Annotated in this window: 47 protein-coding genes and 2 pseudogenes (2 of these 49 only partly in view); 18 read left to right on the top strand and 31 right to left on the bottom strand. The window is 61.7% G+C overall.

Annotated features, from left to right (window positions below; translation table 11 throughout):
• The 5 genes from aroB to hemE form a co-directional block, all read left to right on the top strand.
• Window positions 1-411 carry the 3' end of a 3-dehydroquinate synthase gene (gene aroB, locus KVH01_RS09605; protein ID WP_217881266.1) on the top strand. The gene continues 690 nt to the left of window position 1, outside the view, so the window shows 411 of its 1,101 coding nt (coding positions 691-1,101); the start codon falls outside the window, past its left edge; the stop codon is at window positions 409-411.
• A gap of 10 nt (window positions 412-421) precedes the next feature.
• The gene (locus KVH01_RS09610) at window positions 422-1,993 is read left to right on the top strand and encodes an SPOR domain-containing protein (RefSeq protein WP_217881267.1); all 1,572 of its coding nucleotides are present in this window, start codon (window positions 422-424) and stop codon (window positions 1,991-1,993) included.
• Window positions 1,994-2,342: 349 nt separating this feature from the next.
• Entirely contained in the window at window positions 2,343-6,788 is a 4,446-nt protein-coding gene (gene gltB / locus KVH01_RS09615; protein ID WP_217881268.1) for a glutamate synthase large subunit, read from the top strand.
• 32 nt (window positions 6,789-6,820) lie between these two features.
• Window positions 6,821-8,239, top strand: a complete 1,419-nt coding sequence (locus KVH01_RS09620) for an FAD-dependent oxidoreductase (RefSeq protein WP_217881269.1) — start codon at window positions 6,821-6,823, stop codon at window positions 8,237-8,239.
• A 242-nt stretch (window positions 8,240-8,481) separates the two neighbouring features.
• Window positions 8,482-9,549 (top strand): uroporphyrinogen decarboxylase, encoded by a 1,068-nt coding sequence (gene hemE / locus KVH01_RS09625; protein WP_057010659.1) that lies wholly within the window; start codon window positions 8,482-8,484, stop codon window positions 9,547-9,549.
• 60 nt (window positions 9,550-9,609) lie between these two features.
• Here the strand turns inward: hemE and KVH01_RS09630 are convergent, their stop codons facing one another.
• The gene (locus tag KVH01_RS09630; protein ID WP_404822040.1) at window positions 9,610-10,821 is read right to left on the bottom strand and encodes an MFS transporter; all 1,212 of its coding nucleotides are present in this window, start codon (window positions 10,819-10,821) and stop codon (window positions 9,610-9,612) included.
• A gap of 179 nt (window positions 10,822-11,000) precedes the next feature.
• On the opposite strand from KVH01_RS09630, the gene KVH01_RS09635 reads away from it, so the two are divergent.
• Both KVH01_RS09635 and KVH01_RS09640 read left to right on the top strand, forming a co-directional pair.
• Entirely contained in the window at window positions 11,001-11,894 is an 894-nt protein-coding gene (locus tag KVH01_RS09635; RefSeq protein WP_217881271.1) for a LysR family transcriptional regulator, read from the top strand.
• Between the two features lie 88 nt (window positions 11,895-11,982).
• Window positions 11,983-12,369, top strand: a complete 387-nt coding sequence (locus KVH01_RS09640; protein ID WP_032878300.1) for a type II toxin-antitoxin system PemK/MazF family toxin — start codon at window positions 11,983-11,985, stop codon at window positions 12,367-12,369.
• A gap of 203 nt (window positions 12,370-12,572) precedes the next feature.
• Here KVH01_RS09640 and KVH01_RS09645 read toward each other — a convergent pair whose 3' ends face one another.
• Genes KVH01_RS09645 through KVH01_RS09740 form a run of 20 tightly spaced genes read right to left on the bottom strand, consistent with a single transcriptional unit; the run spans window position 12,573 to window position 29,887 of the window.
• Window positions 12,573-12,968 (bottom strand): hypothetical protein, encoded by a 396-nt coding sequence (locus tag KVH01_RS09645; protein ID WP_217881272.1) that lies wholly within the window; start codon window positions 12,966-12,968, stop codon window positions 12,573-12,575.
• Window positions 12,969-12,994: 26 nt separating this feature from the next.
• Window positions 12,995-14,221, bottom strand: a complete 1,227-nt coding sequence (locus KVH01_RS09650) for a beta-ketoacyl-ACP synthase (RefSeq protein WP_217881273.1) — start codon at window positions 14,219-14,221, stop codon at window positions 12,995-12,997.
• Window positions 14,221-14,949 (bottom strand): 3-oxoacyl-ACP reductase FabG, encoded by a 729-nt coding sequence (fabG, locus tag KVH01_RS09655; RefSeq protein WP_217881274.1) that lies wholly within the window; start codon window positions 14,947-14,949, stop codon window positions 14,221-14,223. Before fabG ends, KVH01_RS09650 begins: the two co-directional genes overlap by 1 nt.
• Window positions 14,946-15,407 carry an ApeP family dehydratase gene (locus KVH01_RS09660; protein ID WP_217881275.1) on the bottom strand — a complete coding sequence of 154 codons (462 nt, stop codon included), beginning with the start codon at window positions 15,405-15,407 and terminating at the stop codon, window positions 14,946-14,948. The genes fabG and KVH01_RS09660 overlap by 4 nt, the downstream gene beginning before the upstream one ends.
• Entirely contained in the window at window positions 15,404-16,570 is a 1,167-nt protein-coding gene (locus tag KVH01_RS09665; RefSeq protein WP_217881276.1) for a beta-ketoacyl-[acyl-carrier-protein] synthase family protein, read from the bottom strand. The genes KVH01_RS09660 and KVH01_RS09665 overlap by 4 nt, the downstream gene beginning before the upstream one ends.
• Window positions 16,567-17,049: a hypothetical protein gene (locus KVH01_RS09670; RefSeq protein ID WP_043047223.1), complete on the bottom strand. Its 483-nt coding sequence runs from the start codon at window positions 17,047-17,049 to the stop codon at window positions 16,567-16,569. The genes KVH01_RS09665 and KVH01_RS09670 overlap by 4 nt, the downstream gene beginning before the upstream one ends.
• Entirely contained in the window at window positions 17,046-17,795 is a 750-nt protein-coding gene (locus KVH01_RS09675) for a class I SAM-dependent methyltransferase (RefSeq protein WP_043047222.1), read from the bottom strand. Before KVH01_RS09675 ends, KVH01_RS09670 begins: the two co-directional genes overlap by 4 nt.
• Complete coding sequence (locus tag KVH01_RS09680) at window positions 17,792-19,039, bottom strand: NAD(P)/FAD-dependent oxidoreductase (protein WP_217881277.1); 1,248 nt, start codon at window positions 19,037-19,039, stop codon at window positions 17,792-17,794. The genes KVH01_RS09675 and KVH01_RS09680 overlap by 4 nt, the downstream gene beginning before the upstream one ends.
• Before the next feature lie 33 nt (window positions 19,040-19,072).
• Window positions 19,073-21,385: an MMPL family transporter gene (locus tag KVH01_RS09685; protein ID WP_217881278.1), complete on the bottom strand. Its 2,313-nt coding sequence runs from the start codon at window positions 21,383-21,385 to the stop codon at window positions 19,073-19,075.
• On the bottom strand, window positions 21,375-22,058 hold the full coding sequence (locus KVH01_RS09690) for an outer membrane lipoprotein carrier protein LolA (protein WP_217881279.1): 684 nt from the start codon (window positions 22,056-22,058) through the stop codon (window positions 21,375-21,377). The genes KVH01_RS09685 and KVH01_RS09690 overlap by 11 nt, the downstream gene beginning before the upstream one ends.
• Window positions 22,055-22,480, bottom strand: coding sequence for an acyl-CoA thioesterase (locus KVH01_RS09695; RefSeq protein WP_217881280.1), 426 nt, complete (start codon window positions 22,478-22,480; stop codon window positions 22,055-22,057). Before KVH01_RS09695 ends, KVH01_RS09690 begins: the two co-directional genes overlap by 4 nt.
• The gene (locus KVH01_RS09700) at window positions 22,473-24,014 is read right to left on the bottom strand and encodes an HAL/PAL/TAL family ammonia-lyase (RefSeq protein WP_217881281.1); all 1,542 of its coding nucleotides are present in this window, start codon (window positions 24,012-24,014) and stop codon (window positions 22,473-22,475) included. The genes KVH01_RS09695 and KVH01_RS09700 overlap by 8 nt, the downstream gene beginning before the upstream one ends.
• Window positions 23,998-24,933 carry an LpxL/LpxP family acyltransferase gene (locus tag KVH01_RS09705; RefSeq protein ID WP_217881282.1) on the bottom strand — a complete coding sequence of 312 codons (936 nt, stop codon included), beginning with the start codon at window positions 24,931-24,933 and terminating at the stop codon, window positions 23,998-24,000. Before KVH01_RS09705 ends, KVH01_RS09700 begins: the two co-directional genes overlap by 17 nt.
• Window positions 24,930-25,664 (bottom strand): glycosyltransferase family 2 protein, encoded by a 735-nt coding sequence (locus tag KVH01_RS09710; RefSeq protein ID WP_217881283.1) that lies wholly within the window; start codon window positions 25,662-25,664, stop codon window positions 24,930-24,932. Before KVH01_RS09710 ends, KVH01_RS09705 begins: the two co-directional genes overlap by 4 nt.
• Window positions 25,657-27,327 carry an ApeI family dehydratase gene (locus KVH01_RS09715; protein ID WP_217881284.1) on the bottom strand — a complete coding sequence of 557 codons (1,671 nt, stop codon included), beginning with the start codon at window positions 27,325-27,327 and terminating at the stop codon, window positions 25,657-25,659. The genes KVH01_RS09710 and KVH01_RS09715 overlap by 8 nt, the downstream gene beginning before the upstream one ends.
• Window positions 27,324-27,869: a COG4648 family protein gene (locus KVH01_RS09720; RefSeq protein ID WP_057010676.1), complete on the bottom strand. Its 546-nt coding sequence runs from the start codon at window positions 27,867-27,869 to the stop codon at window positions 27,324-27,326. Before KVH01_RS09720 ends, KVH01_RS09715 begins: the two co-directional genes overlap by 4 nt.
• The gene (locus KVH01_RS09725; protein ID WP_003209389.1) at window positions 27,866-28,120 is read right to left on the bottom strand and encodes an acyl carrier protein; all 255 of its coding nucleotides are present in this window, start codon (window positions 28,118-28,120) and stop codon (window positions 27,866-27,868) included. Before KVH01_RS09725 ends, KVH01_RS09720 begins: the two co-directional genes overlap by 4 nt.
• A gap of 9 nt (window positions 28,121-28,129) precedes the next feature.
• The gene (locus tag KVH01_RS09730) at window positions 28,130-28,399 is read right to left on the bottom strand and encodes a phosphopantetheine-binding protein (RefSeq protein WP_217881285.1); all 270 of its coding nucleotides are present in this window, start codon (window positions 28,397-28,399) and stop codon (window positions 28,130-28,132) included.
• Complete coding sequence (locus KVH01_RS09735) at window positions 28,377-29,189, bottom strand: lysophospholipid acyltransferase family protein (protein ID WP_217881286.1); 813 nt, start codon at window positions 29,187-29,189, stop codon at window positions 28,377-28,379. Before KVH01_RS09735 ends, KVH01_RS09730 begins: the two co-directional genes overlap by 23 nt.
• Window positions 29,165-29,887: a beta-ketoacyl synthase chain length factor gene (locus tag KVH01_RS09740; RefSeq protein WP_043047210.1), complete on the bottom strand. Its 723-nt coding sequence runs from the start codon at window positions 29,885-29,887 to the stop codon at window positions 29,165-29,167. The genes KVH01_RS09735 and KVH01_RS09740 overlap by 25 nt, the downstream gene beginning before the upstream one ends.
• Window positions 29,888-30,224: 337 nt before the next feature.
• On the opposite strand from KVH01_RS09740, the gene KVH01_RS09745 reads away from it, so the two are divergent.
• Window positions 30,225-30,995 carry a ParA family protein gene (locus KVH01_RS09745; protein WP_043047209.1) on the top strand — a complete coding sequence of 257 codons (771 nt, stop codon included), beginning with the start codon at window positions 30,225-30,227 and terminating at the stop codon, window positions 30,993-30,995.
• A gap of 460 nt (window positions 30,996-31,455) precedes the next feature.
• Window positions 31,456-31,677: a DUF6124 family protein gene (locus KVH01_RS09750; RefSeq protein WP_217881287.1), complete on the top strand. Its 222-nt coding sequence runs from the start codon at window positions 31,456-31,458 to the stop codon at window positions 31,675-31,677.
• Between the two features lie 131 nt (window positions 31,678-31,808).
• Here the strand turns inward: KVH01_RS09750 and trxC are convergent, their stop codons facing one another.
• Window positions 31,809-32,243 (bottom strand): thioredoxin TrxC, encoded by a 435-nt coding sequence (gene trxC, locus KVH01_RS09755; RefSeq protein WP_043047207.1) that lies wholly within the window; start codon window positions 32,241-32,243, stop codon window positions 31,809-31,811.
• A 222-nt stretch (window positions 32,244-32,465) separates the two neighbouring features.
• Here trxC and KVH01_RS09760 point away from each other — a divergent pair, with 222 nt between their 5' ends.
• A complete protein-coding gene (locus KVH01_RS09760; protein ID WP_217881288.1) occupies window positions 32,466-32,762 on the top strand; it encodes a type II toxin-antitoxin system HigB family toxin in 297 nt (98 codons plus the stop codon).
• Complete coding sequence (locus KVH01_RS09765) at window positions 32,759-33,160, top strand: helix-turn-helix domain-containing protein (RefSeq protein ID WP_217881289.1); 402 nt, start codon at window positions 32,759-32,761, stop codon at window positions 33,158-33,160. Before KVH01_RS09760 ends, KVH01_RS09765 begins: the two co-directional genes overlap by 4 nt.
• A gap of 4 nt (window positions 33,161-33,164) precedes the next feature.
• On the opposite strand, the gene selO is transcribed toward KVH01_RS09765, so the two are convergent.
• The 5 genes and pseudogenes from selO to KVH01_RS30560 form a co-directional block, all read right to left on the bottom strand.
• Window positions 33,165-34,628 carry a protein adenylyltransferase SelO gene (gene selO, locus KVH01_RS09770; RefSeq protein WP_217881290.1) on the bottom strand — a complete coding sequence of 488 codons (1,464 nt, stop codon included), beginning with the start codon at window positions 34,626-34,628 and terminating at the stop codon, window positions 33,165-33,167.
• 48 nt (window positions 34,629-34,676) lie between these two features.
• Entirely contained in the window at window positions 34,677-38,060 is a 3,384-nt protein-coding gene (gene mscK / locus KVH01_RS09775; RefSeq protein ID WP_217881291.1) for a mechanosensitive channel MscK, read from the bottom strand.
• A 48-nt stretch (window positions 38,061-38,108) separates the two neighbouring features.
• Entirely contained in the window at window positions 38,109-39,851 is a 1,743-nt protein-coding gene (locus KVH01_RS09780; protein ID WP_005784108.1) for a potassium/proton antiporter, read from the bottom strand.
• Window positions 39,852-40,107: 256 nt separating this feature from the next.
• Complete coding sequence (locus KVH01_RS30555) at window positions 40,108-40,980, bottom strand: methyl-accepting chemotaxis protein (RefSeq protein ID WP_404822041.1); 873 nt, start codon at window positions 40,978-40,980, stop codon at window positions 40,108-40,110.
• A 30-nt stretch (window positions 40,981-41,010) separates the two neighbouring features.
• A pseudogene (locus tag KVH01_RS30560) lies at window positions 41,011-41,787 on the bottom strand (MCP four helix bundle domain-containing protein); the annotation flags it as partial.
• A 224-nt stretch (window positions 41,788-42,011) separates the two neighbouring features.
• Between KVH01_RS30560 and KVH01_RS09790 the strand changes: the two are divergent.
• Both KVH01_RS09790 and KVH01_RS09795 read left to right on the top strand, forming a co-directional pair.
• Window positions 42,012-42,242: a hypothetical protein gene (locus tag KVH01_RS09790; protein WP_003187970.1), complete on the top strand. Its 231-nt coding sequence runs from the start codon at window positions 42,012-42,014 to the stop codon at window positions 42,240-42,242.
• The gene (locus KVH01_RS09795; protein WP_043047201.1) at window positions 42,239-42,532 is read left to right on the top strand and encodes a cell division protein ZapA; all 294 of its coding nucleotides are present in this window, start codon (window positions 42,239-42,241) and stop codon (window positions 42,530-42,532) included. Before KVH01_RS09790 ends, KVH01_RS09795 begins: the two co-directional genes overlap by 4 nt.
• On the opposite strand, the gene KVH01_RS09800 is transcribed toward KVH01_RS09795, so the two are convergent.
• Together KVH01_RS09800 and putA are read right to left on the bottom strand one after the other, a co-directional pair.
• On the bottom strand, window positions 42,529-44,331 hold the full coding sequence (locus KVH01_RS09800; protein ID WP_217881292.1) for an acyl-CoA dehydrogenase: 1,803 nt from the start codon (window positions 44,329-44,331) through the stop codon (window positions 42,529-42,531). The two genes, KVH01_RS09795 and KVH01_RS09800, sit on opposite strands and share 4 nt — an antisense overlap.
• Before the next feature lie 207 nt (window positions 44,332-44,538).
• Window positions 44,539-48,492 carry a trifunctional transcriptional regulator/proline dehydrogenase/L-glutamate gamma-semialdehyde dehydrogenase gene (gene putA, locus KVH01_RS09805; RefSeq protein WP_217881293.1) on the bottom strand — a complete coding sequence of 1,318 codons (3,954 nt, stop codon included), beginning with the start codon at window positions 48,490-48,492 and terminating at the stop codon, window positions 44,539-44,541.
• Window positions 48,493-48,952: 460 nt separating this feature from the next.
• Between putA and putP the strand changes: the two genes are divergently transcribed.
• The 5 genes and pseudogenes from putP to KVH01_RS29785 all read left to right on the top strand — a co-directional run.
• Window positions 48,953-50,437, top strand: coding sequence for a sodium/proline symporter PutP (gene putP / locus KVH01_RS09810; protein WP_043050728.1), 1,485 nt, complete (start codon window positions 48,953-48,955; stop codon window positions 50,435-50,437).
• 197 nt (window positions 50,438-50,634) lie between these two features.
• A complete protein-coding gene (locus tag KVH01_RS09815) occupies window positions 50,635-52,656 on the top strand; it encodes a type VI secretion system Vgr family protein (RefSeq protein ID WP_217881294.1) in 2,022 nt (673 codons plus the stop codon).
• Complete coding sequence (locus tag KVH01_RS09820; protein ID WP_217881295.1) at window positions 52,656-53,381, top strand: DUF4123 domain-containing protein; 726 nt, start codon at window positions 52,656-52,658, stop codon at window positions 53,379-53,381. Before KVH01_RS09815 ends, KVH01_RS09820 begins: the two co-directional genes overlap by 1 nt.
• A gap of 97 nt (window positions 53,382-53,478) precedes the next feature.
• Window positions 53,479-54,315: a 23S rRNA (adenine(2030)-N(6))-methyltransferase RlmJ gene (locus KVH01_RS09825; RefSeq protein WP_217881296.1), complete on the top strand. Its 837-nt coding sequence runs from the start codon at window positions 53,479-53,481 to the stop codon at window positions 54,313-54,315.
• 18 nt (window positions 54,316-54,333) lie between these two features.
• Window positions 54,334-54,441: pseudogene (locus KVH01_RS29785) on the top strand (outer membrane lipoprotein carrier protein LolA); the annotation flags it as partial.
• Here the strand turns inward: KVH01_RS29785 and msrA are convergent.
• Both msrA and KVH01_RS09835 read right to left on the bottom strand, forming a co-directional pair.
• A complete protein-coding gene (gene msrA / locus KVH01_RS09830) occupies window positions 54,431-55,078 on the bottom strand; it encodes a peptide-methionine (S)-S-oxide reductase MsrA (RefSeq protein WP_043050732.1) in 648 nt (215 codons plus the stop codon). The pseudogene KVH01_RS29785 and the gene msrA sit on opposite strands and share 11 nt — an antisense overlap.
• A 72-nt stretch (window positions 55,079-55,150) precedes the next feature.
• A protein-coding gene (locus KVH01_RS09835) for a putative bifunctional diguanylate cyclase/phosphodiesterase (RefSeq protein WP_217881297.1) crosses the window boundary here: on the bottom strand, window positions 55,151-57,671 show its 3' portion. 173 nt of this gene lie beyond the right edge of the window; only the last 2,521 of its 2,694 coding nucleotides appear in the window; its start codon lies beyond the right edge, outside the window; its stop codon occupies window positions 55,151-55,153.

A 57,671-nucleotide genomic window follows, 5' to 3' on the forward strand; every position in this document is an offset into this window, starting at 1 on the left:
GACGAACGGGAGTCTGGCGTACGCGCCACCCTGAACCTGGGCCACACCTTCGGCCATGCGATCGAAACGCACATGGGCTATGGTGTGTGGTTGCATGGGGAAGCCGTGGCGGCTGGCACTGTGATGGCATTGGAAATGTCGCACCGCCTGGGCTGGATCAGCGCCCAGGAGCGCGATCGTGGCATCCGCCTGTTCCAGCGCGCCGGTTTGCCGGTCATCCCGCCGACGGAGATGACAGAGGCCGATTTCCTCGAACATATGGCAATAGACAAGAAAGTGATCGACGGTCGACTGCGACTGGTGCTGTTGCGCCACATGGGCGAAGCCGTGGTGACCGACGATTATCCGAAAGAGATTTTACAGGCCACGCTGGGAGCGGATTACCGCGCCCTGGCCCAGCTTAAAGGTTAATAAGATCCCGATGACTAGTTTGCATGCCGACGAGGCGTTCCTCGGCCATTATCACTTGAGCCATGACCCCTTCGCTCCACGGGTGCCGGGTTTCAAGTTCTTCCCCGCCCAGCGCAAGCCGGTACTTGGGCAGTTGCATCACCTCGCGCGCTACAGCCAGTTGCTGCTGGTGGTCACCGGCCCATTGGGCAGCGGCAAGACCTTGCTGCGCCAGGCGCTGGTGGCCAGCACTAACAAGCAATCGGTGCAGAGTGTGGTGGTCTCGGCCCGTGGCGCCGGCGATGCTGCAGGTGTGCTGCGCCAGGTGGCCCAGGCGCTGGACGTAGCCAATGCCGAGCCGAGCGCGATTCTCAAGCAGGTGGTGCAACTGGGCCTGACCGGCCAGGAAGTCTACCTGCTGGTGGACGACGCCGAGCAGCTTGACGAATCTGCCCTCGAAGCGTTGCTGGCGCTTGCTGCTGGCACGCCGGAAGGCCGCCCCCACGTGTTCCTGTTTGGCGAGTCGTCGTTGATCGCCGATCTGGAGCAGATCAGCGGTGATCAGGAACTGTTCCACGTCATTGAGCTGCAGCCCTACGAAGAGGAAGAAACCCGCGAGTACCTGGCGCAACGCCTTGAAGGCGCCGGGGCGGGTATCGAACTTTTCACCGCTGCGCAGATCTCTGATATTCACGAAAGCTCCGATGGCTGGCCTGGCAACATCAACCAGGTTGCCCGCGATGCAATGATCGAAGCCATGATTGCCAGCCGCTCAGCGGTCAAGCGTCCAAAGATGGGGTTCACTATGCCTAAGAAGCACGTATTGGCTATTTCCGCCGTTGTCGTGGTCGCTGTTGCCGCCGCCTGGTTGATCCCGGGTCGCAATAAAGCACCGACAACGACCGGCGCGCCAACAGAGCAGGCGCAGTTGCCACTGGGCAAGCCCACGCCGAACGTCGAGTTCGCCAACTCCGGCCAACCGACCAACCTGCCGATGGTTGGTCAGCCTGTAATGCGAGGCCCGCTCGCCGAAGAAGCCGGTGGCATCTCCGAAGGCGATGACGGCGTGCCGGTGGAGGGCTCCAGCGCCACTCCGCCGACTGTGACCACCACCGCGCCGCCTGCCGGCGTACCGGCTGGCACGCCAGCAACCCCGGTAGTGCCTGCCGCACCGGTAGCGCCAGTTGCCAAACCGACTCCGGCGCCGACGGTTGCCACAGCCAAGCCCGCAGCCCCAGTGGCCAAGCCGGCACCCGCACCTGCGGCCAAGCCTGCTGAAAAACCCGCCGCCACCGTGGCCAAGGCCGGTGCCGCCGGCAGCAGTTGGTACAGCAGCCAGCCTACCGGCAACTTCGTGGTGCAGATCCTCGGCACCAGCTCCGAGGCCAACGCCCAGGCGTTCGTCAAAGAGCAGGGCGGCCAGTACCGTTATTTCAAGAAAGTGCTCAATGGCAAGCCTCTCTACGTGATCACCTATGGCAGCTTCCCAAGCCGCGCCGCAGCTGATTCGGCCATCAAAGCCTTGCCAGCGAAGGTCCAGGCTGGTAAACCTTGGCCTCGCACTGTTGCCAGCGTTCAACAAGAACTGGCAACAACTCGCTGAAGATCCGGCGGCCTTACCCAGGCCGCCCTCCCGGCACCTCAAAAAAATCGCATGGCGTGCAGCTTCCCGGAAGCCGCGCGCTTTGTGGTGTCTGCGCAAGTCGCTTTTGAGTCGTAGCGGTCAGAATTAAAAAAGTTTTGACTAGCACAGCATATCGCTTTAAACCTTTCATAAATGCGACATAGATTTGCGACATTTCGTCGCTAAATTTGTGGGCGTCTGTGTCGGTGTGTACAATGACCTCCCTTTTGCCCCCGCTAAGCCGGCGTACGTTCGGCGTGGAAGGTAACCGGTTGAATTGAAAAGAAATTTGTCTCGAAATAAGAGGCAGCCTGGTGAGAAAGTGTCTATGAAAGCAGGTCTGTACCAACCCGATGAATTCAAGGATAACTGCGGTTTCGGCCTGATAGCCCATATGCAGGGCGAGCCCAGCCATACCCTTTTGCAAACGGCCATCGAGGCCCTGACCTGCATGACCCACCGCGGTGGGATCAACGCCGACGGCAAGACAGGTGACGGTTGTGGCTTGCTGATTCAAAAACCCGACCAGTTCCTGCGCGCTGTCGCCAAAGAGCATTTTGCCGCCGACCTGCCCAAGCAGTACGCCGTGGGCATGGTGTTTTTCAACCAGGACCCGGTCAAGGCCGAAGCCGCTCGCGAGAACATGAACCGCGAGATCGCCGCCGCCGGCCTGCAACTGGTCGGCTGGCGCAAAGTGCCAATCGACACCAGCGTGCTCGGCCGCCTGGCCCTGGAGCGTCTGCCACAGATCGAACAAGTGTTCATCGCAGGCGATGGCCTGAGCGATCAGGACATGGCGATCAAGCTGTTCACCTCGCGTCGCCGTTCGTCGGTGCTCAATGCTGCCGATACCGATCACTACATCTGCAGCTTTTCCCACAAGACCATCATTTACAAAGGCCTGATGATGCCGGCGGATCTCACCGCCTTTTATCCGGACCTGAGCGATGAGCGCCTGCAAACTGCGATCTGCGTGTTCCACCAGCGCTTCTCCACCAACACCCTGCCGAAATGGCCGTTGGCCCAGCCGTTCCGCTTCCTCGCCCACAACGGCGAGATCAACACCATCACCGGCAACCGCAACTGGGCCGTGGCCCGTCGCACCAAGTTCGCCAACGATCTGATGGACCTGGAAGAGCTTGGCCCGCTGGTCAACCGCGTGGGCTCCGACTCCTCCAGCATGGACAACATGCTCGAACTGATGGTCACCGGTGGTATCGACCTGTTCCGTGGCGTGCGTATGATCATTCCGCCTGCGTGGCAGAACGTCGAGACCATGGACCCGGACCTGCGGGCGTTCTACGAATACAACTCGATGCATATGGAGCCCTGGGACGGCCCGGCCGGCGTGGTCATGACTGATGGCCGCTATGCAGTGTGCCTGCTCGACCGTAACGGTCTGCGCCCGGCACGTTGGGTTACCACCACCAACGGCTTCATCACCCTGGCGTCGGAAATCGGCGTGTGGAACTACAAGCCCGAAGATGTGATTGCCAAAGGCCGCGTTGGCCCGGGCCAGATCCTGGCCGTGGACACCGAGACCGGGCAGATCCTCGACACCGACGCCATCGACAACCGCTTGAAGTCTCGTCACCCGTACAAGCAATGGCTGCGCAAGAACGCCCTGCGCATCCAGGCGACCATGGAAGACAACGACCACGGTTCGGCTTTCTACGACATCGACCAGCTCAAGCAGTACATGAAGATGTACCAGGTCACGTTCGAAGAGCGCGACCAGGTGCTGCGCCCGCTTGGCGAACAAGGCTACGAGGCCGTCGGCTCCATGGGCGACGACACGCCGATGGCCGTGCTGTCACAGCGCGTGCGCACCCCGTACGACTATTTCCGCCAGCAATTCGCCCAGGTCACCAACCCGCCGATCGATCCGCTGCGCGAAGCCATCGTGATGTCCCTGGAAGTGTGCCTCGGTGCCGAGCGCAACATCTTCCAGGAGTCGCCTGAGCACGCTTCCCGCGTGATCCTCAGCTCGCCGGTTATCTCCCCGGCCAAATGGCGCTCGCTGATGACCCTGGAGCGTCCAGGTTTCGACCGCCAGATCATCGACCTGAACTACGACGAGAGCCTCGGTCTTGAAGCCGCTGTGCGTAACGTCGCCGACCAGGCCGAAGAAGCCGTGCGCGCCGGGCGTACCCAGATCGTGCTGACCGACCGCCATATCGCGCCAGGCAAGCTGCCGATCCACGCTTCGCTCGCCACCGGCGCGGTGCACCACCGTCTGACCGAAAAGGGTCTGCGTTGCGACTCCAACATCCTTGTTGAAACCGCTACTGCCCGTGACCCGCATCACTTTGCAGTGCTGATCGGTTTCGGCGCGTCGGCGGTGTATCCGTTCCTGGCGTACGAAGTGCTCGGCGACCTGATCCGTACCGGTGAAGTTTTGGGCGACCTCTATGAGGTGTTCAAGAACTACCGTAAAGGCATTACCAAGGGCCTGTTGAAGATCCTGTCGAAGATGGGCATCTCCACGGTCACCTCGTATCGAGGTGCGCAACTGTTCGAAGCCATTGGCCTGTCGGAAGAAGTCTGCGAGCTGAGCTTCCGTGGTGTGCCGAGCCGCATCAAGGGCGCACGTTTCGTCGACATCGAAGCCGAGCAGAAAGCCTTGGCGTTGGAGGCCTGGAGTGCGCGCAAGCCGATCCAGCAAGGCGGCCTGCTCAAGTTCGTGCACGGTGGTGAATACCACGCCTACAACCCGGACGTGGTCAGCACCCTGCAAGCCGCCGTGCAGCAGGGCGACTACGCCAAGTTCAAGGAATACACGAGCCTGGTGGATAATCGCCCGGTGTCGATGATCCGCGACCTGTTCAAGGTGAAGACTTTGGACACGCCGATGGACATCAGCGAAGTCGAGCCGCTGGAATCGATCCTCAAGCGCTTCGATTCTGCTGGTATCTCTCTGGGCGCCTTGTCGCCCGAGGCCCACGAAGCCCTGGCCGAAGCCATGAACCGCCTGGGCGCGCGTTCCAACTCCGGTGAAGGCGGCGAAGACCCGGCGCGCTACGGCACCATCAAGAGCTCGAAAATCAAGCAGGTCGCCACTGGCCGTTTCGGCGTAACCCCGGAATACCTGGTCAACGCCGAAGTGCTGCAGATCAAGGTGGCCCAGGGCGCCAAGCCTGGTGAAGGCGGCCAGTTGCCAGGCGGCAAGGTCAACGGCCTGATCGCCAAGCTGCGTTATGCGGTGCCGGGCGTGACGCTGATCTCGCCACCGCCGCACCACGACATCTATTCAATCGAAGACTTGTCGCAGCTGATTTTCGACTTGAAACAAGTCAACCCGCAGGCCCTGGTCTCGGTGAAGCTGGTGGCGGAAGCCGGCGTCGGCACCATTGCTGCTGGCGTGGCCAAGGCCTATGCCGACCTGATCACCATCTCCGGCTACGACGGCGGTACCGGCGCTTCGCCGCTGACCTCTATCAAGTACGCCGGCGCGCCATGGGAACTCGGCCTGGCCGAAACCCACCAGACCCTGCGCGGCAACGACCTGCGCGGCAAGGTGCGGGTACAGACCGACGGCGGCCTTAAAACTGGCCTCGACGTGATCAAGGCGGCGATCCTCGGCGCCGAAAGCTTCGGCTTCGGCACCGCGCCAATGATCGCCCTGGGCTGCAAGTATCTGCGCATCTGCCACCTGAATAACTGCGCCACCGGCGTAGCGACCCAGAACGAGAAGCTGCGCAAGGATCACTACATCGGTACCGTCGACATGGTGGTGAATTTCTTCACCTACGTCGCCGAAGAGACCCGTGAGTGGCTGGCCAAGCTGGGCGTGCGTTCCCTCGAAGAGCTGATCGGGCGTACCGACCTGCTGGATATCCTCGAAGGCCAGACCGCCAAGCAACAGCACCTGGACCTGACGCCGCTGTTGGGCAGCGATCACATCCCGGCAGACAAGCCACAATTCTGCCAGGTGGACCGCAACCCGCCGTTCGACAAGGGCCTGTTGGCCGAGAAGATGGTCGACATGGCAGGCAGTGCGATCAATGACGCCAGTGGTGGCGAATTTGCCCTGGATATCTGCAACTGCGACCGGTCCATCGGCGCACGCATCTCCGGCGAAATCGCGCGCAAGCACGGTAACCAGGGCATGGCGAAAGCGCCGATCACCTTCCGCTTCAAAGGCACGGCGGGCCAGAGCTTCGGCGTGTGGAACGCCGGCGGCCTGCACATGTACCTGGAAGGCGACGCCAACGACTACGTGGGCAAGGGCATGACCGGTGGCAAGCTGGTGATCGTTCCGCCTAGAGGCAGCGTCTACAAGACCCAGGACAGTGCCATTATCGGTAACACCTGCTTGTACGGCGCCACCGGAGGCAAGTTGTTCGCCGCCGGCACCGCCGGTGAGCGCTTCGCCGTGCGTAACTCCGGTGCCCACACCGTGGTGGAAGGCACCGGCGATCACTGCTGCGAGTACATGACCGGCGGCTTTGTCGCGGTACTGGGCAAGACCGGTTACAACTTCGGTTCGGGCATGACCGGCGGTTTCGCCTACGTGCTCGACCAGGACAACACCTTCGTCGACAAGGTCAACCACGAGTTGGTCGAGATCCAGCGGATCAGCGGCGAAGCCATGGAATCCTACCGGAACCACTTGCAGCACGTGCTGGATGAGTACGTCGAGGAAACCGGCAGCGAATGGGGTCGTGAACTCGCCGAGAACCTCGATGATTACCTGCGTCGTTTCTGGCTGGTCAAGCCCAAGGCTGCCAACCTGAAATCGTTGCTCTCCAGCATCCGTGCCAACCCGCAGTGATATGCGCCTGAACAGTTTGATGAGGTTTTAACATGGCTGAACGTCTGAATAACGACTTCCAGTTCATCGATGTCGGGCGCAAGGATCCGAAGAAGAAACTGTTGCGTCAACGCAAGAAAGAGTTCGTGGAAATCTACGAACCGTTCAAACCCCAGCAATCGGCCGACCAGGCCCACCGCTGCCTGGGGTGCGGTAACCCGTATTGCGAGTGGAAGTGCCCGGTGCACAACTTCATTCCCAACTGGCTCAAGCTGGTGGCCGAGGGCAACATCCTTGCTGCCGCCGAGCTGTCGCACCAGACCAATACCCTGCCGGAAGTCTGCGGCCGGGTGTGCCCGCAGGACCGTCTGTGTGAAGGCGCCTGCACCCTCAACGACGGCTTCGGCGCGGTGACCATTGGCTCGGTGGAGAAGTACATAACCGACACCGCGTTCGCCATGGGTTGGCGCCCGGACATGTCCAAGGTCAAGCCGACCGGCAAGCGCGTCGCGATCATCGGCGCGGGCCCGGCGGGCCTGGGCTGTGCCGACGTATTGGTGCGTGGTGGCGTTACCCCGGTGGTCTTCGACAAGAACCCGGAAATCGGTGGCCTGCTGACCTTCGGTATTCCCGAGTTCAAGCTGGAAAAAACCGTACTGAGCCACCGTCGTGAAGTGTTCACCGGCATGGGTATCGAGTTCCGCCTCAATACCGAGATCGGCAAAGACATCACCATGGAGCAACTGCTCGCCGAATACGATGCCGTGTTCATGGGCATGGGCACCTACACCTACATGAAGGGTGGCTTTGCCGGTGAAGACCTGCCGGGCGTATATGACGCGCTCGACTTCCTGATCGCCAACGTCAACCGCAACCTTGGCTTTGAAAAGTCGCCGGAAGACTTCGTCGACATGAAAGGCAAGAAGGTCGTGGTGCTTGGCGGTGGCGACACCGCGATGGACTGCAACCGTACGTCGATCCGCCAGGGCGCCAAGTCGGTGACCTGTGCCTATCGCCGTGACGAAGCCAACATGCCCGGTTCGCGCAAAGAGGTGAAGAACGCCAAGGAAGAAGGCGTGAAATTCCTCTACAACCGCCAGCCGATTGCGATCGTCGGTGAAGACCGCGTCGAAGGCGTGAAGGTGGTCGAGACCCGTCTCGGCGAGCCGGACGCCCGAGGCCGTCGCAGCCCCGAGCCGATCCCGGGTTCCGAAGAAATCATCCCGGCCGACGCCGTGGTTATCGCTTTCGGCTTCCGCCCAAGCCCGGCGCCGTGGTTCGAGCAGTTCGAGATCCAGACCGACAACCAGGGCCGCGTCGTCGCCCCGGAGCAAGGCCAGTACAAGCACCAGACCAGCAACCCGAAAATCTTCGCGGGTGGCGATATGGTGCGCGGGTCTGACCTGGTAGTGACCGCGATCTTCGAAGGCCGCAACGCCGCCGAAGGGATCCTGGACTACCTGCAAGTCTGACCCCGATCCCAGGTTGAAACGGGATCAAACTGTGGGAGGGGGCTTGCTCCCGATAGCTGTACATCAGCAATAATCTAGTTGCCTGACACACCGCTATCGGGAGCAAGCCCCCTCCCACATTTGATTTGTGCAGGTTCAAGACATTGCTGCAAATCAACTCGATAGACAAAAGGCACGGCGCATTCCGTGCCTTTTGCGTCGCGCTCTGAGAAAATGCCCGCACTTTTTTTGCGGATGCCGACATGACTGCCCTCAAGAACGACCGTTTCCTTCGTGCCCTGCTCAAGCAACCTGTGGACGTCACCCCTGTGTGGATGATGCGTCAAGCCGGTCGCTACCTGCCGGAATACCGCGCCAGTCGCGCCCACGCCGGCGACTTCATGAGCCTGTGCATGAATCCTGCGTTCGCCTGCGAAGTCACGATGCAGCCGCTGGACCGCTACCCACAACTGGACGCGGCCATCCTCTTTTCCGACATCCTTACCATTCCCGACGCCATGGGCCAGGGTCTGTACTTTGAGACCGGCGAAGGCCCGCGTTTCAGAAAGGTCGTCAGCACCCTGGCCGATATCGAAGCCCTGCCGATTCCTGATCCGCACAAAGACCTCGGCTATGTGATGGATGCGGTCAGCACCATCCGCCGCGAGCTGAACGGCCGCGTGCCGCTGATCGGCTTCTCCGGCAGCCCCTGGACCCTGGCCACCTACATGGTCGAAGGCGGCTCGTCGAAAGACTTCCGCAAGACCAAGGCCATGCTCTATGACAACCCGCAAGCCATGCACCTGCTGCTGGACAAGCTCGCGCAGTCGGTCACCTCGTACCTCAACGGCCAGATCATGGCCGGCGCCCAAGCGGTGCAGATTTTCGATACCTGGGGCGGCAACCTGTCGGCGGCGGCGTATCAGGAATTCTCCCTGGCCTACATGCGCAAGATCGTCAGCGGCCTGATCCGCGAGCACGAAGGCCGCAAGGTGCCGGTGATCATGTTCACCAAGGGCGGCGGCCTGTGGCTGGAAAGCATCGCTGACGCCGGGGCCGATGCCCTGGGCCTGGACTGGACCTGCGATATCGGCGAAGCCCGCCGCCGCGTTGGCAGCCAGGTCGCGCTGCAAGGCAACATGGACCCGACCGTGCTCTACGCCAAGCCGGAGGCGATCCGCACCGAAGTCGGGCGCATCCTGGCCAGCTATGGCAAGGGCACCGGCCATGTGTTCAACCTTGGCCATGGCATTACGCCGGAAGTGAACCCGGAGCATGCGGGTGCGTTCTTGCGCGCCGTGCACGAACTGTCCGCGCAGTACCACGAGTAAAACACAGAGCAAAAATGTGGGAGGGGGCTTGCCCCCTCCCACATTAAAAGCCCGAAACCTTCAGGCCTGCCCCAGCGGCGGCAACCTCGCCAGTTTCAACGCCACCAGCAACGCGCCGATCAGTAGCGCGATAATGAATCCGCCAATCCCGTTCCACCCGGCAAAATGCCAGAAGAACCCTCCCGCGGTCCCGGCAATACTCGACCCCACGTAGTAGCAGAACAAGTACAGCGACGACGCCTGCCCCTTGGCTTTCACCGCCCGACGTCCTATCCAACTGCTGGCCACCGAATGCGCGCCGAAGAAGCCGAAGGTGAACACCAGCATGCCCGGCACTACCAGCCACAGCGGCGTGAACAGCGTCAGTAACATCCCCGAAAGCATCAACACGATGGTGCCCCACAGCACGCGGCGGCGGCCAAGGCGGTCGGCCAGGGAGCCGATCTTGGCCGAGCTGTAGATACCCGAGAGGTACACCAGCGACAGCAGGCCCACCAACGCCTGGCTCAGCTCGTAGGGCGAAGCCAGCAAGCGATAACCGATGTAGTTGAACATCGTCACGAAGGCGCCCATCAGCAGGAAGGCTTCAAGGAAAAGCCATGGCAGGCCCGCATCCTTGAAGTGCATGACAAAGCCATCCACGAGGCTGCGTGGCTTGAGACTGCTGGCGCGGAAGTTGCGCGATTCGGGGAGGATCTTCCAGAACACCGTGGCAGCGATAAGTGCCAGGGCACCGATGATCAGCATTGCGGTGTGCCAGCTGACGAAGTCGATCAACACGCCGATGATCAGGCGTCCGCTCATGCCGCCAATCGCGTTGCCGCCGATGTACAAACCCATGGCCAGGCCGATGTGCTGCGGGTGGATCTCTTCGCTGAGGTAGGTCATCGCCACGGCAGCCAGGCCGCTCAGGGACAGGCCCACCAGCGCCCGCATCAGCAGAATCCCCTCCCAGGTCGGCATCAGACCGCTGGCGATGGTGGCCAGCGCTGCGCAGAACAACGCGGCGACCATCACCGGCTTGCGCCCCAGCCTGTCGGAAATTGGCCCGGTGACCAACAGGCCGCAGGCAAGCATCGCGGTCGCCACCGATAGAATCAGGCTGCTTTGCGCCGCATTGATGGAAAACTCGTGGGACAGCGCCGGCATCATTGGCTGTACGCAATACAACAGGGCAAAGGTGGCAAACCCGCCGGAGAACAGTGCCAGCACCGTACGCATGAACATCGGCGTGCCTTTTTCGATGTACTCGTCATTGAGCTGCGCCACCACTTCATCGAGGGCGGAGGGAGGGGGTTGTTGGGTGAGTGGAGCAACAGCAGAATTCACGGGGACCTCGGGGAGGAAAGGCTGCCAGGACCGACAATGCAAAAAGAATATAGCTGCCTAATGATTCTTTCCAATATATTGTTCGACCTGTTTGATAGGTTTTACGACCTAATGAGGGGTGTATGGAATTACGTCATTTGCGGTACTTCATCGCCGTCGCCGAAGAACTGCATTTTGGCCGCGCCGCGCAGGTGCTGGGTATCTCGCAGCCGCCCTTGAGCCAGCAGATCCAGGCACTGGAGCAAGAGGTGGGGGCGCGGTTATTTGAGCGTACCAATCGTCGGGTCGAGCTGAGCGAGGCCGGGCGCCTTTTTTTGCAAGAGGCGCGGCTTGTGCTGGCCCAGGTCGACAAGGCAGCGGATGTGGCGCGCAGGGCACAGTTGGGTGAACTCGGCGAACTGAAGATCGGCTTCACGTCTTCCGCGCCGTTCAATTCCAGTATTCCCCAGGCGATCTTTGCGTTTCGACAGGCCTTCCCGGCAGTGCACCTCAACCTGCAAGAGATGAGCAGCACCCAGGTAGCCGAGTCGCTGGTGGATGAGTCGATTCAGGTCGGGCTGATGCGGCCTTTGCCATTGCCCGATTCGCTGAGCGTGGTCGAGTTGATGCGCGAGCCGCTGGTCGCGGTCTTGAACGCCGGCCATCCCTTGGTGGAAGGCAGTGAGCGCGGCTTGCACCTGGCGCAATTGGCGCAGGAGCCCTTTGTGTTTTTCCCACGCACCTACGGCAGCGGCCTGTATGCCCAACTGCTCAACCTGGCCCGCGACGCCGGGTTCAGCCCGCATTTTGCCCAGGAAGCGGGGGAGGCGATGACCATCATCGGCCTGGTGGCGGCGGGGTTGGGCGTGTCGGTGTTGCCGGCGTCTTACCAGCGTATTCGCATTGATGGCGTGGTCTATCGCACGCTGCTCGACCCAGAGGCGATGACGGCGGTGTGGCTGGTACAGCGCAAGGGCGTGCAAACGCCGATGGCGAAGGGGTTTGTGGAGTTGTTGACGCGTCAGGTATTGGTGTAGGCGGGGTCACATATCAGGTAACGCAACCGGCTTAGTTATTCGCTAGAAACTTGCGCAAAATCATTCTTTTTCAGGCGAGTGGATATGGATGGCACTTCTCTATCAGCCCAAGGAGGGCAGCGTGTTGATTTGTGATTTTCGTGGCTATGAGGTTCCGGAAATCATCAAGATTCGACCTGTTATTGTGATACGCAAACACCGGACGAATAAGCTGCTCGTAACGGTGGTACCTCTGAGTACTACCGCTCCACAGCAGGTGTTGGAACACCATTTGCGGCTTGATAGCCACCTTCAGGGAGCGAGCCCGGTCTGCTGGGCTAAATGCGACATCGTCGCGACAGTCAGCTTGGGTCGACTGGACCGAATCAAAAGTAAAGATCGTCATGGCAAACGAACTTACAAAATAGCCGAACTCACCAATGACCAATTTTTGGCGATAAAAGCGGCGGTGCGCAGTGCGCTTGGGTTGCGATAAAGTGGGATATAGATGGACGGCGTTTTGCCACCGATTGCAGGTAACCTGCTTTCAGGCATACTGGCCGAGTTCCCGAAAAGGGGCTTGTGAGACTCTGAGGGTCCTGGGCAACCAGCCACCGCAGAGCCAGGCAGGAAGCGGCGATGACAAGCCAACCTGTTTGTGAAGAGGGCGCCTAAAGGCGCCCTTTGTCGTTTCTGGCCTTACTGCATCCCGGTCGAGCGCAACCCTGCCAGGATGTCCCTATCCAGCATGCTTATCCAACGGTTGTAGTTGCGATGGATCTTGCCGTCCTTGTAGCCCAGGTCGCGGCTGTCGCGGTAGGTGATGGCGTAGCTGTTACGGCTGTAGCGGATATCGATGGCGGCATAGAACTGGCCGCGCACGGTGATCTCGGCCTGCACCAGCTGCGGGCCCAGGCGTTGCACGGTCCATTCGCGTTTCTGCAGGGCGGCGACGATGGCCTGTTTCATCTTTTCTTCGCTGACCTGGCCGGTGGCCGGCAACTCATGCTGGGGGTTGAGCACCGGCTTGCTGGTGCAACCGGCGGTGGTCAGCAGGGCCAGGGTGATCAGGGTGGCGCGTAGCAGGGAAGACATTCCGTTTTCTCCAATCGATTAAAAAGTCAGGACCAGCGGCGAAAGATCAACGAGGTGTTGACGCCGCCAAAGGCAAAATTGTTGTTCATCACATAGTCGTTGTGCATCTGGCGAAAGCCCCCTTGCAGGTAATCGAGCTCGCCGCATTGCGGGTCGACCGAGTCCAGGTTGAAGGTGTGCACGTACTCGTCGCGGTTCATCATTTCGATGCTGAACCACGACTCCAGCGCGCCGCAGGCACCCAGGGTGTGGCCGAGGAAACTCTTCTGCGAGCTGATCGGCATGCGACTGCCGAACAGGCTGCTGGTGGCCAGGGTTTCGGCGATGTCGCCCTGGTCGGTGGCGGTGCCATGGCCGTTGACGTAGCCAATGGCGGACGGTTCAAGCCCGGCATCTTCCAGGGCCAGCTCCATGGCGCGGCGCATGGTTCTCTGCTCCGGACGGGTGGTGTGCTGGCCGTCGGCGTTGCTGCCAAAACCGACGAGCTCGGCGTGGATGTGCGCACCCCGCGCCAACGCATGTTCCAGCTCCTCGAGCACCAGCATGCCGCCGCCTTCGCCGATCACCAGGCCATCGCGGCCGCTGTCGTAGGGGCGTGGGCTGGTTTGCGGTGCGTCGTTCTTCAGGCTGGTGGCGTAGAGCGCATCGAACACCATGGCTTCGGTGGGGCAGAGTTCTTCGGCGCCGCCGGCGAGCATCAACGGCAGGCGCCCGAACTTGATCGCTTCGTAGGCATAACCGATGCCCTGGCTGCCGCTGGTGCAGGCGCTCGACGTGGGGATCAGGCGCCCGGTAAGGCCAAAGAAGATGCTGATATTCGCCGCCGTGGTGTGGGGCATCATGCGCACATAGGAATTGGCGTTGAGCCCTTCGGCCACCGAGTTGAGCAGCATATTGCCGAAGGCCTTGATCTCATCGGTGCTGCCGGTGGACGAGCCACAGGCCACGCCCATGCGCCCGTCCTTGATTGACGCGTCGCCGAGCAGACCGGCGTCGTGCAACGCCTGTTCCGCCGCCCACACTGCCAGGCGCGAGACGCGGCCCATGCTGCGCAGTTGCTTGCGGGTCCAGTGGGCGGGCACGACGAAATCATCGATGGGCCCGGCCAGGCGCGTGTTCAATTCGGTAAAGCGGTCCCACTCATCCATGCGCCGGATGCCACTGCGGTTGGCGCGAAAGTTGGCGGCAATGGTCTCCCAGTCGCTACCCAGGGAGGTCATGCCGGCCATGCCTGTGACGACGACGCGCTTCATCAGCACAGGCCTCCGTTCACGGCCAGCACTTGGCGTGTGATATAGCCGGCTTCGGCCGACATCAGGAAATTCACCGCACCGGCGACTTCTTCCGGGGTGCCCATACGTTGCGCCGGAATCATTTTCATCAACTCTTCCACCGGTACGTTTTCATCCAGCATCGCCGTGTCGATCAAGCCGGGCGCCACGCAGTTGACGGTGATTTTGCGCTTGCCCAGCTCGATGGCCAGTGCCTTGGCCGCGCCGATCAAGCCGGCCTTGGAGGCGCTGTAATTGACCTGACCGCGGTTGCCGATCAACCCGGAAACCGAAGTGATGCACACGATCCGCCCGGCGGCGCGGCGGCGGATCATCGGCATCATTACCGGGTGCAGCACGTTGTAGAAACCATCGAGGTTGGTGCGCATCACCACGTCCCAGTCGTCTTCCGACAGGGCTGGAAAGGCGCCGTCGCGGGTCAGGCCGGCATTGAGTACCACGCCGTAGTAGGCGCCATGTTGCTCCACATCGGCTTCAAGGATGGCCTTGCAACTGGCGCGGTCGGACACGTCGAATTGCAGCACTCGCGCCATGCGCCCCAGGGCCTCGATCTCGACCTGCACGGCGTCGGCTTCGGCGCGACCACTGCGGCAATGCAGCACGATGTCATGGCCGGCCTGGGCCAGGCGCAGGGCAATGGCGCGGCCGATGCCGCGGCTGGAGCCGGTGACCAGTACGGATTCAGTCATGGCGTTTGGTCCTTCGATTCATCTAGGTAGTTGGCCGCCTGGGGCGGTCGAAATACGTTAAGGCGCGCGCTGGCGTGGATACCGTCGCCGGTGAGGTGGCATTCGAACACACCCATGCCGTTGTCGTCTTCCAGGGAGCGCAGGCCGTGGATATTCAGCTCGGCGCCGGCGGGAAAGTGTTCCACGTTGCACTCGTATTTACGCGTGCCCAACAGGAAACCCAGCTCCACCGCCTGGCCTTGCTGGCGCGCGCGGCAACCGGCATAAGCGGCGACGCTTTGCGCCATCAACTCAAGGCCGACCCAGGCCGGCAGGCTGCCGTCAGGGCGGTTGAACAGGCCGCCGGGCTTGACGGTGACGCGGGTGCGGACCTGCTCTTCATCGAACGACAGCACCTGGTCGATCAGGATCATGTCGCCCGCATGGGGCAGTAGTTCGGCAAGTGGCCAATCGATCATGGGGCCTCTGCGATTATCAGGCTGACGTTATTACCGCCGAAGGCAAACGAGTTGCTCATCAGGCAGGGTTTTTTCAAGCTGTCGCCGCTGCGTGCCCATTGCAAGGCGGGCAGCGCCGGGTCGGCTTGGCCGTCCCATACGTGGGGTGGCAGCAAGCCGTGGCTCAGGCTCAGCCAACAGAACGCCGCTTCCAGCGCTCCGGCGGCACCGAGGGTGTGGCCGGTCATGGGCTTGGTCGACGAGCAGGCTACGCCGTCGGGGAACAGGCTGGCGACCGCCAGGCTTTCCATGGCGTCGTTGTGTTGGGTGGCGGTGCCGTGCAGGTTCAGGTAGCCGATCTGCCCGGGAGCCAGCTTTGCGTTGGCCAGGGCCTTGCGCATCGCTTGCAGCGCGCCCCTGCCGCTGGGTTCCGGCGCGGAGATATGATGGGCATCGCAACTGGCGCCGCTGCCCAGCAAGGCGATCGGGGCTGGCTCGCGGCTCATCAGGAACAGCACCGCCGCTTCACCGATATTGATGCCGTTGCGGTTCACCGAGAACGGATTGCAGCGCTCGCTGGAGACCGCCTCCAATGCGGTAAAACCGTTCAGCGTCAGCTTGCACAGGCTGTCCACACCGCCGCAGATCACCGCATCGCAGATGCCGAGATCCAGCAGGCGCTGGGCACTCATCAGTGCACGGGCGCTGGAGGTGCAGGCGGTAGAAATCACATAGGTCGGGCCGCTCACTTGCAGCCAGTCGGCAAGGAAATTCGCCGGGGCGCTGAGTTCCTGTTGCTGGTAGTCGTAGTCGGTGGGGAATTGCTGGTCGCGCAAGTAGTGGGCAATGCCGCGGCTGGCTTCGTCGATGCCTGAGGTGCTGGTGCCCAGCACAATGCCGACCCGCGAAGGCCCGTAGGTTTGGATCGCCTGGCGCAGCTGAGCTTCGATCTGCAACGCCGCTTCCAACAGCAACTGGTTATTGCGGCTGCTCTGTTGGCTCAGCGTCACCGGCAGGGGCGCCAGGTCGCCGTGCACGGCCGCCACCGGCACCACGCGCTCCGGCACCCAACCGCTTTCGGCGCGCATGCCCGAGCAGTCGCCGACAAACAGCTTGCGGCTGACTTCGGCCTGGCCGCGGCCGAGGGCGCAGATCACGCCGAGGGCATTGAGGTAAGCGATCATCGGCGCAGGCCCAGCGGAGTGATGCGATAACGCAACGGCTGGTCGACCATGTTCACGCTGAACACCTCGGAGGACTGGTAGACGATCTGCCAATGGCCCGGCAGCGTACGCGTCAAGTCCATTGCCTGGGCGTGCGGATACAGCGCCGGCACTTCACCGGCCGAGGTCAGGGCAAACAGCAGCGCGGCGAACAACTCCCGGGCCTGGGGATTGGGTGGCAGCAAGCCGTCGGCCTGCCATTGCCCATCGACCAGCTTTTGCCGGGCCAGGGGAATACCCAGCGGGTCCATCATCGACCAACGAATCGCGCTGCCTTCGTGTTGGATCACCAGCAACCAATCCTGGCTCTGGCCGTCCGCCAGACGCTGCACGTGCAATTGCATCGGCAAGGCCAGGGTTGGGATTTTTTCCGGCAGCGGTGCCTGGCTGGCACAGGCGCTCAGCAGCAACACGCAACCGATCAACAGCAGGCGCATCATGGGGCAGCATTCTCCAAAGGTTTACGCGCTACGCAGTTGACCAGGGTTTCCTCGCGCTGGCCTACCGGCGGCGCCTTGCGCAGGCCCCAGCGCTCCAGCAGGCCGAAGTCGCTGGAGCGGCTCCACCACAGGTAGGGGTACGAGACATTCTGCGGGGCGAATTCAAAGCCCTGCTCGTGGAGCATCTCCAGGTATTGCTCGGCGCTTTTCTGCACATGCATCGGGTGGCGGAACAGCCAGCGAATCACCCAGGTGTCGATATAGGCTTCGGTGGATTCGGCAAACAGCAGATAACCGCCCGGCTTGAGCACCCGATAAAACTCCTTGAGTGCGCGATGTTGTTCCACCAAGTGATGGAAGGTCTGGTGGCAGAACAGGATATCGACGCTGGCGTCCGGTACCTTTAGGGTGGCGCAGTCGCTGCCGATCAACTCGACAGCCATGCCCTGGCGCTCGGCTTCTTCGCGGCTCAGTTCGAGGCTGTGGGGGTCAGCATCCAGGCCGATCAGGCGTGAGGGCGCAAACACCTCCTGCAGCAACCGGAAGGATTTACCCTGGCCGCAACCGGCGTCGAGCAATACCGGCGCCACCGGCAGCGGATCGCTGAACAGGCTGCGCAGATCGTTGATCGCCACCCGCAAGACGTGATGCTGCCAGGTATGGCTGCGCAGGAACCAGAAGCCGAATCTGGTTTCTTCGACGTAATTCTTGCTCAGGTAGTTTTTTCCAACGGCAGGGCTGCTCATACCACTTCACTCGCACAGATATCCGACAACATCCGCAACCGCCGTTTTGGCTCGCTGACAAACGGGTTGCGCTCATCCCAGGCGTAGCCGGCCAGGATCGCGCTGATCATGCGGCGAATTTCCGGCGAGCTGCCAGGATGGAAAATTACGTCCTGGAACGTGCCGGCATACCAGCCTTCGACGTAGCAACGGAAAGTGTCGACCCCACGTTTCAAGGGCTCGGCGAATTCGCTTTGCCAGTCGACCGTCTCGCCGTTGAGCTGACGGTGCAGCACACCTGCGGCCATGCTCGCCGAACGCATGGCGATGGTCACGCCCGAAGAGAACACCGGGTCGAGGAATTCCGCCGCATTGCCCAGCAGCGCAAAGCCCGGGCCGTGCAGGGTTTTGACGTTGGCCGAGTAACCGCCGATGCTGCGCGCCGGGGTGTCCCATACGGCATTGCTGAGCACGCCGGACAGGCTTGGCGTTTCGTCGATGAAGCTGCGCAGGCAGGCGTCGAGGTCGCTGTCGCGGCCATCGAAATGCGCCTTGGCCGCAACCACGCCCACTGAGCAGCGGCCATTGCTGAACGGGATGGTCCAGAACCAGATATCGCGCTGGGTCGGATGGGTGGTGACGAGGATCTTGGTGCGATCAAAGCCTGGGTGTGCGATGTGGTCTTCGACGTGGGTGAACACGGCCTGGCGCAGCGGAAAGTTCGATGGCGCTTCAAGGTCCAGCAGACGCGGCAGCACGCGGCCATAGCCGCTGGCGTCGAGCACGAACTTGGCCTTGATGTGGTACTCGCTGCCGTTCTGTCGGCGCACATGCAGGTAGCGGCACTCGCCGGAGAAGTCCACGCCGACAATGGTTTGGCCATAGCGGATTTCGACGCCTTGCAACGCCGCCTGATCGGCCAGCAATTTGTCGAACTCGCCGCGTTGCACTTGGTAGGTGGTGGGCTTGCCGTTGCTGAACGTGTCGCCAAAATCAAATGCACTGTAGCGCTCGCCCCAGGCGAAGGCGGCACCGGTTTTCACCTGGAAGCCCGCCGCTTGCACGGCGTCGAGCATGCCGGCTTCTTCAATAAAATCGATGCAGTGCGAGAGTAGGCTTTCGCCAATCGAGAAACGTGGGAAGTGCTCGCGCTCGATGATCAACACATCATGCCCTTTGCGCTTTAGCAGTGCGGCCGCGATGGCCCCGGACGGTCCGGCACCGATCACCACCACCTGGCGACGTTCCATTTCAACTATGGGCACGAGGGCTCCTTGCCGCATGGGCGATAATCGCATTCATAAGGTGTGTTTCTGCTGTCCGGCCCAGGGCGCCAGCATAAAGCTGAACGCCAGGCCCAGGCTGACCGACAGGCCGAAATTACTGACCGCCGGTGTACTTGAGACCGCCAGCAGGCCGAACGACAACCAGGTCGTCAGCGCTGCCAGCAGTGTGCCCAACAGGCTGACGGCCGGGCCGCCGATCTGCTCGCGCATCAAAATCGCATAGTCAACGCTGATGGCCGTCACCAGCAACAAGCCGAACAGGCTGAACAGGGTCAGCGGCTGGCCCAGCCAACCGAGGCTGGCCAGGCTGCACAGCGCGGCCAGCAGCGGCAGGGCGACGATACGCAAGGCACCGCCGAAACCGAAGGGGGCAATCAGCAACAGCACAATCAGCACGCAAGACATCAACTTCAATTCGGCGGCGCTGATTTGCGTGTCGGCAAACACCCGGTTCAAGTCGCCCAGGCGATCGACCAATTGCACACCGGGCAAGTCCAGCGCCTGCACCCGCAGCAGCGCCGGGTTGTTCAAGCCTTGCAGGCTGACCATGGCTGCCACGCCGCCGTCGACCGGGCCGAGCCACAGCGTACGCCAGGGTTCGGCCAGCGGCCCTTGCAACGCGGCGTCGATGTCGGTGATGGGCAGCGCCTGCAACTGCGCGACTTCGGCTTGCAGGGCGCTGGCGGGTACGCCGAGGTCCAGCAGCGGCTGCCAGTGTTGCGGCAGTTTGTTCAGCGCATCCCGCAGTTGTTGCTGTTCGTCCGCCAGGCTCACCAGCTGATTGAGCGCCAGGTAACCCTCGAGCTTGTCCATATTCACTAACTGATCCAGGCGTTTGCCCAGGGCGGCTTGGCGTTCCAGCAACTGCTGCTGATTGTCGGCCCGCACCAGGAAAAACTGGCTGGTGGGCTGGAACCCGGTGATGCGCGCTACGGCCTGGGCTTCCTGGAGCAATTGCGGCGGCGCGCCTATCCATTGGCGGATATCGTTCTTGCTATTCAGTTGCCACAGGCCCCCGGCGCAGAACAACAGTACCCACACCAGCAGCACCGAACCGGGCACGTGCTTGATCAGCGCCGTACGCATCTGCCACAGACTGTCGGCGATACGCAGCGGCCATTGCGCCGGGCGCAGTTCCACACCCTTGAGCAACGCCGGCAACAGGCACACGGCGCACAAATAAGCACCGACCAGCCCGGCGGCGGAGAACACCGCGATTTGCGTCAGCGCCGGGAACGGCGTCCAGGCCAGCGCCAGGTAGCCGATGCAACTGGTCGCCAGGCTCAGGCTCAGCCCCGGCAGGGTCAGGCGCAACGCCGGCCAACTGCGCCAAGGTTGCAGGCTCCAGCTTTTGGACAGGTAGTGCAGTGGGTAATCCACCGCCACGCCGATCAGGCTGGAACCCAGCACCAGGGTCATCACATGCATATGCCCGAACAGCGCCACGCAGGCCACCGCGCCAAACAGCATGCCCACCAGCACCGGCACAAACGCCAGCAATACGCGCCAGCGTCGGAATGCCAGCAGCAGCAACAGCAGGATGCCGACGGTCGCACCGCCGCCGACCCAGGTGATTTCCCGGGTGGCCTGCCGTTGCCCGTTGGCGGCATAGAGCAAGCCGCTGGCGGCCAGCAGCTGCGCGCCATGCTCGCCGGCTTGTGCGCGACTGGCCTGGAGCAGGTCCGCCACTTGCAGCGGCAAGTGCATATCGAAGGCATTGCCGGTAGTGCGCGCCCGCAGCAGTACCCAGCTTTTGCCATCGGCGTCGGCGATCAAGGCGCCGCTGCCGATATCCAGCTGCACCGAGCCGTGTTGCGGCTGACTGTTCTGGATGCGCCCGGTCAGGCCCAGCCAGTCGTCCTGGCTGGGCACCAGGCTGAAGCCGGTGAACGGGTCGAACAGCGCTTGTACCCGCTGCTGGATAAAGGCGTCGGGTTGCTCGATCAGTTGCTCACGGTCCTTGGCCGAGAGCATCGACAAACGTCCGCGCAGCAGTTGCTCGCGCAACGCCGGCAGGTCGGCTTGCAGGTTCCACTGTACTTTTTCAAACAAGCCGCTGGCCTGCCAACGCTCGCCCAATTGTTGTGCCACAGCCAGTGCTTGCTGGCGGTCGGCATGCCCCACCAGCACCAGCATTTCGCGGTTGAGCGGCTCCTGCATGCGCTGTTCGGCTTGCTGTTCAAGGGCGTCCGGCGTGCTGCCGGGCACCAGCTCCATCAGGTTGGCCGACAGCGGCGCGCCATGACGCCACTGCCAGCCGGCCAGGGCCAGCACGGCCACCAGCAGGATCAGGAACAGACGCGGCAGCAAACGCTCACTGGGCAAAGTCGTGTTGCTCCGCTGCGCTCAAGGGCTGGCTGGCCGTGCTGTCCTGCATGCGCAGCACGGTGCTGTCGCCCTGGGTTTCCAGCAGTTCGATGGTGTGCACCAGCTCGCCGCCGTCGATGTTGATCCGGGTGAACACTTGCTTGAGCAGCAGCGAACGCGGAGTCAGCGTGAGCTTCCATTGCTGGGCCTGGCCTTGCAGTTGCAGTTCGAAGTCACGTTGCAAGCCGCTGCTGTCGCCCTGCAGCACCGCGAGGAACAAGCGATTCTGCTCGGCACCGGCGCTCTTGTTCGGCAGCGGTTGCCAGCCGTTGGCGTCACGCCGGGCAATGCCTTGGGCGTTGATGCGGTAGTCCTGTTGCAGTGGGGTTTTGAGCAGCCACAGCAGGCCGTGATCCTTGGCGAGCACGAAGGTGCCTTTGCTGACGAGCGGCTGGGGCAGGGCGCGCAGGTGTTTTTCCTGGGTAAAGCTGCCGTGGATGACGGAGGGTTTGGCGAGCTGATCGCTCAACTGCTGCAGGTCAAAAGCATGGGCGCTGAAGCTCAGCAACAACGCTGCCACTGTAGGAGCGAGCTTGCTCGCGAAAAACCTGAGGGCGCCACAGGGTGTCAGGTGGCCCGGGTTTTTATGGGCGATCTTCGCGAGCAAGCTCGCTCCTACAGGGGATTTCATTTCAGGGCCCTTTCGACGGCGTCGGTGAATACTTTGGGCGAGGCCAGCTGCATCTCGCGACTGGCGATTTCTACCGCCACCTGCACGGTGCTGGCGCGGGTCAAGCGCTCGCCGCTGGCCAGGTCGGTAATCAGGTAGTTCACCTTCAAACGGTTCTCCCATTCCACCAGGCTGGCGCGCACATTGAGGGTCTGGCCGAAGATGGCGCCACGCACATAGCGTAGCTGCATGTCGATTACCGGCCAGGCGTAGCCGGACTCCAGCATCGCCGTGTAGTTATGGCCGAGCTTGTCCAGCAACGCACAGCGCGCCACTTCCAGATACTTCACGTAATGCCCGTGCCACACCACGTGCATGGTGTCGATATCGAAAAACGGCACGAGGATTTGCGTGTCGCTGTGCAACACGCCGGGGCTACGCATGCAGCCTCCAGTGTTGTTCGGCGATGCGTTGCAGGCACAGGCGCAGTTCGCTTTCCAGGGCGCGGTCTTCGATGACCGGCGGGAAGTCCTGGGCCAGTTCTGCGTGCATCGCGGCCAATGCCGGTGGCAGCGGTCGTGCATCCTCGGCCTGCGCGCGCAGCCACACGCCCTGGTTGGCAGCGAGCAGGGTAGCGGCGGCGACCTGCTCGGTCAGCTCCAGCACACGGATGGCATCGCGGGCGGCGATGGTGCCCATGCTGACCTTGTCCTGGTTGTGGCACTCGGTGGAACGCGAGAACACGCTGGCCGGCATGGTGTTTTTCAGCGCTTCGGCCGTCCAGGCGCTGGTGCCGATCTGCACGGCCTTGAAGCCGTGGTTGATCATCGCGCGATCAGCCGGGGCGCCTGACAGGTTGCTCGGCAGACCGTGGTTGTAACGTACGTCTACCAACAACGCGAGTTGGCGGTCGAGCAGGTCGGCAACGTTGGCCACCAGGGTCTTGAGGCTGTCCATCGCAAAGGCTATATGCCCGCCGTAGAAATGCCCACCGTGCAGCACGCGTTCTGCTTCGGCGTCGATGATCGGGTTGTCGTTGGCGCTGTTGAGCTCGATCTCGATAAATGAGCGCAGCCAGTTCAGGCTGTCGGCCAGCACGCCGAGCACGTGGGGGGCGCAACGCAAGGAGTAGCGATCCTGCAGGCGATGCAATGGCGCCGTTGGCGCATCAATCGCCAGGTCGTTGCGCAGCCAAGCGGCGACCTGCATTTGCCCCGGGTGCGGCTTGGCGGCGAACAGGCGCTCGTCGAAGTGCTCCGGGTTGCCTTGCAGCGCAACTACATTCAGCGCGGTGATGCGCGTGGCCAGGTGCAGCAGGTAGTCGGCGCGGGCGAAGGCCAGGCAGGCCAGGCCGGTCATTACTGCTGTGCCGTTCATCAAGGCCAAGGCTTCCTTGGGGCGCAGCACTAAAGGCTCCCAGCCCAGTTCGCGGTGCACATCGGCCGCCTGGCGGCGTTCGCCACGAAACAGCACTTCGCGTTCGCCGGACAAGGTCGCGGCCACGTAGGACAACGGCGTCAAGTCGCCGCTGGCACCCACCGAACCCTCTTCCGGGATCAGCGGCAGTACGTCGTGTTCGAGGAAGGCGTGCAGGCGCTCCAGCAGTTCCACGCGCACCCCGGACACCCCGTGGCACAGCGACTGCAAACGCGCCGCCAGTACGGCGCGAGTAGCCTGGGCATCAAGCAATTTGCCCAGGCCGCATCCGTGAAAGGTGTACAGATGACGCGGCAAGGCTTCGACGTGTTCCAGCGGCACCGCCACCACGCAGGAGTCGCCGTAGCCGGTGGTCACGCCGTAGATCACACCTTCCTTGTCCAGCAGCGAGTCGAGGAACTGCGCGCCTTTGGCAATGCGCTGGCGATAGGCAGCATCACCCTGCAATTGCGTGGGCACCTGACGGTTGGCCAGGGCCAGCACGTCTTCGATGCGCAAGGGGCGTTCGCCAAAGGTTACCGGCTCAAGATGCGTCGTCATCGGTCTTCCAGAAAGGGTAAAAGTTGAACCATTGTTGGGGCGCTTGCAGGCAGAACTGGCCCAGGCGTGCGGCGTAGCGTGCAGTCCACTCGGCAATCACTTGCTCGCGGGTGCTGCGCTTCCATTCGATCAACGGCGCGAAAGGCTCGATGGTCAGGCGATAGCGACCTTGGTGTTTGAGGCACATCAGCAGGTTTACCGGGCATTTGAGCAGGCCGGCCAGCAGCCACGGGCCTTGGGGGAAGGCGGCGGCATGGCCGAGGAAGTCCACGCGCACCGTGCGCCCGCCGTGCAGCGGTATGCGGTCGCCGGCAATCGCAAGCCACTCGCCGTCGTCCAGGCGCTGGCTGAGCAGCAGCATGGTGGCCGGGTCCAGCTCGCTGACCTGGATCAGGCGCAAATGGGTGGCGCCGGCTTCGCCCAACAGGCGGTTGAAACGCTCGGCGTGCTTGGTGTGCACCAACACGTTCATGGTGACCTGTTCACCGATTTCCGCGAGGGCGCGGCACACTTCGAGGTTGCCCAGATGCGCGCCCACCAGCATCTGCCCGCGTTCGCCACGCAGTTGCCCGCGCAATTGCGCCGGGTCGTCGATGTCGATCTGCTCCAGGCTTAGCTTGCCGTTCCACACATCGAGCTTGTCCAGCAGCGAATCGGCGAAGGCCATGAACTGGCCGAAGACTTTCCTGTGGGTGGGGCGTAGCTCATTGCGCCCACTCCATTCGGCCAGGCGCTGCTGGTATTGCCAGGCGCTGTGGCGGGCGGTGCGACCGAACAGGAAGAAGTAAAAAACGATGCTGTACAGCAATGGGCTCAGCAGGCGACGGCCGAGGATTTTTGCCGCGATCGCCGTGAACTTCATCAGCCAGAAGCTGCCACGCTCCTCGCGGTCGGCCCAGTGCTTGGTGCTGTCGCTCATGCCTGCCACCGTCGCCACAGGATCATCGGCGCACGCACCAACATGCCGAAAAACAAGCGCGTGTGCATGGCGCTGATGCGAACGTTGTCGCGAAACAAGCGAAAGTGCGACAAGCCGTCGGCCGGGTAGTGCACCTGGGTCGGCAGCCAGCGCATCGGTTGGTTGCGCCAGGCCAGGCGCACCAGGATGTCGGAGTCGAAATCCATGTGCGTGCCGATGTAGGCCGAGTCCATCAGCGCCAGGGTCGGCGCCAGCGGGTACACGCGAAAGCCGCACATCGAGTCGCGGATCTCAAGCGACAGGGTGTTGATCCACACCCATACGTGGGTCAGGTAGCGCGCATACAAGCGGCCTTTGGGCACGCTGTCGTCGTATTCGGGGTAGCCGCAGATGATCGCGTTGGGGTGCCGGCGGGAGGTGTCGATAAAGGTCTCGACTTCACGCAAGTCATGCTGGCCGTCGGCATCCACTTGCAGCGCGTGGGTGTAGCCCAGGCTCGCCGCCTCCCGGAAACCGGCCATGACCGCGCCGCCTTTGCCCTGGTTGCTGGGCAGGGTCAGCAGGGTGACGCTGTCCAGGGTCGCCAGTTGCGCCAGTACCGCTGCGCAGGCCGGGCTGCTGCCGTCGTCGACCAGCAGGCAGGGCAGGCCGCTGTCGAGCAGGCTGCGGACCACTGTGGGCACGGCGGCTTCGTGGTTGTAGACCGGGATCAGGGCACATGGGTTATGCATGTGCAGCCTCCAGCACTATCCGTCCGCTGGAACAGGCGGCGACACCGTTGCGGTAGGCGAAGTACAGTTTTCGGCGTTCCCGGTCATAGCGCAGGTGCAGTTCGATACGGTCGCCTGGGCGCACCAGCTGCTGGAACTTGAGCACTTCCATCCCGGCGAATGTGCCCGGCAAATCCAGCAGCTGCTGGCCCAGGTTGAACGCCCATTCCACCTGCACCACGCCTGGCAACACGGGCGTTACCGGGAAGTGCCCGCTGAAATAGACCAGGTCCGGCGGAACGCTCAGTTGCACGGTCCATTCACCGTCGGCTTCGACCTGCTCCAGCACTTCAGGGGCTTTTGGCCGGGGAGCCAGCAGAAGTGTTTCGATATCGGCCTGGGGCAGCTTGCCCTGGCTGTTCAGCGGCAATTGGCGCAGCAATCGCCAGCGCCGGGGCAGGGCCAGGGCTTCGCAGTGTTGGCCCAGGTGCTGGCGCAGGGTTTGGGTAAGCGTGCGCCGGCCCTGATTGCGCAGGGCATGCAGGCCTGCCGCGCTGAGTACCACCAGGGCACCGAGGGAGGCGCGGTTTTCCTGCACCACGCCCAGGCGGGTTTCGGCAACCCAGGGGTGGGTCATCAGCGCTTGTTCCAGCATCGGCAAGGAGATGCGTTTTTCTTCCAGCTTGACGATGCGGTCCAGGCGGCCCAGCAATTCGAAACGGCCATCGGCATGGATGCGTGCGGCGTCGGCGGTTTGCTCCACATGCCCTTCGGGCAGGTATTTTGATGCGATGCGCAGCGCGCCGGCGGCATCCTGGCTCAGTTGCACATCGGCAAACGGCTGCCAGGGTTGCGCGCCCTGGCGCCAGGCGATGCCGCCGGTTTCCGAGCTGCCGAGAATTTCCGTCGGCCATTGCTGCAAGCGGTCGTATAGGCTGCCGGCGGCTTCAACCGGCAACGCACCGCCGGAGGAAAACACCCGCGCTACTCGGCTCAGCGCCGGCCAGTCAAGGTTGTCGCCCATGCGCTTGAGCAGCGCCGGGCTGGCGACCCAGGCAAATCGGGGGTATTCGCGGCTGGCGCGTTGCATGTCTTCGGGGAATGCCAGTTGTTTGCGCACAAAGAGGCGACCTGCGCACAGCGGCCACAACACGCGAAACAGCAAGCCGTAGATGTGCTGGGTCGCGACGCTGCCGATGATGCAGGCGTCTTTGAGGTCCGCGCCCCACAGGGCTTCCAGCGCCTGGACTTCATTGGCCAGTTGGCGCAGGGATTTGTCGATGCGCTTGGGCTCGCCGCTGGAGCCGGAGGTGCACAGGCTCAGTTGGCAACTGTCCAGATCAAGCACCGCGGGGCTCAGTGGCATCTGGTACAGCGCCTCGAGGTCAGCGGCTTCGGTCAGCCAGGCGTCGACGGCAGGCGCCCAGCGTTGGCGGGTCTGGGGTTGCAGGTCGGCGGGCAGCAGCACGCTGGCACCGGCGCGCCAGGCGCCCAGCACGGCAATCGCCAGGACGCCCGCGTCTTCGAGGTACACGGCCAGGCGCCGGATGCCTCGCGCCTGCAGGCCGGCCGCCAGGCGCAGGGACGCCTCCAACAGCTGGGCGTGATTCATGTCAGGCTCGGTGGTGACCCGGCGCTGTTGCAGCGGCTCAAGCAACAAGTGCTCAAGTTTCAACCCATTCATACGCGGCCCCGAACCCTTTGTCGTACCAGCCATTCCACGGCAAACAACAGCGCCATCAGCCCGTAGGCGATCAAGCCGTTGTACAACGTCCACCAGCTCAGCGGCGCCCACAGCGTGAGCGCGGCAGCGAGCAAGCCATTACACAGAAAAAATGCACTCCACACGACGGTGACCTGGCGGGTATACACAATTGCCTTCGGCGGCAGCTGCGGGTCAGTCATGCGTGCCAGGCGTTCGACCATCGGCGGGCCGTATTTCAGGCTCAGGCCGAACAGCGCCAACATGAACGCGCTGACCAGGCTGGGGTACCAACGCAGCCACTGCGGGTTATCAAACCAGGCCAGCAGCAGGCAGAACAGGATCACCGTCGCGGCCATCGCCCGGCTGCCCGGGCGCCGCGCAGCCGTCAGGGCGCGCAGCAGCCACAAGCTGCCCAGCAACAAGCCGAACTGCCACGGCGCAAAGTGCTCGGTGCCGTAATACACAGCGAAGGGGTACAGCAGCCCCGCCAACAACAGGCCAAGGCCGATCAGCCGGCTCATGCGGCGGGCTGGACCAGACGGTACACCGCCTCAACCACGTCGTTCACAGTGCGTACGGCCTTGAACTCTTCGGCGGCGATCTTCTTGCCGGTCTGGCGCTTGATGTGGTCGATCAGGTCCACGGCGTCGATGCTGTCGATTTCCAGGTCCTGGTACAGGTTGGCGTCAAGCGTGACGCGTTCAGGTTCCAGCTCAAACAGTTCCACCAAGGCGTCGCGCAGGGTGTTGAAAATATCGTCACGAGTTTGCATGGTACGGTCTCAAGCTGCCTGTCGGGCCGTGACGAACGCCGCAAGGCTGGCCACGTTGGTGAAATGATTGCGGGTGTCCTTGGCGTCGGCATCGATCTTGATGCCGTAGGTTTTCTGGATCGCCAGGCCCAATTCCAGGGCGTCGACCGAGTCCAGTCCCAGGCCTTCGCCGAACAGGGTCTGGTCGCTGCCGATATCGTCGGCGCTGATGTCTTCCAGGCCCAGGGCCTCGATGATCAGCTCTTTTATGTCGTGCTCAAGGCGGTGTTGGTCGCTCATCTTCGGCGAGCTCCTTAATGAAATAGTGATGCAAGTAATCGTTGAGCTTGCGTGAAGCCTGGGGCGCGGGGCCGAGCGCGGCAAACGCTTGTGGCTCTATATCGGCCCCAACGCGCAAACTGAAGTGGAATCGACGTTTGGGAATGCGATACCAGGGTTCGGCCTTGGTCAGGGTGGTGGGGCTGACCTTGATCACCACCGGGGTGATGATTGTCGCACCGCGCAGGGCAATGGCTGCGCCACCGCGATGAAAGGCAGGCGCCGCGCCGGGCGTGGTGCGGGTGCCTTCGGGAAAGATGATCAGGGTCTGGCCGGCGCGCAGGGCGTCGGCAGCCGCGTCGAGCATGTCGGCGCTGCCGTCGTTGCTGATATAGCCGGCATCGCGCACCGGGCCGCGGGTGAACGGGTTCTGGAACAGGCTCTGCTTGACCACGCAGTTGGTCTGGCGCATCAGGCCGATCAGGAACACCACGTCGATCAGCGACGGGTGGTTGGCGACGATCATTTGCCCGGGGCGCCCAAGCTTGTCGGCGCCCTCGACGCTGAACGTGAGGATGCCCAGGGATTTCATCAAGCGGATAAAGAACCAGAACAGGCAACTGATGGTGTGGCGTGCGCGCCGCTGGTGCTGCGTGGCGTCGCCCGGCAGACAACTGAGCAGCGGAAACACCAGCAAACGCAGGCACAGCCCGCCCACGCCGAACACGAAAAAACTCGCGGCGGTGGCGAACAGGCGCCAGTAGTAGGCGTCCCGGGGCTTGTCGGTCAGGGCTTGCGTTGCCAGTTCCATACGCGGTTCTTCCAGGCATGTTGGCAGGCACCCTGTTCGGTCAACAGGGTGCGCAGCAGGTTCAGGGCGTGGGGCCACTGGGCGATGGTGGAGGGTTGGACAGTGCCGGTGGTGAGTTCCAGCTGCCACTCGTCGCCCGGGGTCAGCAACAGGCCGAGGGCATAAGGGAATGGCACGTCATCGATCCAACCGGCGTAGGCTTCGGGCGGCTGTTCTTCGGTGATCACCAGCAGCACCGCCGGGGCCCCTTCATTGAGCAGTGCGGCGGCTTCGAGCAGGCCATGCTCCAGGCCATCGCCTGCGGCGGCGAGGGCGGTCATTTCAGTGGTTTCATTGCGCAGGATCGACCACAGGCCGATCACTGCGTTGTGCACCGACAGGCTGAACTGGGTCGGCGACAGCGGCTGGTCGTTGGCCAGGTCGGTCAGAATATCGAAAGTGCGCGGGGTTTCGCCGTGCCGGGAGATAAACACCAGGGGCAAATCCTGCAAGCCCTCGGCCAATGGCCAGCCCACACTGAAGGCCATGCGCGCCAGGCGGCTGAGGCGGCGGCGTTGCATCGCTGGCAAAAATGACACATCCGGCGAGGCTTCACTGACAGGCAGCAACACCGGGGCCCGGCACCAGGCGTGCCAGTCGTCCGCAGTCTCCAGGCCAGGAGCCCAGGCGCGCCATTGGGCGATGTTGAAGTTGATCACTGAGAAGTTATCCCGCCCCTGCGGGCTTCCATGTGCGGCCGGTAGCCCCGAATACCGGGACAGGCAGCGATGGCCGAATGGCGCGCATTATCCCGGTGCCGTGGGGTTCTAGCAAATATTGGTGAAAATTTGTTCACTGTTGATCACAAATAAGTTGGAAGAATTTACAGATTGTCGGGGATCCATGAACGAGCGGGATTGTCGGAGCCTTCCTATTCATTTGTGAGACAGATGCCGCGCTCGTGGTGTTATGCAGCTACACATGGATGAAGGAGGTAGCTAACAGGCGCTTTTGCGCTCTACACTCGGGCATTCATTGATACACGGAGGTTTTTCCATGCGGCGTGTGGTGTTCAATCAGAAGGGCGGCGTTGGCAAGTCCAGCATCGCCTGCAACCTGGCGGCCGTCAGCGCCAGCGAAGGTTACCGGACCCTGTTGGTGGACCTCGATGCGCAAGCCAACTCGACCCAGTATCTCACCGGCTTGACCGGCGACGATATTCCCATGGGGATCGCCGACTTTTTCAAGCAAACCCTGTCTTCCGGGCCGTTTTCGAAGAAGAACAAGGTGGATATCTACGAAACGCCGTTCGACAACCTGCACGTGATCACCGCCACCGCCGAGCTGGCAGACCTGCAGCCCAAGCTCGAAGCCAAGCACAAGATCAACAAGTTGCGAAAGCTGCTGGATGAGTTGAGCGAGGATTACGACCGGATTTATCTCGATACCCCACCCGCGCTGAACTTCTATGCGGTTTCGGCGCTGATTGCCGCTGATCGTGTGTTGATTCCCTTCGATTGCGACAGCTTTTCGCGCCAGGCACTGTATGGCCTGCTGGCGGAAATCGAAGAGCTCAAGGACGACCATAATGAAGGCCTGGAAGTGGAAGGCATTGTGGTCAACCAGTTTCAGGCCCGGGCGAGCCTGCCGCAGCAGATCCTGGATGAACTGATTGCCGAAGGTTTGCCGGTGCTGCCGGTGTACCTGGCCAGCTCGGTGCGTATGCGTGAGTCGCACCAGGAGAGCAAGCCGCTGATCCACCTCGATCCACGGCACAAGCTGACCCAGCAGTTTGTGCAATTGCACAACCTCCTGGAAAACGCCTGATCTCAAGTGCCACACAGATCCAATGTGGGAGGGGGCTTGCTCCCGATGGCGGTGTGCCAGCCAGCTTATCTGTCGCTGACCAGCCGCTATCGGGAGCAAGCCCCCTCCCACATTTGGATGGTATTCCAATGAATCGTCCCACAGAGGCTGTAGGACCAGTCTGGCATTGGGGCTTGTGCCTTGTAACCTTGCCTACAGCTACGCCAGAATCCACCGGCTTGTGCGTCTGGATGGGCGTCTCTAAGGTTTGCCGGTCGCTGAATGTTCAGTGATCGGGTTTAGTAGCCCGTGGTGAGACGTACGGCAAATCGTCATCAGGATCTTCCTGGATTTGATGGTGGCTGTACGGAGGGCGCTTTCGAGCGCGCCGGTTGCGTCTCCCCGGTCTACTAACCTGCGTACAGCTGCCACCCTCCGTTTAGTAGCGGCAGGTTGCGGCTCCTCTACTCGGAGACGATCCATGGTTAACCTTTATACCGTTACACCCAACCTCCCCACCGAAGCGCTCGTGCTCAACAGCTACGAAACCTTCTCCTCCGGGCGCACGCTATTACTCAACTTGTCCAACGACCTCACTGGCGAACACCGCGACGTGGCTCTGGCCATTCACCAATTAAGCGAACTGGGCGTCATGCTGGTCGCCCAGATGATGGACCGCGAAGCCCCACTGCCCCAAAGCTGAAACACGTTCAAAAATGTGGGAGGGGGCTTGCTCCCGATGGCAATGTATCAGTCACCTGATAAGTTGACTGGCCCACTGCTATCGGGAGCAAGCCCCCTCCCACACTGTCCAGCGGTGTTCTGAAGGGGTGGTTATACGCCCTGGCTACGCAACCAGCTCATCAACTGCGGCAACGGGAATGCCCCACTCTGGCGCGCCACTTCGCGGCCGTTCTTGAACAGAATCAAACTGGGAATCGAACGAATCCCCAACTGCGCCGACAGCTGCTGATTAGCCTCACTGTCCAGCTTCGCCAACCGGCACTTGCCTTCAAGCTGTCCGGCGGCCTGCTCGAATACCGGCGCAAACGACTTGCACGGCCCGCACCAGTCGGCCCACACATCGACCAAGAGCGGCAGGTCGCCCTTGATCTGGCTGGTGTAGTCGCCTTGTTTCAATTCAAAGGGCTTGTTCAACAACACCGGCTGCTTGCAACGCCCGCACTTGGGCGCATCACCCAGGCGTTCGCCTGGGATGCGGTTGAGACCGTTGCAATGGGGGCAGGGGATTACAAGTGGTTCGGACATCGGAGGCTCCTGGAGTCTGGCCAATAGGTGTATTTGGTGCCGGGAGTGGGGTTTATCAAGGTTAGATACAGCGACTTATTCGCTCACATTTTCGCCCGCTCCGGGATGATTCGCGTGGCTAGGCTTTTTGCTGTGCGCCACCGGTCTGTTTGCGGCTATAGCAAATTGCGATAGTTCGAATTCAGGCTTAACCTTCATAGCAAGATGCGATAAGGACGTTGCATGCGAGTCATCAGTGAAAGCAGGATCTGGGAAGCAAAGGGAAAATGGCCGCGCTCGGCAACGGCCCTGGATCAGTGGTATCGCGTGATCAAGCGCAACGCCCCCAGGGACTTCGCTGCGATGAAAGCCATGTTTCCCGCCACGGACAGGGTAGGTGAATTTCATGTGTTTGATATTGGCGGTAACAAGCTGAGGTTGATCGCATCGGTGCAGTATCGAATGCAGCGCGTTTACATCAAGCACCTGCTTGACCATCGCGATTATGAGAAGGACAAATGGAAGGAAAAAATCAGATGAGCGCACTTATGCGAGTGGCGGCAGAGCACTGGCAATTCGTTTCACCTGTGCTGCGCAAGCCGGAAAACGAGGCAGACTACGACGCACTGGTGTGCGGTTTGGATGAGTTGTTGAGCATGGTGGGTGAAGACGAGGACAGCCCACTGATGAGCCTGGTCGATATTCTGAGCGACTGGATCGAAGCTTATGATCGCGAGCATCGCCCAATGCCCGTCGCCAGCGGGGTCGATGTGCTGCGCTACATGATGCGCGAGCACAACCTCACCCAGAGCGACCTTCCGGGGGTTGGGGCGCAATCAGTCGTCTCTGAGGTATTGAGCGGAAAACGCCAGCTCAACGTGCGCCAGATTCGTTGGCTGGCCGAGCGTTTTGGGGTGTCTGTGGAGACCTTTATCTAAGAGGTCAAGACGAACAACTAATCTCCAAATGCTTGCCCCAATCCGGCGGCCGCTGCGCGTATTGCTCCATCCCCGCTTGTTCCTCAAACGGCTTGGAAAGCACCTCATGCAGCCGTCGCACTTCGCTGTAGTCCCCCGCCTCGGCGGCGGCGATGGCGTTTTGGGCCAGGTAGTTGCGCAGGATGTACAGCGGGTTCACCGCATGCATGCGCTCACGGCGCTGTTCCTGGCTGTCATCCCCATCTCGCGCAACACGAGCTTTGTATAGCTCGGCCCAGGCATCGAACCCGGCCAGGTCGACAAAGTCATCGCGCAACCGCTTCACTGCAAGCTCCGCGGACTCATCGCCCAGGCGCCGGAAGAACAGCGTGTAGTCCACGCCACTGTTCTGCATCAGCTTGAGCAAGCCCTCCACCAGCTTCTGGTCATCGTCTTCGGCGGTGATCAGCCCCAGCCGGCGGCGCATCAGGTCCAGGTAGTGGGCCTGGTAGAACGGCAAGTACAGGCCAAGCGCTTCTTTCAAGGCGTCAACGCTGATAAACGGCGTAAGCGCCTGGGCCAGCGCGCTGAGGTTCCACTGCCCGATCGGCACCTGGTTACTGAATGAGTAACGGCCCTCATGATCGGAATGGTTGCAGATGAAGTGCGCATCAAAGTCGTCAAGGAACGCAAACGGCCCGAAGTCGAAGGTGATGCCCAGGATCGACATGTTGTCGGTGTTCATCACCCCGTGGCAAAAGCCATACGCCTGCCATTTGGCGATCATCTCGGCATTGCGCTCGACGATTTCGCGGAACATCGCCAGGTACGGCTCAGGCTGCTCGCGGCATTCGGGGTAGTGCAGGTTCAGCACGTGCTCGGCCAGCTCGGCCTGCTGTTCGGGTTTCTTGGTGTAGTAGAAGTATTCGAAATGCCCGAAGCGGATATGGCTCTGGGCCAGGCGCAGAACCATGGCGCCGCGTTCCTGTTTTTCACGCCATACCGGGGTGCTCGAGCCGATCACGCACAGGGCGCGGCTGCTGGGGATGCCCAGCGCATGCAGGGCTTCGGAGGCGAGGAATTCACGAATCGAAGAGCGCAACACCGCACGCCCGTCGCCCATGCGTGAATAAGGCGTCATCCCGGCGCCCTTGAGGTGCAGGTCCCAATGCTCGCCGGCCTGGTTGTACACCTCGCCCAGCAGCAGCCCGCGGCCGTCGCCCAATTGTGGGGTGTAGCCGCCGAACTGATGCCCGGAATAGACCATCGCCCGCGGTTCTGCCTCGGCCCACAGCTTGTGGCCGCCAAACAGTTCGGCAAATACCGATGTTTCGGCCACGGCCGGGTCGAGGTCCAGCAGGGCCATGGCGGCCTTGCTTGCTACTACCAGGCGCGGTTCGTCCAGCGGCTCTGGCAATACGTGGGTTGAGAACGCGTCGCCCAGGCGTGCGAAGCGGTTGTCGAAGGTCAGTTCGTCGAGGGCTTTCACCGGCCATCTCCAGCAGAATGTCCGAGCATTCTGCTGGGGATAGGGCGTTTAGTCGAGTTTGCTCGGTGGCGGCTCCGGCGCATCCACCACTTTGCCCGCGGGTGGCTCCGGTGCGTCGGGCTTATCGAGGGGCTCGGCAATGGTCTTGCGCTCATCGTCGGCCGGCACCAGTTTGTACTCCTGACCGTGGAGGTTTTTCAGGTAGATCTCCATTTGCCTGAACGAGATGTTGATGTGCTGTTTCTTGAACTCACGGTTGATAAAGCGGTTGACCTCATCCAGCACCGGGTTGCGATCGCCGAGGTCGCGTACGTGCATGCGCAGTTCGTGGTCCAGGGTGCTTTCGCCGAAGTTCAGGAAGTACACATGGGGTTCGGGCTCTTTCAGTACCCGTGGGTTTTCCCGTGCGGCCTTCAGTAACAATTCCTTCACCAGGTCCAGGTCCGAGCCGTAGTCCACCCCGAGTTTGAGGGTCACCCGAGTGATGGTGTCTGTCAGCGACCAGTTGATCAGTTGTCCGGTAATGAAGGTCTTGTTCGGGACAATGATGTCCTTGTTGTCGAAGTCGGTGATGGTGGTGGCGCGAATGCGGATCTTGCTCACCGTCCCCGACAGGTTGCCGATGGTGATGGTGTCACCGATGCGTACCGGGCGTTCGAACAGGATCATGATGCCGGAGATGAAGTTGGCGAAGATCTCCTGCATGCCGAAACCGAGGCCCACCGACAGCGCGGCCACCAGCCATTGCAACTTGTCCCAGCTCACACCGAGGGTAGAGAGCGTGGTCACAAAGCCCACGCCGGCAATGATGTAGGACAGCAAGGTGGTGGTGGCGTAGGCGCTGCCCTGGGCCAGGTCCAGCTTGGACAGCACCAGCACTTCCAGCAGGCCGGGCAGGTTGCGTGCCAGGGCGAAGGTGATGCCGATGATGATCGAAGCACCGAGCAGGTCACCGATGCTGATGGGCACCATGCTGATATTCGCACCGGTACCGCTGGTGTATTCGTACAGGGTGACGTTATCCAGGTAGGAAAATACCGAGATCAGGTCCGACCACACCCAGTACAACGCCGCGATAAAGCCGCCGAGCAGGGCCAGGCGGATCAGGCGCAAGGATTGTTCATTGACCTTTTCGATATCCAGTATTGGCTCTTCCACCACGGCCTCGCCTTCACCGGCGTCCTTGGCGGCCTGGCGTTTAGCCAGCGCCCGGGCGTAGGCCAGGCGCCGGGCGGCGACGCTCAGCCAACGTACAAAGGTGGCCTCGATCACCAGCCAGAGCATCAGCAAGTACAGGGTGTTGATCAGCCTGTCGCTGAGTTTCAGTGCGGTGTAGTAGTAGCCAAAGCACACGGCAATAAACAGCGCCACCGGCAGGGCGGTGAACAGCAGCCCGATGGCCTTGCGAAACAGCGAGGCTTTTTCGTGGGTTGGGCTGTTGAGCAGCAGGCGGCTCAGCAACCATGCCATCAGCGCATAGCAGGTGAGCACCACGGCGATGCCCAGCACGTCTTCGGCCAGTGCCGCCGGCTGGTGCTCGGCAATCGCAACCACGGCCACCAAGGCCAATACCACCAGGCCGAGCTTGCGCACCCAGCCTTGCAGGAACTCGACCTGGGGCTTTTCCCAGCGAAAGTGCAGTTCGGCTACGCCGCCCGGTGCCAGAATCCGGTAGGCGGTGTAGAACACCAGCCACGCCTGGGCGATCTGCAGCAGGGCCGAACCCAGGTTGGCGTTTTGCCCGCGGGCATCGATCTGCAGGGCATAGCCGCACAGCGCCAGGCCAAGGGATACCGGCATTGCCAGCAGAATATTGATCAGGATCGCCTGCGGCGTATGCCACTGGCTGTCACGCTTGAAGTGACCGATGTCCAGATGGACCTTGTTGAGGCGCTGATATAACGCCTTGCGCCGCCACAACAGCGCGCCGATCAACAGCAGCAGCGGCAGGAACAGCAACGGGCGCTGGGTCAGGCCGTCATACAGTTCGCTGACACTGGACGCCCAGGGTAGGGTGGCGACTTGCTTGCTCAGGTGCGCCGGCACAGTTTCCAGCCATTCGGTGTCCAGCGGCTTGTTGCTCGGGATCCAGAACATTTGCTCATCAAGCGTGGCGCGCAGGGTCGTGGCGGTGCTGAGCAGTTGTTTCTGGTTCAGTTGCAGGGTGATGGATTCGTTAAGCAGTGCACTCAGCTCGCGGCCCAGGCGTTCGAGCAAGTCACTGCGGGTGATGGCCAGCTCCAGCAAGGTGCGACGCAGTTGTGGGGTGACCTCGTCCGGCGGCTGGTCGGCCAGCAGCTTATCCACATAGGCGCTGGGGGAGCTGATCAATTCGCGCTGCTGATTGACCTCGAACTGGTACAGGCGAATGTTGGCGATATCGTCGGCCAGGTCGCGGTCCACGGTAAGGCGTGGCAGGGCCTGTTTCTGTTTATACAGAATCTTGGACAGCAGCAGGCTGCCCTTGAGCACGTTGATCTGCTCGTCCAGGGCCGAATCGCTTTGGTTGACCGTGTCCAGTTGCTGCTTGGTCTGCAGGTTCTTCTGGGTCAGGTCATTGAGACGGTCGGTGCTCTTGAGCAGGTAGTCGGAGAGCTTGAGGTTATCTGCGCTTTCCTTGGCAAGGATGCTACTGCCGCCGGCTTTCTGCGCTTCGATGGACTGTTGGGTCACGGTTTGCTGGGACTGGGCCAGGCGTTTCTGGTTGATCAGGGTTTGCAGGTCCTGGATTTCCTGTTCCAGGCGCAGGGTTTTTTCCTGGATCAGGTCATGCTGGCTGTTGCCGAGGTCTTGCAGCTGGCTGTTGCCGGCCAATTCCTGGCGACGCAGTGGGATCAGTGCATTCAGGGCCGCCAGCTCGGCGTTCAGCTGGTTGCGCTGGTCGCCACTGAGGGCCTTGCCGTTGTCTTTGCCGAGCTTGAGCGTGGCGTTGATCTGCTGGATGCGCGTCTGGCTGCTGCTGATTTCGGTTTGGGCGCGCTCGGGGCGGGTCTGGGCAGCGATGGTCAGGCTGTTGGCCTCGGCCAGCTCTTTTTGCAGGTCGCCTTGCTGGGTGCTGCGTTGTACCAGCAATTGCTCGAGCTGCGGCACCGGCAGGGTGGCGTAGCGTTGGGCCACCGGGATGACCTTGGTGGCCTTGAGTCGGGTCAGCTCACGCTGGTTCTCGGTGGTCTGGCGCGGTGCCTCTTCCAGCTGGCGCTTGAGGTCGGCCAGGCGCTGTTCGTAATCCTGCTTGTTGCCCAGGTAGGTCAGGGTCTGCTGCAGGATCGCCTGCAACGCCTTCATGTCGGCGTCGGGCAGCTTGCGATCGGGCAGTTTATCCAGGTTTTGCTGGATGGCGTCGGCGCTGGGCGGATCGGCGGCGTGTACGCTGCCGACACAAAGGGTCAGGCCCAGCAGGGCAGTGGCGAGAAAAGTGCGCAGGGTTGGCATAGAGACCGGTCTTGCAAGGTGAAGAATCGGGGCGTTATTGCCCGCAGTTTAGAGGAAGAGTCCGGGGCCCGGGCGACTTCCTTCGGGGAATCTGACGCCGACTTTGCCAATCTTGTTCCCGTCCATGACCGCGACGGTCCAGATGGTGTTGTTCCATTCCACCTGGTCGCCCACCACCGGTGCGCCGCCGACCTTCTGGGTAATGAAGCGGCTCAATGGCATGTCTGGGTCGATACCCTCCAGCTTGAGCCCGTACAGGGCTGAAACCGCGCCCAGCTGGGCGTCGCCTTCGAGCACGAAGTCGCCGAAGAAGCGCAGATCGAGGCCGCGCTGCGGTGCCTGGCTGAACAGTTTGCCCAGGGCCGGCAGGTTGTGTTCATGGCCGATTACACAGAGCAGATCGTCGACTTCAAGCACCGTACTACCCGACGGATGGAGCAGTTGCTGGCCCCGGAACAGCGCGGCGATGCGCGTGCCTTCGGGCATTTTCAGCTCGCGCAGGGCTGCACCGATGCACCACTTCTCCGCGCCCAGGCGGTAGACGAACAGCTCCCACTCGCTGGTGACGTGCACTTCCAAGGCTGCGCGAGAAATCGGCGCCGGGTCCGGCGGTACGGTGACTTTGAGCAACTTGGCCACCCACGGCAGGCTGGTGCCCTGCACCAGCAGCGAGACCAATACGATAAAGAACGCCAGGTTGAAGTACAGCTGTGCATGGGGCAGGCCGGCCATCAGCGGGAACACCGCGAGAATGATCGGCACCGCGCCGCGCAGGCCGACCCAGGCGATAAAGGCTTTTTCGCGACCGTGGAAGGCCTTGAACGGTAACAGGCCGACCATCACCGACAACGGCCGCGCAAACAGGATCATCCACAGCGCCAGGCCCAGGGCCGGCAAGGCGATGGGCAGCAGGTCATGGGGTGTGACCAAAAGGCCCAGCACCAGGAACATGCCGATCTGCGCCAGCCAGGCCATGCCATCGAGCATGTGCAAAATGCCATGGCGGCTGCGCACCGGGCGGTTGCCGATCACCAGGCCGCACAGGTACACGGCGAGAAAGCCGCTGCCGTGCAGGGCGTTGGTCAAGGCGAAGACGAACAGGCCGCCGGCAATCACCAGGATCGGGTAGAGGCCGTTGGCCAGGTTGATACGGTTGACCAGCTGCAGCATCAGCCAGCCGCCGCCCAGGCCTACCAGGCCACCGATGCCGAATTCGCGGATAAGGTGCGTCAGCAAGCTCCAGTGCAGGCCGGTCTGGCCGCTGGCGAGCATGTCGATCAGAGTGACGGTGAGAAACACAGCCATCGGGTCGTTGCTGCCGGATTCGATTTCCAGGCTGGCGCTGACCCGTTCGTTGAGACCCTTGCCGCCCAGCAGCGAGAACACCGCTGCGGCGTCCGTGGAGCCGACGATGGCGCCAATCAGCAAGCCCTGGATGATATTGAGGTCGAACAGCCAGGCCGCGGCCATGCCCGTGAGACCGGTGGTAATCAACACCCCCACCGTGGCCAGGGACAAGGCTGGCCACAGTGCCACGCGGAAACTTGCCACCCGGGTGCGCAAACCGCCGTCGAGCAGGATCACAGCCAGGGCAAGGTTGCCCACCAGGTAGGCAGTCGGGTAGTTATCGAAAATGATGCCGCCGCCATCGACGCCGGCGGTCATGCCCACGGCCAGGATGATCACCAGGATCGGGATACCCAGACGGGACGAAAGGGAGCTCACCAGAATGCTCGCACTCACCAGCAACGCGCCGATCAAGAACAGGCTGTTGATGGTCGTCGCATTCAAAGGCAGTACTCCAGAGCAGGGAAGACGGGGCGCAAACTGACCATGCAGTCTGCGTGCCAGGGATTCTAACCTGTTGAATTGCTGCGCTGTCAAAAAGCTTTTTCTGATTTGCGCAAAAGCAAATGTGCGAAGGGGGCTTGCCCCCGATAGCGGTGGGTCAGCCACAGATATGTTGACTGATATACCGCAATCGGGAGCAAGTCGAGTCGTCGCACCGCCCCTCCCACATTCAAAGCATTTTAAAGAGTGCAGTCAGTTAGAGACGGAAGCGGCCTACCATCCCGTTCAGGTCCACTGCCAGGCGTGACAATTCACTGCTCGCGGCGCTGGTCTGGCCGGCGCCCGTAGCGGATTGCACCGACAGATCACGAATGTTCACCAGGTTGCGATCCACTTCCCGCGCCACCTGGGCCTGTTCTTCCGCCGCGCTGGCGATGACGAGGTTGCGCTCGTTGATCTCGACAATCGCGGTGTTGATGGTATCCAGCGACATGCCCGCGCCTTTGGCGATGTTCAGCGTCGATTCGGCCCGCTCGGTGCTGTTGCGCATCGAATCCACCGCATGCTCGGTACCCGTCTGGATGCTGCCGATCATGCGCTCGATCTCGCTGGTGGACTGCTGGGTGCGGTGGGCCAGGGCCCGCACTTCATCGGCCACTACGGCGAAACCGCGCCCGGCTTCCCCGGCCCGTGCGGCTTCAATTGCCGCGTTCAGGGCCAGCAGGTTGGTCTGGTCGGCCAGGCCGCGAATCACGTCGAGCACCTTGCCGATATCCCGCGATTCATTGGCCAGGTCGCCGATCAAGGAGGCGGTGGCTTGTACATCGGCGCTCATGCGTTCGATGGCACTGACGGTTTCCTGCACCAGGTCACGACCGTCACCGGCGGAGGTGGTGGCGTTGCGCGAGGCCTCGGACGTGCTGACCGCATTGCGGGCAACTTCTTCCACGGCGCTGGTCATCTCGTTGACGGCGGTGGCGGCTTGTTCGATTTCATTGTTTTGCTGGGTCAGGCCACGGGCGCTTTCGTCAGTGACGGCGTTCAGTTCCTCGGCAGCGGAGGCCAGTTGCGTGGCGGAGCCGGCGATGCGCTGCAGGGTATCGCGCAGCTTGTTTTGCATCTTGGCCATGGCGGCCAGCAGGCGGCCGGCTTCGTCGTTACCGTCCACGGTAATCGGACGCGTCAGGTTGCCTTCGGCGACTTCTTCCGCCGCTTCAAGGGCGCGGGCGATGGGCAGGGTGATGCTGCGGGTCAGCAACCAGGCAAACAGTACTGTCAGCGCCGTGGCAACCACCAGCAGGCCCACTACCAGGTTAAAAGCCAGGTCGTATTGGTCCTTGGCTTGCTGGTTGGTGTCATTGGCCATCGTATTGTTGATTTCCAGCAAGCGGTTGAGCACCGCGTTGACTTGCTCGGAGTTGTTCAGCAGCTCGGTGTTAAGCAGGGTGCGCAACTCGTCAGTCTGGTTGGCGCGCGACAGGCTCTTCATGCGCTCTTCAATCTGGTGATACTGGCCCAGCAGGCGCACGTACTCATTGTAGGTAGAACGCTCTTCGCTGCTTTCGATCAGTTTCTCGTAGACGCCCTGGGCGGTATGGATCTGCTGGTTGCGCACATCGAAGGCTTCCAGGGTTTTTTGCTGAACATCAGGCTCGCGGTTGGTCAGCAAACGGTACGACAACACGCGCAAGCGCAGGGTCAGCTGGGTGAACTCGTCAAGGGCACGAATGCTGGGCACGCTGGCCGAGGTGATGTCTTCGGTGGCTGCGCGAATCTTGCTCATCTGGTTGAGCGCGAACACACCGAGCAACAACATCAGGGCGCCAATAAACGCGAAGCCGAGGAAGGCCCTCGGAGCGATATTCATATTACGAAGTGACATGCTGGAATCCTGGGGGAAAGCGCGATCCATGCGGCCGTGAGACGAGGTGTGCATCCGCTATCGGCCATGCGACTAAAGTCTTAAAGGGCTGCGCGTTTTTGTCGCACCTGACGAGGGGTTGGACGGATTCAGGAACCAGATCGGGTAAATGCAGTCACTAAGGCTCGAAAGTGCGGCCCGACCCCTGAATAATCGGGCTGCACGCCGGGGATAACCCTGGCATCCGAGGTGAATTTTCTTTATCGTCACCGCCCTTTTTAAATGCCCGAGAAATCAAAATGTTAGAAGCATCCCTCAGTCAATTGGAACAACTGGTCAGCGACCTCGTACAACAGAATCAAGAGTTGCTGGGCAGCAACGAATCCCTCAAGGCCGAACTGGCCCGTGCCAAGGATGAAAACGACAGCCTGCAACTGAACCTGATGGAGCAGGAAGAAAAGCACGGCGCCACCGCCGCTCGCATCCAGGCACTGGTTGAGCGTGTGAGCGCAGGGCCTGTCAGCGCATGAATGAGGGGATAAAGGTCGTTTCGATTCTCGGTGAGGATTACTCGATCAAGGCACCGGCCGGCGAAGATCAGACCCTGATGCATGCCGTGACCATGCTCAAGGCTTCCCTGGCGGTTACCAAGAAAAAGTACCCGACCCTGATCGGTGACAAATTATTGGTATTGGCCGCGCTGAACCTGTGTGCCGAGCAGATCGAAATGCAGCAGGCGCACCAGCAGGAACTCGACCGTTACCAAGAGCAAGTCAGCGCCACGGTCGATGTGATTTCCAAGGTGATCGGGCAGCCCTAGAACCAGTCGTCTTGCATTCCCAGGCACGTATCGTCGCGTGCCTCCAGAATCGCCAGTTCATGATGGCAGCCTGGTACTTCCCAAGTCAGGAAGTACCGGGCGGCCTGGAGCTTGCCCTTATAGAAGGCTGCATCGGCCGCATTGCCTTTGGCCAGCCCTTCTTCGGCGCGGATCGCCTGTTCCAGCCAGCGCCAGCCGATCACCGTATGCCCGAACACCTTCAAGTACAGTGCCGAGTTCGCCAGGCTGCTGGTGACCTTGCCCTGGGCGAGATCGGTCAGCAGGCCAATGGTGACGCTTTGCAGTCGATTAACCAGTTGCTCCAATGGCTCCCGTAGTGCAGTAAGTGACGGGTACTGCTGCGCCCGTGTACCGGTCTCGGCGATCAAGCGGATCAATTGTTTCAAACCGGCTCCACCGTTCTGGGCCAATTTGCGCCCGAGCAAGTCCAGGGACTGGATACCGTGGGTGCCTTCGTGGATCGGGTTCAAGCGGTTGTCGCGGTAGTACTGCTCCACCGGGTATTCGCGGGTGTAACCGTGCCCGCCAAGGATCTGGATCGCCAGTTCGTTGGCCTTGAGGCAAAACTCCGACGGCCAGGATTTGACGATAGGCGTGAGCAGGTCGAGCAGTTCGTGGGCTTGCTTGCGCTCGGCGTCGGCGGGCAGGGTGGTGGTGTCGTCGAACAGTCGCGCCGCGTACAGGCCGAGGTCAAAGGCGCCTTCCACATAGGCTTTCTGGGTCAGCAGCATGCGCTTGATGTCGGCATGCTGGATGATCGACACCGGTGCGGTGCCCGGGTCCTTGCTGTCCGGCAGGCGGCCCTGGGGGCGTTCGCGAGCATAGTCCAGGGAGTACAGGTAGCCGGCGTAACCGAGCATCACTGCGCCCATGCCCACGCCGATGCGCGCCTCGTTCATCATCTGGAACATATAGCTCAGGCCCTGGTGCGGCTTGCCCACCAGATAGCCAACACAGTTGCCGTGATCACCGAAGTTAAGCGCGGTGGACGTGGTGCCCCGCCAGCCCATCTTGTGGAACAGCCCGGCCAGCAGCACATCGTTGCGAGCGCCCAGGCTGCCGTCATCGTTGACCAGGAACTTAGGCACGATAAACAGCGAAATACCTTTCACGCCAGCAGGGGCGTCGGGCAGCTTGGCCAACACCATATGCACGATGTTTTCCGACAGCGAGTGGTCGCCGCCGGAAATGAAGATCTTGTTGCCCTTGAGCCGATAACTGCCGTCAGCCGCAGGTTCAGCGCGGGTACGAATATCCGACAGGGATGAACCAGCATGGGGCTCGGTCAGGGCCATGGTGCCGAAGAAACGCCCGTCGATCATCGGTTGCAGGAAGCGTTGTTTCTGCTCTTCGGTGCCGAAGCTTTCGATCAGGTTGGCGGCGCCCATGGTCAGGAATGGGTAGGAGGTCGATGCGGCGTTGGCCGATTGGAAGTGGGCGAAGCACGCCTGGGACAACAGTGTCGGCAGTTGCATGCCACCGGCTTCGAAACTGCGTGCGGCGTTGAGGAAACCGGCTTCCAGGAAGGCATCTACGGCGGGTTTGACCTCCGGAATCAGGATGGCCTGGCCGTCTTCATAGCGCGGTTCGTTTTCATCGTTCTTGCGGTTGTGGGGGGCGAAGTGCTTTTCGGCGATGTTGCGCGCGGTGCTGATGGCTGCATCGAAGGTTTCGCGATTGTGCTCGGCAAACCGCTCGCGCTGGGTCAGGCCCTCGGCATCGAGGACTTCATACAGCTCGAAAGCCAGATTGCGGGAACTGAGCAGCGACTCGGACATGGCGGCTTACCTTTGGAGGAATTGGCCTGAGTCTAAGCGCGTGAATATAGGCTGGATAGCAAGATTGATCTGGGTGATGGAAGGGCAAAACGCAGGCAGGTAATTGAAGTGCAGTCAATGTGGGGGCTTGCTCCCGATAGCGGTGTGTCAGTGTCCAATGTGCTGACTGACACTCCGCTATCGGGAGCAAGCCCCCTCCCACAGTGTTTAACCGATAGTCATCAGGCTGGCGTTACCGCCTGCCGCTGCGGTGTTGACGCTCAACGCCCGCTCGATCACCAAACGCTCCAAGGCGATGGCCGTCTCACCCTGAGACATACCATGCACCCCAACAATCGCCCCACCACGCTGCGCCACTTGCTGGCATACCGCACGCAATTGGTCGGAATCGCCGTGGTGCAGAACGGCGTCGAACACCACGTCGTCCTTGGTCCAGTCGGCCACGCGCTTGATCTTCGCCTGAATATCCTTCGGCAGGCGTGCGAACAACGCCTTGGTCAGCTCGGTTTCCGGCCATACCGCCGAACCGCCTACAGCCAACACCGCCGCCAGTTGAGTGAGCAAGTCGCCTTCCACTTCAGCCAGGCACAGCACGTGCTCGCGCGGCAGGATGGCATAGCTGTTGCGCTCGCCTGTCGGGCCGGCCAGTTGGCGGGTGATACCGCTCTGGGACTGTGCGGCGAACTGAGTGCACAGCGCGCTCAGCTCACTGAACTTGTTGCTGTCGGCCCAGGTTTTCAGGGAGGTCAGCGCTTGGCTCATGGCATCGCGCAGGCGCACATCGGGTGCAGCCAACTTGTCGCCGCGTACGAAGGATTGCTCGATCGCATCGGTAGGACGAGTCGACAGCAGGCGGTACAGGTACAGCGGGCCACCGGCTTTCGGGCCAGTGCCCGACAGGCCTTCACCACCGAACGGCTGCACGCCGACCACGGCACCCACAATGTTGCGGTTGACGTAAACGTTACCGGCATTGACGTTGTCGATCACCTTGGCGATGGTTTCGTCGATGCGGGTGTGCACGCCCAGGGTCAGGCCGTAGCCCGACGCGTTGATCTGACCGATCAGCTGGTCGATCTCTTTGCGCTTGTAGCGCACCACGTGCAGCACCGGGCCGAAGATTTCCCGTTGCAGCTCGTCGAAGCTTTCCAGCTCGATCAGGGTGGGCGTGACGAAGGTGCCGCGCTTGATCTCTTCGCCGTCGGCAATCGCCACCTGGTACACGGTGCGGCCTTTGTCACGCATGGCCTGGATGTGTTTCTCGATGCCGGCCTTGGCTTCGGCGTCGATCACCGGGCCGATGTCCACCGACAGGCGCTCAGGGTTGCCCAGGCGGCATTCAGCCATGGCGCCCTTGAGCATTTCGATCACGCGGTCTGCCGAATCTTCCTGCAGGCACAACACGCGCAGGGCCGAGCAACGTTGGCCGGCGCTGTCGAAAGCCGAGGACACCACGTCGATCACCACCTGTTCAGTGAGTGCCGACGAGTCAACGATCATTGCGTTCTGGCCACCGGTTTCGGCGATCAGCGGGATAGGGCGACCCTGGGCGTCCAGGCGCCCGGCGACATTGCGTTGCAGCAAGCGCGCAACCTCGGTGGAACCGGTGAACATCACGCCTTTGACGCGATCATCACCCACCAGGCGGGCACCGACGCTTTCGCCCTGGCCCGGCAGCAGTTGCAGCACGCCTTCCGGAATACCGGCTTCGAGCAGGATGCGCACGGCTTGGGCGGCAACCAGCGGGGTTTGTTCGGCGGGCTTGGCCAAGACCGGGTTACCGGCGGCCAATGCTGCGGCAACCTGGCCGCTGAAGATCGCCAGCGGGAAGTTCCACGGGCTGATGCATACCACCGGGCCCAGTGGGCGATGGGCATCATTGGTGAAATCGTTGCGCGCCTGCACCGCGTAGTAACGCAGGAAGTCCACGGCTTCACGCACTTCGGCGATGGCATTGGCGAAGGTTTTGCCGGCTTCACGGGCCAGCAGGCCCATCAGCGGCTGGATCTCGCCTTCCATCAGGTCGGCGGCACGCTCCAGGATCGCGGCGCGTTCGGCGGGCGGGGTGGCCTGCCAGATCGGCGCGGCGCTGATGGCGCACTGGATCGCGTTGTCGACGTCTTCGACGGTGGCTTCCTGTACATGGCCGACCACATCACGCAGGTCGGAGGGGTTCAGCACTGGCTGTGCCGCTTCCTGGCTGGAGGCGCAACCGAGCATCGGCACGGCTTTCCAGTTGTTGTGCGCGGTCGCCAGCAGGGCGCAGGACAGCGACGCCAGGCGGTGTTCGTTGGCCAAATCGATACCGGCCGAGTTGGCGCGGTCGCTGCCATACAGGTCACGCGGCAGCGGGATACGCGGGTGCGGCAAGCCGAAGCCGCCTTCCAGCGTCGCCATCTGCTCGATGCTGGCCACTGGATCGGCCACCAGCTCCTGGATCGAGATGGATTGGTCAGCGATACGGTTGACGAACGAGGTATTGGCGCCATTTTCCAGCAGGCGGCGTACCAGGTAGGCCAGCAGCGTTTCGTGGGTGCCGACCGGTGCGTACACACGGCACGGACGGTTCAGCTTGCCTTCGGAGATCTTGCCTACCACTTGCTCGTACAACGGTTCACCCATGCCGTGCAGGCATTGGAACTCGTACTGGCCGGGGTAATAGTTCTGGCCGGCGATATGGTAGATGGCCGACAGGGTGTGGGCGTTGTGCGTGGCGAACTGCGGGTAGATGGCTTCCGGCACCGACAGCAGTTTGCGTGCACAGGCAATGTAGGAAACGTCGGTGTAAACCTTGCGGGTGTACACCGGGTAGCCTTCCAGGCCCTCGACCTGGGCGCGCTTGATTTCGCTGTCCCAGTACGCGCCTTTTACCAGGCGGATCATCAGGCGATGGCGGCTGCGGCGGGCCAGGTCGATGACGTAGTCGATCACATACGGGCAACGCTTCTGGTAAGCCTGGATCACAAAACCGATGCCGTTCCAGCCGGTCAGTTGCGGCTCGAAGCACAGGCGCTCGAGCAGGTCCAGGGACAGCTCCAGGCGGTCGGCTTCTTCGGCGTCGATGTTCAGGCCGATGTCGTATTGCTTGGCCAGCAGGGTCAGCGACAGCAGGCGTGGGTACAGCTCGTCCATCACACGCTCGTACTGTGCACGGCTGTAGCGCGGGTGCAGGGCGGAAAGCTTGATGGAGATGCCCGGGCCCTCATAGATCCCACGGCCATGGGAGGCTTTGCCGATGGAGTGAATGGCTTGTTCATACGAGGCCAGGTACTTCTGGGCATCGTGTTCGGTGAGCGCGGCTTCACCGAGCATGTCGTAGGAGTAACGGAAGCCTTTGGCTTCGAACTTGCTCGCGTTGGCCAGGGCTTCGGCGATGGTTTCGCCGGTGACGAACTGCTCGCCCATCAGGCGCATGGCCATGTCGACGCCCTTGCGGATCATCGGCTCGCCGCTTTTGCCGATGATGCGGCTCAGGGACGAGGTCAAGCCTGCCTCGTTATGGGTGGCGACCAATTTGCCGGTCAGCAGCAGGCCCCAGGTAGCGGCGTTGACGAACAGCGACGGGCTGTTGCCCAAATGTGGGTGCCAGTTGCCGGTGCTGATCTTGTCGCGGATCAGCGCGTCACGGGTGCCTTTGTCCGGGATGCGCAACAACGCTTCGGCCAGGCACATCAGCGCCACGCCTTCCTGGGACGACAGGGAAAATTCCTGCAGCAGGCCCTGGACGATACCGGCGCGGCCACCGGCGCTCTTCTGATTGCGCAGTTTTTCGGCAATCGAGGCGGCCAGCTTGTTGGTGGCTTCGGCCATTTCGACCGGCAGGCGCGCCTGCTCGATCAGCATCGGCACCACTTCCGGCTCCGGGCGGCGGTATGCGGCGGTGATCGAGGCGCGCAGTACGGATTGCGGCAGGATGCTTTCGGCGAACTCCAGGAAGCACTGGTGGGCGTGATCGGCCTGGATTTCACCTGCGTCTTCAGCGTCCTTGAGGCCCGAGCCATTGAGCTCGGACAGGGTTGCACCACCCTCGAGTTTCTCCAGGTAATTGAAAATCGCCTGCTTGATCAACCAGTGCGGCGTGCGATCAATGGAGGTCGCGGCGGCCTTAAGGCGTTCGCGGGTCGGGTCGTCGAGTTTGACCCCAAGGGTGGTCGTTGCCATCTTTTTATCCTCATGGGTGCCACTACCGAGTGGCATCTGCTGGCGGCAAGATTAGCTTTGCCCATGCGCAGGTGCAACCGGGTGCAACCCTTTTGTTCAGGAAATTTTCGACGGTTGATCGGAAAAAAATGAGGCAACGGCGGAATCGGCTTTGTCTTGGTGCTTTTGCTTCTGAGATCGGCTGTTCTTGCTCCGAAAAGGAGCAAAAACAGGGCGTTTGTCCAGAAACACACTTGGGTGCAACTTATTCGAAAGAAACTGGTTGCACCTTATTTGCTTTGTTGAATAGCATTCGCGCACCAAGGTGCAACCATCTCTAGGGGTGGTTCATCGGCTGGCGGCTTTCCTGGGGAAACGCCAGTCATAAATGCGCGGCACGCAGGCTCGTCTATCCGGTTACTGACCGATGGTCGTCCGACTGACCGTCGCTACATAAAAACAAAGCCAGGGCGTCACTCCTATGAGCGTTAGCAATCCAACCCTGATCACGTTCGTGATCTACATCGCAGCAATGGTGCTGATCGGCCTGATGGCCTATCGCTCCACCAACAACCTTTCCGATTACATCCTCGGCGGTCGCAGCCTCGGTAGCGTGGTGACAGCCTTGTCAGCCGGTGCTTCCGACATGAGCGGCTGGTTGTTGATGGGCTTGCCGGGCGCGATCTACATGTCCGGTCTGTCGGAAAGCTGGATTGCCATCGGCCTGATCGTCGGTGCCTACCTCAACTGGTTGTTCGTGGCCGGCCGCCTGCGGGTGCAGACCGAACACAACGGCGACGCGCTGACCCTGCCGGATTACTTCTCCAGCCGCTTCGAAGATAAAAGCGGCCTGCTGCGGATCATCTCCGCCGTGGTGATCCTGGTGTTCTTCACCATCTACTGCGCTTCCGGCATCGTCGCCGGTGCCCGCCTGTTCGAAAGCACCTTCGGCATGTCCTATGAGACTGCGCTGTGGGCCGGTGCTGCGGCGACCATTGCCTACACCTTTATCGGTGGTTTCCTGGCGGTCAGCTGGACCGACACCGTACAAGCCACGCTGATGATTTTTGCGCTGATCCTGACGCCAATCATCGTGCTGCTGGCAACTGGCGGTGTCGACACCACCTTCCTGGCCATCGAAGCCAAGGACCCGACCAACTTCGACATGCTGAAAAACACCACCTTCATCGGCATCATCTCGCTGATGGGCTGGGGCCTGGGTTACTTCGGCCAGCCGCACATTCTCGCGCGTTTCATGGCGGCGGATTCGGTGAAGTCGATCGCCAAGGCGCGTCGCATCTCCATGACCTGGATGATCCTGTGCCTGGGCGGCACCGTGGCAGTGGGTTTCTTCGGTATCGCCTACTTCTCGGCGCATCCGGAAGTGGCAGGCCCGGTAACTGAAAACCCTGAGCGAGTGTTTATCGAGCTGGCCAAGATCCTGTTCAACCCATGGGTTGCCGGTGTCCTGCTGTCGGCCATCCTCGCGGCTGTCATGAGCACTCTGAGCTGCCAGTTGCTGGTGTGCTCCAGCGCCCTGACCGAAGACTTCTACAAGGCGTTCCTGCGTAAAGGCGCCTCCCAGCTTGAGCTGGTATGGGTCGGTCGCATCATGGTGCTGGTGGTGGCCTTGATCGCCATCGCCATGGCCGCCAACCCGGAAAACCGCGTACTGGGCCTGGTCAGCTACGCCTGGGCCGGCTTCGGCGCGGCGTTCGGCCCGGTGGTGCTGATCTCGGTTATCTGGAAACACATGACCCGTAACGGCGCACTGGCGGGCATCCTCGTCGGCGCGATTACCGTGATCGTGTGGAAGCACTTCGAGCTGCTGGGCCTGTACGAAATCATCCCAGGCTTCATCTTCGCCAGCCTGGCGATCTACTTCGTGAGCAAAATGGGCGCACCGACTGCGGGTATGGTCGAGCGCTTTGATGCTGCGGAGAAAGACTACAACCTCAACAAGTAATTCCTTGGGCGTTTAACGCCTGTTGAGCGAGTGAAAAAGGCCCGCGTCCCGAGGATGCCGGGCCTTTTTTTGTGCGAGCCCTCGGCTGCTGCTGAATGAAGCCAAGGGTAGGACCTTACTGATTTGCCTGCGATGAGTCCTGGCTGGCGACAAGCTGGTGCAGAATCGGCCGCCCACCCTTCGCAGAGAAACACCGGATGTTCGCTCCTGCCAATCAAAGTGCATTTACCCTGGCCCTTGAGGGTGTGCCCAGCGACTTAAAGGTGTTCAAGTTCAGCGGCACGGAGGCCATCAGCCAGCCGTACCGGTTTGAGCTTGAGCTGGTCAGCGAGCAACCGGATCTTGACTTGGAGGGCTTGCTGCATCGCCAGGCGTACTTGGGGTTCAATGAGCAGGGCCATGGTGTTCACGGCTTGGTTTATCGGGTCGCCCAGGGCGATTCCGGACGACGCCTGACGCGTTACCAGCTCAGCCTGGTGCCCCACTTGGCGTACCTGGCGCACAGCGGCCAGCAACGTATTTTTCAACATAAGACGGTGCCGCAGATTGTTGCGCAGGTGTTGATTGGGCAAGGTATTCAAAGTGATCGCTTCGAGTTCCGGCTCAGCGGCCATTACCCTGAACGCGAGTTCTGCGTGCAGTTCGGTGAGACTGACCTGGCGTTCATCCAGCGCCTGTGTGCCGAACTGGGCATTCACTATCACTTCCAACATGCTTGCGAAGGGCACCTGCTGGTGTTTGGCGATGACCAGACCGTGTTTGCCCAGGCGCAACAGCCCACACCTTACCGACCCGGCTCGGGAATGGTTGCCGATACCCCCGCGATCAAGCGCTTTACGCTGCAGTTGGCAACCCGTACCACGGCGGTCAATCTGCGCGATTATGATTTTCGCAAACCACGTCTTGAGCTGGAAAGCACGGCCGGCGACGAACAGCCCCCAACGCTTGAAATGCAGCAGTTCCCCGGCCATTTTTCCGACCGGGCCCATGGGAAGTATCTCGCCCAGCGTGGCTTGGAGCGGCACCGTAGTGACTATCGGGTTGCCTATGGCCAAGGTGACGAGCCGGCCTTGGCCAGCGGTCGGTTTCTGCAACTGCGGGACCACCCGTGCGAGGGCTGGAACGACTTGTGGCTGGTCACGCAAGTGACCCACGAAGGCAAGCAGCCCCAGGTACTGGAGGAAGCGGTCACCGAGGTGGCTGGGGGAGAATTTCGCCAGGGGTATCGCAATACATTTGCCGCCGCACCCTGGGATGCAGTCTTTCGCCCGCCCTTGGCTGAGCAGCCGCGCCCGAGCGTACCGGGTTATCAAAGCGCCGTGGTCACTGGCCCGGTGGGCAGTGAAATCCATTGCGATGAATACGGTCGGGTCAAGGTGCAACTGGCCTGGGACCGCGTAGGTGAGCACGACGAGCATTCCAGTTGCTGGTTGCGGGTCGCCAGCGGCTGGGCCCATGACCGCTATGGTGCGGTGCTGATCCCCAGGGTCGGCATGGAAGTGCTGGTGGGCTTCGTCAATGGCGACCTGGATATGCCACTGGTGGTGGGCTGTTTGCCAAATGCTGCCACGCCGATGCCTCTCGACCTACCGGCGGACAAAACCCGTAGCATATGGCGTAGCCAGAGCAGCCCGGGGGGTGAAGGCTACAACGAATTACGTATCGAAGACCGCAAGGGCGCCGAGGAGATCTACCTGCGCGCCCAGCGCGACTGGACCCAGCATGTGCTGAATGACCAGCAGGTACGGGTCGATAACCAGCGTCGTGTGCGGGTGGGCGGTGAGTCGTGCCATGAGTTGCAGGGCGAAGAGCAGCGCATCACCCATGGCAATCGCCTGACTGAACTCAAGCAGGATGATCATCTGGTGGTCGGTGGTTCTCAGCATATGCGTGCCGGGCAGACCATTCAGCTGGGGGCTGGGCAAAGCATCGTCATTGACGCGGGTGCCAGCATGACCATTCAAGCAGGAGGGCAGTCGATCACGCTGTCGGCTGCCGGGATTTTCAGCAGTGCGCCGATTCAGCTCGGCGGGTCGCCTGCCCCAGCGGTGGCGCCATTGGTGCCTGGGTTGAAGGAGACGTTGCTGGCAGTTATTCCGGTACCGTTAAGCCGCGTGCAAGTGGCCAGCCTGAAACGCAGCGCGCCGTTTTGCGAAGAGTGTGAACGCTGCAAGAACGGGCAATGCGATATCAGCGCTCATGCACGGAGTTTGCCCTGATGGCAGCGCCTTTGACGCCCAGCGCCTGGCTGGCGAAGTACCCACTGCAACCGGATGAACGGATGTACGCCGTGCTGGGCAGTGCCAGCGATGCCCAGCCGTTTGCCGCCTGGCAAGCCATTGCGGTCGGGAAGCCACCACAACCGGTCTGGGCGGGCACTGCCTACGCCGCTTGGAAGGATGTGATGCCTTACGTGGCTGTCGTCGAACCGGGCAGTGCCTTCCTCGATTGGGTCGTCGCCTCCCAGGCGTTGGATTGGGGCTGGCTGGCAGTCGCGTCCTGCCCGTTGGACGTTGTGATCGAGCATCTGAAGGGCTTGACCCAGGTGTACCTGCCCGAAAACCAGCCGGTATTTTTGCGCTTCTGGGACGGCGCGCAGTTTCTGCCGATCTTGCAGCACTTGGGTGACAAGGCCGGGTATGTGTTACCGGTGTTCCAGCGTTATCTGATCAACGGCCAGCCGCTGTCAGTGACGTCGCGCCCGGTCGCGCCGGCCAGGGCCAGCCCCTGGTGGCAAGTGCCGGCGCCATTACTGGCGCACCTGGCGCAGCAGTCACCGCAGGTACTGGTCGACAACCTGCTGCAATGGCTCCAGGAGCAGTGCCCTGACCTGTATACCGCGTTTACACCAGCCACCTTGCAGCACAAGGTCGCCTACTTCGCACGCGGGCCGGATATCAGCCCTGCTGCATTGGCGGATTACATCGCCGTGCAATTGAGTTGAGCGGACGGCTATAGCGTGTCATCCGTACCGCCCGCCTTGCGGCCCTGCACCTTTGCGCCGGTTGAAGGTAAACTTCGCCCCCTGCGCAGGAGCAACCATGAATTATCGTCACGCCTTTCACGCCGGCAACCACGCCGATGTCTTCAAACACCTGACCTTGACCCGACTCATCGCCCTGATGTCGCGCAAGGAGCAGCCGTTCGCCTACCTCGATACCCACGCCGGCATTGGCCTGTATGACCTGCAGGGCGACCAGGCTAACCGCACCGGTGAATACCTTGAAGGCATCGCCCGCCTGTGGGGTGCCAGCGACCTGCCGCCGCTCACCGCTGACTACATGCGCGTGCTGCACGAGATGAACCCGGACGGCCAGTTGCGCTACTACCCGGGCTCGCCGGAGCTGGCCCGACGCCTCACGCGGCCTCAGGACCGCGTGATGCTCAACGAAAAGCACCCGGAAGACGGCGTGCTGCTCAAGGACAATATGAAGGGTGATCGCCGCGTCAAAGTGCACCTGGGCGAAGGCTGGCACGTGCCACGGGCCTTGCTGCCGGTGCCGGAAAAACGCGCGCTGATGCTGATCGACCCGCCCTTTGAACAGCTCGATGAAATGCAGCGTTGCGCGGCGTCCCTCAAGGAAGCGGTTGGCCGTATGCGCCAGACGGTCGCGGCGATCTGGTACCCGGTGAAGGACCAGCGCATGTTGCGCCGCTTCTACCAGGACCTGGCCGGCACCGGTGCGCCGAAGTTGCTGCGTGTGGAGCTGCTGGTGCATCCCCTGGACACCCCCAGCACCCTGACCGGCTCGGGCCTAGCGATTGCCAACCCGCCGTGGGGCCTGGAAGAGGAGTTACGTGAGTTGCTGCCGTGGCTGTCCAAGAAGCTTGGCCAGACCCAGGGTGGGTGGCAGATGGATTGGCTCATCGCCGAATAATCAACTGTAGGAGCGAGCCTGCTCGCGAAAATCGTTAACGATAACGCGGGAAACCTGACGCCCTGCGGCGCTCTCAGGTTTTTCGCGAGCAAGCTCGCTCCTACAGAGATCGGCGTCAGATCGGGCAGGTCACGCCGGTGCCGCCGATCCCGCAGTAGCCCTGCGGGTTCTTCGCCAGGTACTGCTGGTGGTACGCTTCAGCGAAGTACACCGTCGGTGCTTCGTCGATTTCAGTGGTAATAGTACCCACGCCGGCTTTGGTCAATTCAGCTTGATAAGCCTCGGCACTGGCTTTGGCTGCCGCCAGCTGTTCAGGCGTGGTTGCATAGATCACCGAACGGTACTGGCTGCCAATGTCATTGCCTTGGCGCATGCCCTGGGTAGGGTTATGCAGTTCCCAGAACATCTTCAACAGGTCTTCATACTTGACCTTGGCCTGGTCATACACCACCAGCACCACTTCGCTGTGGCCGGTCAGGCCTGAGCAGACTTCTTCGTAGGTCGGGTTCGGCGTAAAGCCGCCGGCATAGCCGACCACCGTGCTGACCACGCCGTCGCGCTCCCAGAATTTACGTTCCGCGCCCCAGAAACACCCCAGGCCGAAGATCGCAAAGCCGACGTCATCAATGAACGGGCCCAGCAGCGGGTTGCCGTTGACGAAGTGGGTCTCTGGCAGCGCCATCGGGGTTTCACGGCCAGGCAGAGCTTGTTCTTGAGTAGGCAGCACGTTTTTGTTCACCAGAATTTCCGAGCGCAAGACCATGATCAGTCCTCTCGTCAGGTTGAGTAGCAGTAAATTGTCAGACAGCCAGTGTGCCCGAGTGTTACAGCGCTGTCAGGCGATTGGGCCACGTGGATAGCGTTTGAGCTTTTCCAGCAGCTCTGTACCGGGGATCGGCCGGTCGAACAGGTAGCCCTGGCCGACATCGCAGCGATGCCGGCGCAGGAACGCCAATTGCTCGGCAGTCTCGATGCCTTCAGCCACCACCTTGAGCTTGAGGTTGTGGGCCATGGCGATCACCGCCGAGGTGATTTCCATGTCGTCCTGGTTGTCCGGGATTTCGTGGATAAAGCTACGATCAATCTTAATGATGTCGATGGGGAATTTTTTCAAGTAGCTCAACGACGAGTAACCGGTGCCGAAGTCATCCATGGCCAGGGTCAGGCCGAAGCTCTTGAGCTGGTCCAGTTGCAGGCGCGTGTCTTCGGTGGCCTCCAGCAGTAAACCTTCGGTCAGCTCCAGCTCCAGCAGATTGGCCGGCAGTTGTTCTTCCTTGAGGATCGTGGCGATCGAGGCTACCAGGTCCGGGTCGGAAAACTGCTTGGGCGACAGATTGATCGCCACCTGCAGATTGCCCATGCCTGCGGCGCTCAACTGTCGACTCATGCGACAGGCCTGGCGGGCTATCCATTTGCCGATAGGGATGATCAGCCCAGTCTCTTCGGCCACGCTGATGAACTGGTCGGGGCGGATCATGCCCTTTTCCGGGTGATTCCAGCGCAGCAGCGCTTCCATGCCTAGCAAACGGCCGCTGCGCAGGCACAGCTTGGGCTGGTAGAACACGTCCAGTTCGTTCTGGGTCAGGGCGCGGCGCAGGTTGTTTTCCACGAACAGCTTGTAGCTGGCCTCGGCGTTCAAGGCTTCGGTAAATACCTGCACCTGGTGCTTGCCGTTGGCCTTGGCCTTGTGCAGGGCCAGCCCGGCGTTGCGCATCAGGGTCTGTAAGTCACGACCATGCAGTGGCGCGCAGGCCAGTCCTACGGAGCCGGTGACGCTGATCAGTTGGTTGTCGACGAACATCGGTTTGTCGAGGGTGGCCAGCAATTGGCAGGCGACCTGTTGTCCGGTCTCTAGGTCGGCGTCGTCCAACAGTACCGCAAACTCGTTACTGGCAAAGCGCGCCAGGCTGCCGCCGCTGCTCAAGCTGTTACGCAGGCGGCGGGCCAGGCTGATCAACAACTTGTCGCCGGTCTGGTGGCCGAGGCTGTCGTTGATGCGCTTGAAGTTGTCGATGTCCACCAGCAGCAGGCTGATCGGGCTGTCGCTGTCGCGGGCAAAGCGTTCGTCGAGGTTGCGGATAAACGCCGGTCGGTTGCCCAGGTTGGTCAGGTTGTCGGTGTAGGCCAGGCGTTCGATGCGCTGTTGCGCCAGCTTGGTCTGGGTGATGTCCTCGTAGATGCCGATGTAGTGGGTCAGCTCGCGGTTGTCGCCGTACACCTTAGAAATCGACAGCTGGCCCCAGTAGGGTTCCAGGTTCTTGCGCCGGCTTTTGAACTCACCCTGCCAGCTGTTGCTTTTGGCCAGGGCCGAGGGGGCGTCGAACAGCAATTCGCTGAGATTTTCCAGGGCCGGCAGTTGGGCCAGGCGATGGCCGTGGACTTCTTCGGCGCTGTACTGGGTGATCGCAGTGAAACTGGGGTTGACGTACTCCACCACGCCGTCGCAGTTGACCAGCAGAAAGGCGTTGGCGCTTTGTTCCACTGCACGCTGGAACAGATGCAGGGCGCTGGTGGCGGTGCGGCGGTTATGGTTGTTGATGACCTGGGCGAACTGGTCCGCCAACTCGCCGGCAAACGCGATCTCATCGGATTGCCACGCCCGTGAGCTGCCGCATTGTTCCAGGCACAGCACGCCGACCACCTGGCCGTCGACCCGAATGCTGGCGTCGAGCATTGCGTGAATATCTTTGGCACGCAGGCTTTCGGCCATTTCCCGGGTGCGCGGGTCGCGCAGGGCATGGGTGGCATCAATGGCGCGGCTGGAGTGCAGGGCTTCCAGGTAATCCGGGAAACCACTGGCGTCGATGGCGTCGGGCAGGCGGTACTGTTGGTCGGCGCGGTGGTACGCCGAGATCGGCACCAGGCGCTGACCCTCCAGGTTCCAGATGCTGGCGCAATCGATCTGGTAGATGTCGCAGGCGCTGCGGGTAATCAGCTCGGCGGCTTCGCGCAGCGAATTGGGCGTGGTGTAGCGCTGGCGCGCCAGCAGCAGGATCAACTCCTGCTGGGCGCGTACTCGCTCCAGGTGTTGCAGCTGTTCTTGCTGGGCGCGCTGGTTGAGTTCCAGGGCGATCTGCAGGCGGCTGTTCTGGTTTTCCAGGTCGGCGGTCGGGGCGGGCGCGGTGTTATCGCTGAACAGCCCGTCGACCACCATCAGGTAGCCGCGCAGCAGATGGCGGTTGTGTTGTTTGTAGGCCTCGCCCATTTCCAGCAGGCTCATCGGGCCGTCATGGGTGTGCAGGGTGTAGCGCACCAGGTAATGGGGGCTGTGGGTCAGCTGCTGCTGGATCGCGTCGTGCAGCTGATAGCGCGCCTGGGGCTCCATGAGGCTGGCGTAGGGCGTGCCGATCAGGGCA

Source organism: Pseudomonas khavaziana (assembly GCF_019145205.1).
In the GTDB taxonomy this organism is placed as follows: Bacteria; Pseudomonadota; Gammaproteobacteria; order Pseudomonadales; family Pseudomonadaceae; genus Aquipseudomonas; species Aquipseudomonas khavaziana.

Bases quoted from the DNA above. Each gene is read 5' to 3' on its own strand.
- KVH01_RS09700 (WP_217881281.1), bottom strand. From the start codon at position 24,014: ATGACGACGCATCTTGAGCCGGTAACCTTTGGCGAACGCCCCTTGCGC.
- hemE (WP_057010659.1), top strand. From the start codon at position 8,482: ATGACTGCCCTCAAGAACGACCGTTTCCTTCGTGCCCTGCTCAAGCAA.
- KVH01_RS09745 (WP_043047209.1), top strand. From the start codon at position 30,225: ATGCGGCGTGTGGTGTTCAATCAGAAGGGCGGCGTTGGCAAGTCCAGC.
- KVH01_RS09725 (WP_003209389.1), bottom strand. From the start codon at position 28,120: ATGCAAACTCGTGACGATATTTTCAACACCCTGCGCGACGCCTTGGTG.
- KVH01_RS09675 (WP_043047222.1), bottom strand. From the start codon at position 17,795: ATGAGCAGCCCTGCCGTTGGAAAAAACTACCTGAGCAAGAATTACGTC.
- msrA (WP_043050732.1), bottom strand. From the start codon at position 55,078: ATGGTCTTGCGCTCGGAAATTCTGGTGAACAAAAACGTGCTGCCTACT.
- KVH01_RS09705 (WP_217881282.1), bottom strand. From the start codon at position 24,933: ATGAGCGACAGCACCAAGCACTGGGCCGACCGCGAGGAGCGTGGCAGC.
- KVH01_RS09795 (WP_043047201.1), top strand. From the start codon at position 42,239: ATGAATGAGGGGATAAAGGTCGTTTCGATTCTCGGTGAGGATTACTCG.
- KVH01_RS09815 (WP_217881294.1), top strand. From the start codon at position 50,635: ATGTTCGCTCCTGCCAATCAAAGTGCATTTACCCTGGCCCTTGAGGGT.
- KVH01_RS09620 (WP_217881269.1), top strand. From the start codon at position 6,821: ATGGCTGAACGTCTGAATAACGACTTCCAGTTCATCGATGTCGGGCGC.
- KVH01_RS09760 (WP_217881288.1), top strand. From the start codon at position 32,466: ATGCGAGTCATCAGTGAAAGCAGGATCTGGGAAGCAAAGGGAAAATGG.
- KVH01_RS09610 (WP_217881267.1), top strand. From the start codon at position 422: ATGACTAGTTTGCATGCCGACGAGGCGTTCCTCGGCCATTATCACTTG.
- KVH01_RS09820 (WP_217881295.1), top strand. From the start codon at position 52,656: ATGGCAGCGCCTTTGACGCCCAGCGCCTGGCTGGCGAAGTACCCACTG.
- putA (WP_217881293.1), bottom strand. From the start codon at position 48,492: ATGGCAACGACCACCCTTGGGGTCAAACTCGACGACCCGACCCGCGAA.
- KVH01_RS09690 (WP_217881279.1), bottom strand. From the start codon at position 22,058: ATGAAATCCCCTGTAGGAGCGAGCTTGCTCGCGAAGATCGCCCATAAA.
- KVH01_RS09635 (WP_217881271.1), top strand. From the start codon at position 11,001: ATGGAATTACGTCATTTGCGGTACTTCATCGCCGTCGCCGAAGAACTG.
- KVH01_RS09800 (WP_217881292.1), bottom strand. From the start codon at position 44,331: ATGTCCGAGTCGCTGCTCAGTTCCCGCAATCTGGCTTTCGAGCTGTAT.
- trxC (WP_043047207.1), bottom strand. From the start codon at position 32,243: ATGTCCGAACCACTTGTAATCCCCTGCCCCCATTGCAACGGTCTCAAC.
- fabG (WP_217881274.1), bottom strand. From the start codon at position 14,949: ATGACTGAATCCGTACTGGTCACCGGCTCCAGCCGCGGCATCGGCCGC.
- KVH01_RS09765 (WP_217881289.1), top strand. From the start codon at position 32,759: ATGAGCGCACTTATGCGAGTGGCGGCAGAGCACTGGCAATTCGTTTCA.
- KVH01_RS09720 (WP_057010676.1), bottom strand. From the start codon at position 27,869: ATGAGCCGGCTGATCGGCCTTGGCCTGTTGTTGGCGGGGCTGCTGTAC.
- KVH01_RS09695 (WP_217881280.1), bottom strand. From the start codon at position 22,480: ATGCGTAGCCCCGGCGTGTTGCACAGCGACACGCAAATCCTCGTGCCG.
- KVH01_RS30555 (WP_404822041.1), bottom strand. From the start codon at position 40,980: ATGGCCAAGATGCAAAACAAGCTGCGCGATACCCTGCAGCGCATCGCC.
- KVH01_RS09730 (WP_217881285.1), bottom strand. From the start codon at position 28,399: ATGAGCGACCAACACCGCCTTGAGCACGACATAAAAGAGCTGATCATC.
- KVH01_RS09825 (WP_217881296.1), top strand. From the start codon at position 53,479: ATGAATTATCGTCACGCCTTTCACGCCGGCAACCACGCCGATGTCTTC.
- KVH01_RS09660 (WP_217881275.1), bottom strand. From the start codon at position 15,407: ATGATCGATTGGCCACTTGCCGAACTACTGCCCCATGCGGGCGACATG.
- KVH01_RS09670 (WP_043047223.1), bottom strand. From the start codon at position 17,049: ATGATGCGCCTGCTGTTGATCGGTTGCGTGTTGCTGCTGAGCGCCTGT.
- KVH01_RS09650 (WP_217881273.1), bottom strand. From the start codon at position 14,221: ATGAAGCGCGTCGTCGTCACAGGCATGGCCGGCATGACCTCCCTGGGT.
- KVH01_RS09715 (WP_217881284.1), bottom strand. From the start codon at position 27,327: ATGAATGGGTTGAAACTTGAGCACTTGTTGCTTGAGCCGCTGCAACAG.
- KVH01_RS09790 (WP_003187970.1), top strand. From the start codon at position 42,012: ATGTTAGAAGCATCCCTCAGTCAATTGGAACAACTGGTCAGCGACCTC.
- KVH01_RS09645 (WP_217881272.1), bottom strand. From the start codon at position 12,968: ATGTCTTCCCTGCTACGCGCCACCCTGATCACCCTGGCCCTGCTGACC.
- mscK (WP_217881291.1), bottom strand. From the start codon at position 38,060: ATGCCAACCCTGCGCACTTTTCTCGCCACTGCCCTGCTGGGCCTGACC.
- gltB (WP_217881268.1), top strand. From the start codon at position 2,343: ATGAAAGCAGGTCTGTACCAACCCGATGAATTCAAGGATAACTGCGGT.
- KVH01_RS09640 (WP_032878300.1), top strand. From the start codon at position 11,983: ATGGCACTTCTCTATCAGCCCAAGGAGGGCAGCGTGTTGATTTGTGAT.
- KVH01_RS09735 (WP_217881286.1), bottom strand. From the start codon at position 29,189: ATGGAACTGGCAACGCAAGCCCTGACCGACAAGCCCCGGGACGCCTAC.
- KVH01_RS09710 (WP_217881283.1), bottom strand. From the start codon at position 25,664: ATGCATAACCCATGTGCCCTGATCCCGGTCTACAACCACGAAGCCGCC.
- putP (WP_043050728.1), top strand. From the start codon at position 48,953: ATGAGCGTTAGCAATCCAACCCTGATCACGTTCGTGATCTACATCGCA.
- KVH01_RS09750 (WP_217881287.1), top strand. From the start codon at position 31,456: ATGGTTAACCTTTATACCGTTACACCCAACCTCCCCACCGAAGCGCTC.
- KVH01_RS09665 (WP_217881276.1), bottom strand. From the start codon at position 16,570: ATGATCGCTTACCTCAATGCCCTCGGCGTGATCTGCGCCCTCGGCCGC.